Below are 57,671 nucleotides of genomic sequence, written 5' to 3' on the forward strand. Positions count from 1 at the left end.
CCGCCGTAAGGGCGGAACCAATTTCAGCCGTTACCGCAGCAACGGATATGTACTCAATCCCCACGATCCCAAAAAACCCACCCCGACTGATGGCTATTGTCAGAAATTTCCCACAGGAGTACAAATGTACTCCATGACAACCCTAACCCCCCGCCGCACCGCCATCCTGACCTTCATCCGCGACCGCATCGCGCAACAAGGCCAACCCCCCAGCCTCGCCGAGATCGCCGAGGCGTTCGGCTTCGCCTCCCGCAGCGTCGCACGCAAACACGTGGTGGCCCTGACCGAAGCCGGCTTCATCGAGGTCAACCCCAACCAGGCCCGTGGCATCCGCCTGCTCAACCAACCCACACGCCCCGAATGGCTGGACATCCCCGTCCTCGGCCGCGTCGCCGCCGGCCTGCCCATCGGCGCCGACGCCGAAGTACACAACCGCCTGCAACTGGACCCCGCCACCTTCGCGAAAACCCCCGACTACCTGCTGCGCGTCCAGGGCGATTCGATGATCGAAGACGGCATCCTCGACGGTGATCTCGTAGGCGTCCGCCGCAGCGCCGAAGCCTTGAACGGGCAGATCGTGGTCGCACGCCTGGATGGCGAAGTCACCATCAAGCGTTTCGAACGCCACGGCGAGCATGTGCGCTTGCTGCCCCGCAACCCTGCGTACCAACCCATCGTGGTCGGGCCTGATCAGGACCTGGCCATCGAAGGGGTGTTCTGCGGCCTGGTGAGGCAAGGCTGATGGGCGCCGTGGTTGCCCTGGACTCGCTGTTCAATGGCGGGCGAGTCTGGAAGGGCCGGCCCGCCGCGCCTCCCGCCAGCGTGCACCCCACAGGGCTGGCGGCGCTGGATGCGGTGCTGCCCACGGGCGGCTGGCCGGAGTCGGCGTTGAGTGAAATCCTCATGGCGAAGGAGGGCGTGGGCGAATTGCAACTGGTGTTGCCGACCCTGGCGCGTTTATCTGCGGCAGGCGAGCGCATCGTACTGGTGGCGCCGCCCTATACGCCGTATCCCCACGCCTGGCAGAACGCCGGGGTGGACCTGCGCCAACTCTCGGTGATCCAGGCCGAGGAGCGCGATGCCCTGTGGGCCGTTGAACAGTGCCTGCGTTCCGGCAGTTGCGGCGCGGTGTTGTGCTGGCCGCGCAAGGCCGATGACCGGGCGTTGCGGCGCTTGCAGGTGGCGGCGGAAACCGGGCAGACCCTGGCATTTGCCTGGCGCGCCTTGAGCGAGGCGGTCAATGCGTCGCCTGCTGCGTTGCGTCTGGCGGTGGAGGCCAGGCCCGCGCAGGTGCGGGTGCTCAAGTGCCGGGGCGGCCTGGCCCACCCGGCGCCGATCGCGCTGGCGGGGCACTGAGGTTGCCATGCGCTGGGTGTGTATTGTCTTCCCGCAATTGGCGCTGGACGGGGTGCAGCGTGTGCACCCCGAGCCGGACCAGCCCCTGGCCCTGCTGGCCGGTACGCCGCAGCGGCGGGTGCTGCAAACCGTCAATGACGCTGCCCGCGCCCTGGGTTTGCGCCCCGGCCAATCCCTGACGGCCGCCCATGCACTGGCCAAGACCTTTGCCTGCGCCGAATACGACCCCGCCGAAATCGAGCGCTGGCAGCAGTTTTTGGCGGCGTGGGCCTATCGGTTCAGTTCCCAGGTCAGCGTGTACTACCCACGGGCGCTGCTGTTCGAGATCGAATCGAGCCTGGGCCTGTTCGGGCCCTGGCCGGCGTTTGAAGCGCGGTTGCGCAAGGAGTTGAGCGAGCTGGGGTTTCGCCATCGCATCGTGGCCGCGCCCAACCCGGCAGCGGCCCGGGTGTTGGCGAATCTCTATGATGGCCTGGCAGTTCAGGACGATGCCTTGATGCAAGCCCTGGCGCCGCTGCCCATCGACCGTGCCGGCCTTGACTCACAGGCCGCCACCGCGTTGTCACGCATGGGCCTGCGCACCCTGGCCCAGGTGCAGGCGTTGCCCCGGCACACCCTGGCGCGGCGGTTCGACGCGGGCTTGCTCAAGCACCTCGACGCCCTGGCCGGGCAGCGGCCGTTGGCGCTGGCGTTCTACCAGCCGCCGGACCGTTTTGATGTGCGCATCGAGCTGAATTTCGACGTGCAATCCCACCAGGCCCTGCTGTTTCCGTTGCGTCGTTTGACCGCTGACCTGTCGGCCTTCCTGTGTGGCCGCGACAGTGGCGTGCAGCGTTTTGACCTGCACCTGGAACATGCCCAGGCGCCCGACAGCGTGATCAAGGTGGGCCTGCTCAGCGCCGAGCGCGAACCGGCGATGCTGTTCGAACTGGCCCGGGGCCGCCTGGAGCAGGTGCACGTCACCTCGCCGGTGCGCGGCTTTCGCCTGGTGGCCCAGGACCTGCCGGTCTTCGTCCCGCAACGCCAGGACCTGTTCGACGACCGCCCGCAACAGACCTTGCCCTGGGAGCAATTGCGCGAACGCCTGCGCGCACGCCTGGGGGATGAGGCGGTGCAGGGCCTGCGCTTTCACGCCGACCACCGCCCCGAGTGCGCCTGGCAAGCGGCGACCGACCCCCGCGCCTGCCAAGGCCTGAACAAGGTGCAACGCCCTGGCTGGTTGTTGAACGAACCTACGCTGCTGGCCGAGCACGGGGTGCAGATCCTCATGGGCCCGGAGCGCATTGAATCCGGCTGGTGGGATGGCGCCGACATCCGCCGCGACTACTACCTGATCCAGACCCGCGCCGGCCAGCAAGGCTGGGCCTTCCGCACCGTAGGCCAAAACGACGGGCTGTGGCTGCAAGGCTGGTTTGCATGAAACCCCCACACACCCTCGCAATCACCGTTGAAACCCTACCTTGTAGGAGCCGGCTTGCCGGCGAAAAACCCCAGCCCGCCGCGCTCATCCAGGCACCCCGCGTTATCGTTGGCGACCATCGCCGGCAAGCCAGCTCCTACAAGAGCCGGCTTGCCGGCGAAAACCCCGAGCCCGCCGTGCTCATCCAGGCACACCGCCCATGAATTACGCCGAACTGCATTGCCTGTCCAACTTCAGCTTCCAACGCGGCGCCTCCAGTGCGCTGGAGCTGTTCGAGCGCGCCAAGCGCCAGGGCTACAGCGCGCTGGCGATCACCGATGAGTGCACGCTGTCGGGCATCGTCCGGGCCTGGCAGGCGGCGAAAGCGGTGGAGCTACCGTTGATCATCGGCAGTGAAGTGCGCATCGAGAACGGCCCGAAACTGGTGCTGCTGGTGCAAGACCTGACCGGCTACCAGCACCTGTGCCGCTTGATCACCCTGGCCCGGCGCCGCGCCGAGAAGGGCAGTTACCGCCTGCTGTTTGAGGACTTCGAACAACCGTTGCCCGGCCTGCTGGCGCTGTGGGTGGCCGAAGACAGCGACACCCAGGCCTCGATCCAGTGGCTGCGCCGCACCTTCACCGAGCGCCTGTGGCTGGCGGTGCACCTGCACTGTGGCCAGGACGATGCACGGCATCTGGAGCAACGCCTGCAATTGGCGGCCAGCCTGCACATTCCCGCGGTGGCCTGTGGCGATGTGCACATGCATGCGCGCGGTCGCCGGGCCCTGCAAGACACCATGACCGCCATCCGTCATCACGTGCCGGTGGCCGAAGCGGGCACGCGCCTGCACCCCAACGGCGAGCGGCATTTGCGCAGCCTCGACGCCCTGGCCGCGCTGTACCCGCAAGGCCTGCTCGACGAAACCCAGGCCATCGCCCGCCGTTGCAGCTTCGACTTGAGCCAGTTGCGCTACCACTACCCACGTGAACTGGTGCCTGCCGGCCATGACGCCAAGTCCTGGCTGCGCGTCGTGACCGAAGAGGGCATCGCCGCACGCTGGCCCAACGGTGTCGAGGCCAAGACCCTGAAGCAGATCAACGACGAACTGGAGCTGATCAGCGAGCTGGGTTACGAGAGTTACTTCCTCACCGTTCACGACATCGTGCAGTTCGCCCGCAGCCGCTCGATCCTGTGCCAGGGCCGGGGCTCGGCGGCCAACTCGGCGGTGTGTTTTGCCCTGGGCATCACCGAGATCCACCCCGGCCTGACGAGCATGCTGTTCGAGCGCTTCCTGTCTCGGGAGCGCAACGAACCCCCGGATATCGATGTCGACTTCGAGCATGACCGCCGTGAAGAAGTGCTGCAGTACGTGTTTCAGCGCTACGGCCGCACCCGCGCAGCGCTGACCGCCGTGGTCAGTTGCTACCACGCGGCCGGCGCGGTGCGGGATGTGGCCAAGGCCCTGGGTTTGCCGCCCGACCAGATCAACGCGCTGGCCGACTGCTGCGGGCGCTGGAGCGACGATGCGCCGCCGCTGGCGCGCTTGCGTGAAGGCGGCTTCGATCCCGAGAGCCCGATCCTGCGCCGCGTGCTCACGCTCACCCAACAACTGATCGGTTTTCCCCGGCACCTGTCCCAGCACCCAGGCGGCTTCGTGATTTCCGAATACCCCCTGGACACCCTGGTGCCAGTGGAAAACGCCGCCATGGCTGAGCGCACCATCATCCAGTGGGACAAGGATGACCTCGACGCCGTCGGCCTGCTCAAGGTGGATATCCTCGCCCTGGGCATGCTCAGCGCGATCCGCCGTTGCTTCGACCTGCTGCGCCGCCACCGCAACCGTGACCTGGCCCTGGCGACGATCCCCAAGGAAGACCCTGCCACCTACGCCATGATCAGCAAGGCCGACACCATCGGCGTGTTCCAGATCGAGTCGCGGGCGCAGATGTCGATGTTGCCCCGACTCAAGCCGCAAACCTTCTATGACCTGGTGATCGAAGTGGCAATTGTGCGGCCGGGGCCGATCCAGGGCGGCATGGTGCACCCGTACCTGCGCAGGCGGAACAAGGAAGAGCCGGAGACCTATCCATCGCCTCAACTGGAGGCCGTGCTTAAACGCACACTGGGCATTCCGCTGTTCCAGGAGCAGGTGATGCAGATCGCCATGGTCGCCGCCGATTATGGCCCCGGTGAAGCCGACCAGTTGCGCCGCTCCATGGCCGCCTGGAAACGCCACGGCGGCCTGGAGCCGCATCAGGAACGCCTGCGCACCGGCATGCTGAAAAACGGCTACAGCGAGGCATTTGCTGCGCAGATCTTCGAGCAGATCAAGGGTTTTGGTAGCTATGGTTTTCCCGAGTCCCACGCGGCCAGTTTTGCCTTGCTGACCTACGCCAGTTGCTGGCTCAAATGTCATGAACCCGCCGCGTTCGCCTGTGCGCTGATCAACAGCTGGCCCATGGGCTTCTACAGCCCGGACCAGATCCTGCAGGACGCGCGGCGCCATCGTTTACAGATCCGCCCGGTGGACGTGCAGGCCAGCGACTGGGATTGCAGCCTGGAGCCCATCGAGGGTGAGCAGCCGGCGATTCGCATGGGGCTGCGCATGATCGCGGGGTTTCGTGAAGAGGATGGGCGCCGTATCGAAGCGGCCCGCCAGCACCGGGCTTTCAGCGATATTGCCGACCTGGACGCCCGTGCCGGGCTGGATGCGCGCACCCAGGCACTGCTGGCCGATTCGGGCGCCTTGCGTGCCTTGGCCGGCAACCGCCACAAGGCGCGCTGGGAAGTGGCCGGGGTGCAAAAACAGCTGGGGCTGTTCGCCGGGGTGCCCAGCCCCGATGAAGCGGTGGTCGAGCTGCCGGCGCCCACGGTGGGCGAAGACCTGCAGGCCGACTACGCCACCGTCGGCACCACCCTTGGCCCACACCCGCTGGCCTTGCTGCGTGCCGAGTTGCGCAAGCGGCGCTGCCGCAGCTCCCACGAGTTGCTCGCGGTGGAGCATGGGCGCAACGTGAGCGTGGCGGGGCTGGTGACCGGCCGTCAGCGCCCGGGCACCGCCAGCGGTGTGACGTTTGTCACCCTGGAAGACGAGTTCGGCAACCTCAATGTGGTGGTCTGGCGCGACCTGGCCGAGCGTCAGCGCCAGGCGTTGGTGGGCTCGCGGCTGCTGAAGGTGGACGGGCGCTGGGAGGCGGTGGGTGAAGTGCGGCACCTGATCGCCGGGCGCCTCACCGACTTGTCGCCCCTGCTGGAAGGCATTCATGTGCGCAGTCGGGATTTTCACTGAGGCCAGTGGTTTCTGCTGTAATTACCCCCTAACGTATATGCGTTGAAACGATCTACCGCTGGTGTGCTCAAAACCTTGCCGATGTTTTCTTTTCGCACAGAGCCAACCGATGCAATTTTTATCCAACCCCCACGGCTGTGAAGGCTGGGCCGGTGAAATGGCCCAGCGGATCCGCGCGTTCGATTGGTCGGCCACCGACCTTGGCCCGATCGACAGCTGGTCCACCAGCCTGGCCTGTACCGTACAGATGATGCTGGCGTCACCCGTGCCGATGGTGATGTTGTGGGGGCGGGCGGGGTACATGATCTACAACGACAGCTACTCGACGTTCGCCGGCGGCCGCCACCCCTATTTGCTGGGCACGCCGGTGGAACTGGGCTGGCCGGAAGTGGCCGACTTCAACCGGCATGTGGTCGACACCTGCCTGGCCGGTGGCACCTTGTCGTTCAACAACAAGGACTTGGTGCTGCTGCGCAACGGCAAGCCGGAAGAGGTGTGGCTGGACCTCTACTACAGCCCGGTCGCTGGTAACGACCAGCAGCCAGCCGGGGTGCTGGCGATTGTGGTGGAGACCACCGAGCACGTGCATTCCGAGCGCTTGCGCCAGGAACTCACCCATAACCTGGAGCAACGCGTGGCCGCCGAAGTGCAGGCCCGTTCGGCGGCCGAAGACCAGTTGCGCCAGTCGCAGAAGCTCGAAGCCATTGGCGGCCTCACCGGTGGCGTGGCCCATGACTTCAATAACCTGTTGCAGGTGATCGCCGGCAACCTGCACCTGCTGGCCCGGCACGAACCGGACAACGCCCAGGTGCAACGCCGCGTCAGCGCGGCCATTGCGGCGGTGGAGCGCGGGGCCAAGTTGTCGTCGCAGTTGCTGGCCTTTGCTCGTCGCCAACCGTTGTCGCCGGCGGTGTACAACCCGCAACGCATTTACGCCGGCCTGGGCGAGCTGTTGCAGCGGGCGCTGGGGGAAACCATCCATATCGATGTGCAATTGCCCCAGGATTCCTGGTGCATCAATGTCGACCGCAACCAGTTGGAAAATGCGCTGCTCAACCTGGCGATCAACGCCCGGGACGCCATGAAAGGCGAGGGCGTGATTCGCATCACTGGCGAAAACATCATCCTCAACCCCGCCGATTGCGTGGGCAAAAGCATCAAGCCCGGCGAGTACGTACGCTTGGCGGTCACCGATACCGGTGTGGGGATGTCGCAGACCGTGCTCAAGCGCGCCTTCGAACCCTTCTTCACCACCAAGCGCGAGGGCCAGGGCACTGGCCTGGGCCTGAGCATGGTGTTCGGCTTTGTGCGCCAGAGCGGCGGGCATGTGGAGATGTGGAGCGAGGAGGGCAAGGGCTCGGTGGTGCAGATGTATTTCCCCCACAGCCTGGAGCCGGAAAGCCTCGACATGCACAGTGAACTGGCGCTCCACAGCGGCGGCCAGGAGACCGTCCTGGTGGTGGAGGACAATGAAGGCGTGCGCCTGACGGTGGTCGAGTTGCTGGAGCAGTCGGGCTACACCGTGCTCACCGCCGAAGACGGCGACCGCGCCATGCAGGCATTGCTAGGCGGTGTGCGCCCGGACCTGATTTTCACCGACGTGGTCATGCCCGGCCGCGTCAAAAGCACCGACCTGGCCGACTGGGCCCGGGCGCAGCAACCACCGGTGGCGGTGCTGTTCACCTCGGGCCACACCCGTGACATTCTCTCCAGCAATCACCTGCTGAGCCCCGACATTCACCTGCTGAGCAAGCCCTACAGCCCCGAAGCCCTGACGCAACGGGTGCGCAGCGTGCTCACCGCAAGACAAGGTTGCCCATGACGTCACAGCGCAGCATCCCGCCGATAACCGCCCACCCCACCGGTTTTGTCCGCGTACGCGGCGCCCGTGAACACAACTTGCGCAACGTCGATGTGGACATTCCCCGGGATGCCCTGGTGGTGTTCACCGGGGTCTCCGGGTCGGGCAAGTCGTCCCTGGCGTTTTCCACCGTGTATGCCGAGGCACAACGGCGCTACTTCGAGTCGGTAGCACCCTATGCGCGGCGGCTGATCGACCAGGTCGGCGTTCCGGATGTCGACTCCATCGAAGGCCTGCCACCTGCGGTGGCCCTGCAACAACAACGCGGTACACCGAGTGCACGCTCATCGGTGGGCAGCGTCACCACCTTGTCGAGCCTGATCCGCATGCTGTATTCCCGTGCCGGCAGCTACCCGCCGGGGCAGGCGATGCTGTATGCCGAGGACTTTTCGCCGAACCTGCCCCAGGGCGCCTGCCCGCAATGCCACGGCCTGGGCCGGGTGTACGAAGTGACCGAAGCGCTGATGGTGCCCGACCCTTCGCTGACCATTCGCCAGCGCGCCGTGGCGTCCTGGCCGTTGGCATGGCAGGGCCAGAACCTGCGCGACATCCTGGTAACCCTGGGCTATGACGTCGACATCCCGTGGCGCGACCTGCCGAAAAAGCAGCGCGACTGGATCCTGTTCACCGAAGAAACCCCTACGGTGCCGGTGTACGCAGGCTTCACCCCGGCGCAGACCCGCGACGCGTTGAAACGCAAGCTGGAGCCGAGCTACCAGGGCACCTTCAGCGGCGCGCGGCGCTACATCCTGCACACCTTCACCCACACCCAGAGTGCGCTGATGAAAAAGCGCGTGTCGCAGTTCATGCAGGGCAGTGCCTGCCCGTTATGCCAGGGCAAGCGCCTGACCCAGGCGGCGCTGTCGGTGAAGTTTGCCGGGGTGGATATTGGTGAGCTGTCACAATTGTCGTTGACGCAGTTGGCCGAGTTGCTGCGGCCAGTGGCGGCGGGGCAGGACCGCATAAAGCTGTCGGTGGAGAAACGCCTGGCAGCCCAGCGTATCGCCCAGGATCTGTTGGAGCGGGTCAGCACCTTGACCGAGCTGGGGCTGGGCTATTTGTCCCTGGAGCGCAGCACGCCGACCTTGTCGTCCGGCGAGTTGCAGCGCTTGCGCCTGGCCACGCAATTGGGTTCGCAATTGTTTGGCGTGATTTATGTGTTGGACGAGCCGTCGGCGGGCCTGCACCCAGCGGATGGCGAGGCGTTGTTCACCGCGCTGGATCGTTTGAAGGCGGCCGGCAATTCGTTGTTCGTGGTGGAGCATGACCTGGAAACCATGCGCCGCGCCGACTGGCTGATCGACGTCGGCCCGGCCGCCGGCGAGCATGGCGGGCAGGTGCTGTACAGCGGCCCGCCTGCGGGGTTGGCGCACATCGAAGCATCGCAAACCCGCGACTACCTGTTTGCCGAGCGCCAGCCGTCGACACAGTCGCGACGTGAGCCGCGTGGCTGGTTGAAGCTCGAAGGCGTGACCCGTAATAACCTCAAGGGCTTGAACGTCGACTTCCCGTTGGGCTGCTTCACGGCGGTCACCGGTATCTCCGGTTCGGGCAAGTCCAGCCTGGTCAGCCAGGCGCTGCTGGAACTGGTGGGCGCTGGCCTCGGCCGCGTGGTGGAAAGCGACGAAGAACCGAGCCTGGAAGACGACGCCCCACAGGCTAGCGGTGGGCATATCAGCAGCGGCCTGGAGCACATCCGCCGGCTGGTGCAGGTGGACCAGAAGCCCATCGGCCGCACGCCGCGCTCCAACCTGGCGACCTACACCGGGCTGTTCGACAACGTGCGCAAGTTGTTCGCCGCGACACCGGCGGCCAAAAAGCAGCAGTACGACGCAGGGCAGTTCTCGTTCAACGTCGCCAAGGGGCGTTGCCCCCACTGCGAGGGCGAAGGGTTTGTCAGCGTGGAATTACTGTTCATGCCCAGCGTGTATGCGCCGTGCCCTACCTGCCATGGGGCGCGCTACAACCCCGAAACATTGGCGATCAAATGGCAGGGCCTGAGCATCGCCCAGGTGTTGGGCCTCACGGTGGAGCAGGCGGTGGAGGTGTTTGCCGAACAGCCGGGGGTGTTGCGTTCATTGCAGGTGCTGCGAGACATCGGGCTGGGTTACCTGCGCCTGGGGCAGCCGGCCACCGAGCTGTCGGGCGGCGAGGCGCAGCGCATCAAGCTGGCGACCGAGCTGCAACGCAATGCGCGGGGCGCCACCTTGTATGTGCTGGACGAACCGACCACCGGCTTGCACCCACGGGACGTGGACCGCTTGCTCAGCCAGTTGAATCACCTGGTGGACGCGGGGCACACGGTGGTCGTGGTGGAGCATGAAATGCGCGTGGTGGCCCAAAGTGATTGGGTGATCGACATCGGGCCGGGGGCCGGGGATTTGGGCGGCAAAGTGGTGGCGTGCGGCACACCGCAGAAAGTCGCCAAGAGCAAGACCAGCCGCACAGCTCCCTTCCTTGCGCGAGAGCTGACCTAACCGACACTGACGATCAACTGTAGGAGCCGGCTTGCCGGCGATGGCGTCCTCAAGGGCCCCATCGCCGGCAAGCCGGGCTCCTACAAATGTGGGTCAGGGCTGCTGGACCTGTTGCTTGGCTTGTTTCACCACATTTTCGACGGTGAAGCCAAACTTCTCCTGCAACTTGGCCAAGGGCGCCGATGCGCCAAAGCTGTTCATCACCACCTTGGCCCCGGTCTGCCCGACATAACGGTCCCAACCCAAGGGACCGGCCTGTTCCACCACCACCCGCGCCTTGATCGCAGGGGGCAGCACGCTGTCGCGGTAGGCCTGGTCCTGGTCTTCAAACAACTCCCAGCTGGGCATGGACACTACCCGCGCGGCGATGCCTTCGGCTTTCAGCTGCTCATACGCTGCCACGGCAAGGCTCACTTCGCTGCCTGTCGCCATCAGGATGACGGTGGGGTGGTCGTCACTGGCCAACACATAGGCGCCCTTGGCCGCGCCGGACGCCGCCGCGTACTGCGTGCGGTCCAGTGTCGGCAGCGCCTGGCGCGACAGCACCACGCAACTGGGGCGATGGGTTTGCGCCAGGGCCACTTTCCACACTTCCAGGGTTTCATTCGCGTCGCCCGGGCGCAGGGTCAGCAACCCTGGCGTGGCGCGCAACTGCGTGAGGTGTTCGATGGGTTGGTGCGTCGGCCCGTCCTCACCCACGCCAATCGAGTCATGGGTAAATACGAAGACCACCGGCAACTCCATGATTGCCGCCAGGCGAATCGGTGGCTTCATGTAGTCGCTGAACACCAGGAACGTCGAGGTGTAGGGCCGCAGGTACGACAACGCCATGCCGTTGGCAATCGCGCCCATGGCATGTTCGCGAATGCCAAAGTGCAGGTTACGCCCACTGTAGTCGTCGGCACTGAAACGCCCGGCAGCGTCAAAGGTGAGGTTGGTCTTGGTGGACGGTGACAGGTCGGCCGAGCCCCCCAGCAACCAAGGGATGTGTTGTGCGAAAGCATTCAACACCTCGCCACCGGAAGCACGGCTGGCGACGCCTTTGGCGTCTGTGGCGAACGTGGGCTGTCCCGCCTGCCACTGCTCGGGCATTTCCCCGGCGCGCATGCGCTGCAGCTCATCGGCCAGTGTCGGCTCAAGCCTGGCCATGGCTTGGTTCCATTGCGCGTACAGCGGCTCGGCGCGTTCGTGCAGCGCATCACGCAATACCGTGCGCGCGTCGTCGGGCACCAGGAAGCTGGAGTCCTGCGGCCAGCCATAAGCGGCTTTGGTCAGGCGGATTTCTTCCTCACCCAGCGGCTCACCGTGGGCAGAGGCGGTGTTGTGCTTGTGGGGCGAGCCGTAGCCGATCACGCTGTCGACCACGATCAGGGTTGGCGCGCCGGTGTTCGACTGGAAGGTGTGCAGCGCCGTGCTCAGGGCCTGCAAGTCATTGGCATCGGTGACGTGCAGCGTGTGCCAGCCGTAGGCCTGGAAGCGCTTGATCACGTCCTCACTGAACGCCAACTCGGTGTGGCCTTCGATGCTGATGGTGTTGTTGTCGTAGATCCAGCACAGGTTATCCAACTTCAAGTGCCCGGCCATGGAGGCGGCTTCGCTGCTGATGCCTTCCATCATGTCGCCGTCGCCGCACAGGGTGTAGACGTTGTAATCGAACAGCACCTGGCCGTCACGGTTGAAGCGTTCGCCCAGCCAGCGCTCGGCCATCGCCATGCCCACGCTGTTGGCGCAGCCTTGGCCCAGTGGGCCGGTGGTGGTTTCCACGCCGGTGGTCATACGGTATTCAGGGTGGCCCGGGGTCTTGGAGCCCATCTGGCGGAACTGCTTGATGTCGTCCAGGCTCACCGCCGGCAGGCCGGAACGCTTGCCGTGCGCGTCAATCTCCACCACACCCGCCAGGTGCAGCAGCGAATACAGCAGCATCGACGCGTGCCCCACCGACAGTACAAAACGGTCACGGTTGGGCCAGTCGGGATGGTCGGGGTGGTAGCGCAGGAACCGGCTCCACAGCGTATAGCCCACTGGCGCCAGGCCCATGGGCGTGCCCGGGTGGCCGGAATTGGCCTTTTGCACGGCGTCCATCGCCAGGGTGCGGATCGTGTTGATGCATTGGGTGTCGACAGCGGTGGCAGCGTGAGTCATGAAACCGGTCTCCCTCGGGTGGCGATCTACAGTGGAGGGCAGGGCGACGCAAAGGTTTGATCGCGTTGCCGGTGCCGCGACGAACGGAGGGAATTGACCTCGAACATGACAAGACCCACTGCAATGGGCTAGCTTCAAGAGCGTAGGCCATTGATCAACGTGCGGAGGTTTTCCATGCCAGTGAAACACGACCTGTATCAGGACTTGGGGTTGAGCAAGGCAGTCGTTCACGAACGCAGGACGAGCGACAAACGCCTGGACTCACTGCTCACCCAATACGACGCAGCCGATGGGGAGGTGCTCAAGGCAGAGTCGGCCAGCGCCAGCGATGAGGACGTGGAAAAACTGAAGAAAAAACGGCTGTTGATCAAAGACAAGATCGTGGAACAGTTGGGCTGAAGGGATGTCCGCGCCTACACGGCGCGGACATATTTGTTCAGAATTGTCTGAAGGACAGGGCGCTTTTGACTCTCTATGATGCGCCCCGCCCACCTGGCTCTGGGGACTGTTGCGGCGCAAGGATTGCGCTGGTGAGCCAGGTGGGCACCTCTCTTCAAGCCAGCAGCGCCCGCGCGCATTCATCGATCGAGCGCTGCTGCGTTTCGCCATACAGCTTCAATTCATCAATCGTCTGACGGCCCAGCGCCTTTTCGAATTCCACCTGGTTGGAATTGGCCGCGTAGTGACTCTGCGCCGCATCCCCCAGGTTGGACTGGAAGATCCCCGCCGCGCTCACCGGCAAGAAATCCTCGTACACCAACGGTTCCACATCAATGTGGCCGGCCGCAATCAGCGCCTCCAACGTACGCGGCTGGTCGGCGTTGCCACGGGCGGCCACGCCCTGTTCGGTGGCGAAGTAGCGGAAGTACGCCAGGCCCTGTTCACGCATCTGCGCATGGTTGTCGGGGAAGGCCTGGAAGTGTTGCTCCATCAATGCCATATAGCGCGCCGCGTTGCCCTCGTTCGGGAAAGCACCCAGCTCATCACGCGCCGCATTCAGCAACTGGTCGTACAGCGCTCGGCCCTTGGGGGTCAGCGCAACGCCGCGTTGTTCGATCTCGCCGAAGCGTGCGCTGTGGCTGCCTTGGGCGTCGGTGAAGGCGATGGGTTCATCCAGGGCCTTGAAGCTGGTCTGGCGCAGCAGGATCGGGCACTCGCGGCGCGGCGGGCCTTCGATCACCGCCTTGGGGGTGATGCCTTTGCCGGGCATGGCGGCCTGCACCTGGTCGATGTCCAGGGTGCGCGGGGTGAGGTGGTTGATGTGCGGGCCCTTGAAGGCCACGACATCGGCGATCAGGCGGTGCTGGTCGCTCAGTTGTTGGTACTGCGCGCCGGTCACGGTCGCGGTGTGGTGCCAGCGGAAGGTTTCCAGGGCCTGGCGGATGAACTCATCGGCGTCTTCGGCGTTGAGGCCGCCGTGCGTTTCGGCTTTCTCGATCAGGGCCAGGGCGCCAGGGGTGAAGATCGAGCGCTTGGCCAGGGCGGTTTCGGCGAAGCTGCGCAGTTCGAGGTTTTCGATCAGCTCCAGGCGCAGCAACGAGGTGAACACGCGGAACGGGCTGGTTTGCAGCGCACGCTCATGCACCGCGCGAAAGGCCGTGGAATGCACGGGCACACCGGCTGGCGTCAGGTCGTAGTAGCCCACCGGCTGCATGCCCATCACGGCAAACAGGCGGCCGATGGTGGCCAGTTCAAAGGCGGTGCCCAGGCGGATGGCACCGTGGCGTTCCATGTCCAGGCGCTGGATTTCGCCGGTGCGCTGCAGCTGTTGCGCCAGGCCCGGTTCGCGGTCGAGGACGTGGGTATTGGTCTCGGCCACCAGCTCCATCAGGGCGCCGTAAAGTGGAACTTCATCTCGGTACATGTCGGACATGGCCCTGGAGAAGCCTTTGCGGATGTCGTCGGGGCTGACATGTGCGGTGGTCGGCATAGAAAAATTCCTGAACACGGTGGAGTGGGGCATGGCCTATGTCTGGATTTTGTTGGGCTGGGCCTGGCCGTGCAAACGAAGAATCCTCAGGACTTCATGCTGAAAATGAATGAAATGACGCAAATATGACAAAAAACGACAGCTTGAAAATTTCATTTTTCGAGTACTTTCCTAACTAATTCTTCACGAGGAGCGCCCCGGTCCTCATGAAACAATCGTCACGTTTGTAGGGATGAAAGCTGTTCTGCACACACCGCACATAAAAATATGTTTAGGGGCTGTCGTTAATGAAAATTTCTACACTGGCGTTATCCATCACCGCCGCCTTGCTTGCACACCAAGCCAGCGCCGATGATTTCGGGCTCGGTTCGCTGGGCACGGGGAACGGTCACAGCGGCTTTCTGGAAGACAGCCACGCGGCTATCAGCTCGCGAACCATGTACTACAGCGCAGACAACCGCTCGGGGACGGCGAATGATCTGCGTGAAGCGGCCACCTTGCTGCGCTTCGACTACAAATCCGGCTACACCCAGGGCACCCTCGGGGTCGGTTTTGATGTGATGGCCTTCGGTGCCTTGCGTCTGGACGGTGGCGATGGCCACACCGCAGGCCCAGGCCTGGCCGGTAACGGCAACAGCTTTTTCCCAACCAAGAACAACGGCACTGAACCGGCCGACAGTTTCGGTCGCGCTGCGGGTAACGTGAAGTTCCGCATCTCCCAGACCGAATTGCACGTGGGTGGCGGTTTGGCCCCGGTGTTGCCGATCCTGGTGTCCAACGACAGCCGTGTGGCGCCGCAGACCTTTGACGGCGGCATCCTGACGTCCAGCGACATTCCCAACGTGACCTTCACCGGCGGTGAGCTGAACCATGCCCAAGGGCGTGCTTCCAGCAACTCTACTGGCCTGAGCGTTGCCGGCGCGACCCGTGACAGCAACAGCTTCAAGTTTGGCGGCCTGGACTACAAACCGTTCGGTTCTTCCGACAATGCCATCGCTAAAAACCTGACGTTGCAGTACTACTACGCCGACCTGGAAGACTTCTACAAACAGAACTACTTCGGCTTGGTACACGTGCTGCCCCTGGGCAACGACCAGTCGTTCAAGACCGACCTGCGCTACTTCGACAGCACCAGCGACGGCAAGAACGGCTCGGCCGGCTACGCGTTCAACAACAACGGCGGCTATGCCAAGCACGCCGGCGAAGTGGACAACAAAACCTACAGCGCCGCGTTCACCTATCAGCTGGGTGGCAGCAGCCTGATGCTCGGCCACATCGGCGTGAGTGATGACGGCGGCTTCGTCTGGGTCAACCAGGGCAGCATCGCGGACCCGAATGCCCAAGGCGCAGGCGGCAGCGACTTCTACCTGTTCACCGACGCCGTGGTCGGCCAGTTCTCCCGTGCGGGCGAGCAGGTCAATTTCGGCCAGTACTCGTATGACTTCAAAGCCTACGTGCCTGGCCTGAAAGCCTCCATCGCTTACCTGGACGGTACTGATATCAAGTCCAAGGTAGCCGGCGGTGCTGACCAGAAAGAAAACGAAACCGACTTCCGTCTGGACTACGTTGTGCAGGAAGGCCCGCTGAAAGGCTTTGGCACCACCTTCCGTACCGGTACTTACCACGGTCACAACACCGGCACGGCCGATCAGGACCAAACGCGCCTGATCTTCAACTACACCTACGCGATCTTCTAAGAACGCGCGAGGAAACTGCGCAATTACGCAGCGCTAAAAAACTGCAGGCCGCCTAATCAGCGGCCTCAGTCTTTTCTGGGCCAGGGTTGAGTCTTCATGTGCATCGGGGCGCGAATGGGTTCTACACTGCCCGTCACCGCGCCAGTGATGGAGGACCCGATGACGGCCACGCCCGTAACAGACATCCTTGCAACGATTGAAGGCCAACGCCTGGCCAACCCGGACGCCGAACGCTGGCGCGAGTGGGGCCCTTACTTGAGTGAACGCCAATGGGGCACCGTGCGCGAGGACTACAGCGCCGACGGTGATGCCTGGGCGTATTTCCCACACGAACATGCCCGCAGCCGCGCCTACCGCTGGGGCGAGGACGGCCTGGCCGGTTTCAGTGACAAGGCACAACGCTGGTGCCTGGGTCTGGCGCTGTGGAACGAGCGCGACAGCATCCTCAAGGAGCGCCTGTTCGGCTTGAACAACGCCGAGGGCAACCACGGTGAAGACGTCAAGGAGCTGTACTTTTTCGTCGACGGCGTACCGAGCCATGCCTACCAGCGCATGCTCTACAAGTACCCCCATGCAGCCTTTCCCTATGCCGACCTGATCTCCGAAAACGCCCGGCGTGGCTTGGGCGATGCCGAGTACGAGGTGCTCGACACCGGGGTGTTCGAAGACAACCGCTACTGCGATGTCAGCGTCGAATACGCCAAGCACACGCCCGACGATATCTTCATGCGCGTCACCGTGCACAATCGCGCGGACCAGCCGACCCGCCTGCAGGTACTGCCCCAGCTGTGGGCGCGCAATGACTGGAGCTGGACGGTTGATGCGCCCAAGCCACAGCTGACCCTGGCCGGTTCTCACGTGCTGGCCCGTCATCATGAACTGCCCGACCGCCACCTCAGCGCCTGGGGCCAGGACGGCGTGGAATGGCTGTTCTGTGAAAACGAAACCAACTACCCGAAGCTCGACGCCCAACCGGCGCCGGGGCCGTTCAAGGACGGTATCAACGATTACGTGGTCGACGGCGTTCAGTCGGCGATTCGTCGCGATGCCGGCACCAAGGTGGCGGCACGGTTCATCCTTGAGCTGGAAGGCCAGCAGAGCAAAACCCTTTACCTGCGTTTTGCACCCACCGATGCGCCTGAGGTCAATGCGCGCAAGCTGTTTGAACAACGCCGCGAGGAGGCCGATGACTTCTACGCGGCCCTGCAACACAACATTCCCGACGCAGATGCACGCAATGTGCAACGCCAGGCCCTGGCCGGTTTGCTGTGGTCCAAGCAGCTCTATTATTTCGACGTCAACCAATGGCTCGACGGCGACCCGGCCCAGCCTGCGCCACCGCCTGAGCGCCTGCATATCCGCAATACGCATTGGCGGCACCTGTCGAATTTCGACATCCTGTCGATGCCCGACACTTGGGAATACCCGTGGTACGCCTCCTGGGACCAAGGCTTCCAGGCCGTGGCCATTGCCCTGATCGACCCGGGCTACGCCAAGCAACAGTTGCTGCTGTTGGTGAAGGACCGCTTCATGCACCCCAATGGCCAGTTGCCGGCGTATGAGTGGCGGTTCGACGACGCCAACCCTCCGGTGCATGCGTGGGCCAGTTGGCGTGTGTACCAGCAGGACAAGGCGCTGACGGGCGTAGGCGACATGGACTTCCTGGAACGGATCTTCCACAAGCTGCTGCTGAATTTTTCCTGGTGGGTCAACCGCAAGGACGCCGAAGGCCGCAACCTGTTCCAGGGCGGGTTCCTGGGGCTGGACAACATCGCCTTGTTCGACCGTTCGGCCACGTTGCCACCCGGCTATCAGCTGGATCAGGCCGACGGCACCGCATGGGTCGCCGCGTATGCGCTGGACCTGATGCGCATCGGCCTGGAGCTGGCCAAGCGCAATGCCGTGTACGTGGATATCGCGGTGAAGTTCTTCGAGCACTTCCTGTACATCGCGGGCGCGATCAACCGTGTCGACGACAGCGCCGAAGGCCTGTGGGACGAGCAGGACCAGTTTTTCTACGACGTGCTGCACCGGCCCGACGGTCAGAATGAACCGGTGCGCCTGCGCTCCATCGTCGGCCTGATGCCGCTGTTTGCGGTGCTGGTACTGGAACAGCGCGAACATGAAGGCTTGGAAGGGCTGCGCGAGCGTCTGCTGGGGTTCATGAAGCACCGGCCGGACCTGGCGAAGTTGGTTTCACGCTGGAACGAACCGGGGCAGGGCAACCGCCTGTTGCTGGCGTTATTGCGGGGTGAACGCACCAAGGATCTGCTACGGCGCATGCTCGACGACAACGAATTCCTCTCGGCCTTTGGCGTGCGCTCCTTGTCCAAGGCCTTCGCCGAACAGCCCCTGGCGCTGAAGATGAACGGCGACACGCTTTGCGCGCGCTACCAGCCGGGGGAGTCCGACTCACGCCTGTACGGCGGCAACTCCAACTGGCGCGGGCCGCTATGGATGCCGGTGAATTACATGCTGATCGAGTCGCTGCGTGAGTTTCACCGCTACTACGCCGACAACTTCTCGGTGGAATACCCGACGGGCAGTGGTTATCTGTCGTCGCTTGAGGAAGTGGCTGACAGCCTCAGCCAACGCCTGACACGTTTGTTTCTGCGCGACGAAAATGGCCTGCGGCCGTCGATGGCGGGGTATGCGCAGTTGGAGGCTGACCCGCTGAGCCGTGACCTGGTGTTGTTCCACGAGTATTTCCACGGGGAAACCGGGCGTGGGTTGGGGGCGTCGCACCAGACGGGGTGGAGCGCGTTGGTGGCGTTGCTGTTGAGTGTTCCGCCAACGGCGTGAATCGGGTAGATTCGCCGGCCCGACCCTTACAAGGATGTAGATCATGGCGAATACCGCCACTGCTTCACGCCCAGCGAACCTGCTGGTAGCCCTGCTGATGGGCGCCGGTGTGTTTACCTTGAGCCTGTATGCCAGCAGCGCCAGCGCAGCCTCAATGAGGGCCGCCTGTGTGCAATGCCCATCGGAGACTGCCGATGCGTCCAAATGGGTTAAAAATGGCACGTATCGCCTCGAACCCGTGACTCTGTCGATTGACGATGAGGTCAGAAATGCGGACCCTGACTCGCTTCGCAAAATGACCCGGCTCAAGCCGCGGGCGCTTGGGGCTGATGAAAATGATCCCTTGGTCGATGAAGTCGTCCGCGCGATTGATATCGTCGGTGAGGCCGGTGATGTCGATATATTGAGGGCGCAGTGGCCCGAGCTGACGCGCCGATCGCGTTACGCGTACAGTCTTTTCATTAACGAAGGGCAAATAGCCGATTTCTATAACGTCTACGTGCGCGTGGGGCCCAACAAGTATTTGATCGTCATTGGCCGGGACGTGGAGTCCGGGGAGTTCCACGAGCGGCCGGGTGAGGGGTACCTCATCAACCGCCGTGGTACAGAGGGCCATTCCAGGGAGCTTGAGCAGTTTAGAGTTGTGGAGGCCGCAGCGGGCCGCTGACAGATCCTCATGAGCCAGAAATGAAATCGCCTCAGGTGCGCGGTTTGCCGCGGTGGTTGCTGTAGTGAGCGGGCTTGCCCCGCGCCGCGGTCTACAGGGCCCCCTATATCGACCTGACACACCGCCGCGCGGGGCAAGCCCGCTCACTACAGGTCGGGGTTTTGGGCAAAAAAAATCCCGCCTCGAGAGGCGGGATCCGGGACCGTCCGTGAATCAAGCCGGGAACAGTTCGCTCAGCTTCATGGCCAGCATCATGTCGCCTTCGGTGCGCAGTTTGCCGCTCATGAAGGCCTGCATGCCGTCGGTGTCACCGCTGACGATGCCTTCCATGGTTTCGCCGTCGGTGACCAGGGTCACTTGGGCGTCAGGGTTTTCGCCTTCCAGCAGTTCGCAGGTGTTGTTTTTCACCACCAGCGAGAAGTTCTGGGTGTCGTCGATACGGAAACCGAACACCAGGTCCAGGCCGTCGGCAGCGGCTGGGTTGAATTTGGCTTTCATTGCTTCTACAGCTTTGGCTACGTCAGTCATGGTTTCGATCCTTTAGGGTGAGTCCAGTGACCTTGGGGTCACGGTTGGCCGCCATTCATCGGAAGGTGATGAGGTGCGGCGCCTTCAACAGTTGCAAGTGGGTGTGACTGTTGAAGGAAGCCAGTGCCACCTCGCGACCGCGGAATTTCAGCTGGTTGAGCGAGGTGTTAACAATTTGCCAGTTCAGCTCGAACGCCTGGGCTGCCGGCATTCGGGTGATCAGGTGGAGCAGGGCGGTGATGGTGCCGCCGGAGGTGAACACGGCGATCTTCTGCGTGTTGTCGGCTGCTTCGAGGATGCGTTGCAGGCCGCCTTGTACGCGCTCCACGAACCCCAGCCAGCTTTCCAGCCCGGGCGGGTCGTAGGTGCCGGCCAGCCAGCGCTCGATGATCAGGGCGAAGATGCGTTGGAATTCGCTGCGGTTCTGCGCGGCATTGCGCAGGATGTCCAGGGCCTCGGGCTCGGTCGTCAGCAGGTCGGGCAGCAGGGCACGGATGATCGCGTCGGCATCGAATTCGTTGAAGGCGCTGTCGACTTCAAGCGCCGGCACCGGCAGGCCGAGGGCTGCATAGTGCTCGAAAGCGGCGGTGGCGGTGTGCTGCTGGCGACGCAGGTCACCGGCGACACAGCGGTCGAACGTGAGGCCCAGTTCTGCCAGGTGGCGACCGAGCACGTGCGCTTGTTCCACGCCGACGGGCGACAGGACGTCATAGTCGTCTGCACCGAAGGAGGCCTGGCCATGTCGAATCAGGTAGATGCTGCCCACGTCCGTTTTCCCGGTACGTTGAAAGTCTGGCGAGGTTATGAGGATGCCGAAGAGCTGTCAATGAAAAAACATACGCTTGTTTTAAAAGCTCGTTAGAGGCCCATTGCTGGCGGTTTGAGCACTGGCCCGAAGGCAATGCCGTCGGTATGCTGGGGCCATCCGCGCCCGGCGCAGTGCATTTTTTAAGGAGTCATATGGATTTTCTGGCTGAATACGCGAGTTTCCTGGCGAAGACCGTCACCCTGGTGGTCGCCATTCTGGTGGTATTGATCAGCTTCGCGGCCCTGCGCAGCAAAGGCCGTCGCAAATCGGCCGGCCAATTGCAGGTCAGCAAACTCAATGATTTCTACAAGGGCCTGCGTGAGCGTCTGGAGTCGACCCTGCTCGACAAGGACCAACTCAAGGCGCTGCGTAAATCCGAAAGCAAATCCGAAAAGAACAACAGCAAGAAGAAACCCGAGGCCAAGCCACGGGTGTTCGTGCTGGATTTCGACGGCGATATCAAGGCCTCGGCCACCGAGAGCCTGCGCCATGAAATCACCGCCTTGCTGAGCCTGGCCACGCCAAAGGACGAAGTGGTGCTGCGCCTGGAAAGCGGCGGCGGCATGGTGCACAGCTACGGCCTGGCCTCTTCGCAACTGGCGCGCATTCGCCAGGCGGGCGTGCCGTTGACTGTGTGCATCGACAAGGTCGCGGCCAGCGGCGGCTACATGATGGCGTGCATCGGCGAGAAGATCATCAGCGCCCCGTTCGCCGTCCTCGGATCCATTGGTGTGGTCGCGCAGTTGCCCAACGTCAACCGCCTGCTGAAAAAACACGACATTGACTTCGAAGTGCTGACGGCCGGCGAGTACAAGCGCACCCTCACGGTGTTTGGCGAAAACACCGAGAAGGGCCGGGAGAAATTCCAGGAAGACCTGGACATCACCCACCAATTGTTCAAGAACTTCGTGTCGCGCTATCGCCCGCAACTGGCGATCGATGACGTGGCGACCGGCGAAGTGTGGCTGGGTGTTGCAGCCCTCGACAAACAACTGGTCGATGAACTGCAGACCAGCGACGAATACCTGGCCACGAAGGCCAAGAGCGCCGACGTGTTCCACCTGCACTATGCCGAGCGTAAAAGCCTGCAGGAGCGCGTGGGCCTCGCCGCCAGTGGCTCGGTGGACCGTGTGTTGCTGACCTGGTGGAGTCGCTTGACCCAGCAGCGGTTCTGGTAATCGCCGGCGCTTCTACGTGTTGCATGGGCATACATTCCGTGATGCTCCGCACCACCTGTAGGAGCCGGCTTGCCGGCGATGGCGTCCCTGAGATCGCCATCGCCGGCAAGCCGGGCTCCTACAGGGCTGGTTTCGTCAGTATGGGTGCGTTGGGTATAGGGTTTCGCATCAACGTCCCCACCACCAGCGCCCCCAGCAACCCCAACACGCCCGCCACCCACAACACCCCGCTGAAGCCACCCACAAATGCTTGCCGCGCCAGCGGTTGCACCACCGCCCGAGCCGATTCCGGCAACAACCCCATGGCCGCCGGCATATCGCCCGCCACCACCCGCGACGCAATGCCCGCCACCTGCGCCTGCCACTGAGCGTCAATGCTTGCCCCCAGCAGCTGTTCGCTGTGACTGCTCAACAACGCCCCATACACACCAATCGCCAGCATGATCGCGCTGAAGCGCATGGTCGTGCTCATGCCCGACGCCATGCCGGCGCGGTCGCGGGGCACGCAGGCCATGATGTTCTTCTGGGTATCGCCATTGAGCAGGCCCGCACCGGCCCCCGTCACGGCAATCGCCAGGGCAAAGGGTAGATAGCCGCCCACATTGACCGCCCAGGCGCTCAGCAGATTGCCGCCACCCACCAGGGTCAAGCCGGTCGCCATCATCGTTGCGGGCGCAAAACGCCCGGCCAGGCGTGCGCCGATGCGGGGGCAAATCAGCATGGTCAGGGCAAAGGGCAGCATGCCCAGGCCCGAAGCAATGGCGGAAAAGCCCAGGCCGTTCTGCAGGTAAAACGGCAGCAGCGTCATCATCACCTGAGCGCACCCGGCGTAGGCGAACATGCCGAGCAGCGCGCCGATAAAGCGCGGGTGACGAAACAACTGCAAGTCCACCATGGGACGCTGCTGCATGCGCTCGACCAGGACAAACACCACCAGCAATAGCGCGCCACCGATCAGGCGTGCGTAGGTCAGCGGGTTATCCCAGCCAATGCGATTGGCCTCGATCAGCCCCCAGATCAAGCACAGCAAGCTGGCACTGAATGCCAGGCTGCCCCACGGGTCCAGCCGTGCGGCCTGGGTATCGCGCGATTCGGGAATGGCGCGCAGCACCAGCAGCATCAAGCCCAGGCCCACGGGCAGGTTGAGGTAGAAGATCCAGCGCCAGCCCAGGTACTGGGTGATCACGCCGCCCAGGGTCGGCGCGGCCGTCATTGCCACGCCCATGCACGCGCCCCAGAAAGCCCAGGCCTTGGCCCGCTCCACTTCATCGTGAAACGTGTGGCCGATGGAGGCCAGTGCCGACGTTAGCAACAACGCTGCGCCCACACCTTTGACCGCCCGGGCGATATCGAGGAACAGTGCGTTCGGCGCCGCCCCACAGCCCAGTGAGGCCAGGATGAAAATACCCAGGCCCCACACCAACGAACGCTTGCGGCCGAAGCGGTCGGCAATGCTGCCGGCCGGAAGCAAGAGCGCAGCAAAGGCCAGCATGTAGGCACTGACTACCCACTCGATATCGGCGAAATTGGCGCCCAGGTCGCGGGCGATACTCGGCAGGGTCACTGCGACAATATTGGTGTCGAGCACGATCAGCGAACAAACGCCCGAAGCCGTGAGCATCGTCAAGCGCGGACTGACCCGGCTCATGATTGAATTACCCCACAGGCAATACGGAAATGACAGTTGACGATCATCGCAAGGGCTCTCTAATGTTCAGGTATCACGAGCTTATCCCCGGCTGCGAAGACCTTTGTTAGCTGCCGTGAAGCACTTCATTACCTTTGAGCTAATCCTGCTATGGAAATCCGCCATTTCCGCTACTTCCTGGCCGTTGCCCGGCAACGCAACTTCACCCGCGCGGCTGAGCAATTGGGCATCGCACCGCCGACCCTGAGCCGGCAGATCCAGGACATGGAAACCGAGTTGGGCGCACGTCTGTTTGTCCGCCAGCAGCGCGAAGTCAGCCTCACCGAGGCCGGCGCGGCGTTGTTGATCGAGGCGCAAGCCACCGTGCGCCAGTTCGAATTCGCCCAGCGCAATGCCCAGCGCGCTGGGCGCGGCGAAATCGGCCATATCGAATTGGGTTACGTCGCGTCGGCGGTGTATTCCGGGCTGCTGCAAAAGCAGATGCAGGCGTTCAGCCAGGCGTTTCCCGACGTGAGCGTGAATGTGCGCGAATGCGCGATGGCCACGCTGCCTGGCGCCGTGGCGGAGGGACGCTGTGACATCGGCTATATCCGTTCACCCATGACCCTGCCCGAAGGTGTCGAGGCCGTACGCCTGGACAGCGAAGGCTTTGTGCTCGCCTTGCCCCAGGGCTCCTGGCTACTGGGGTTGAAAGCCATCGCCTGCGAACACCTGCAAAACGAAACCTTCATCTTGCCCGAGCAGATCAGCGGTACCTTGCACGTGGCTGCCCAGGGCGGTTTTGCACCGCGCCTGGGGCCGCAACCGGGCGGGCTGGTCGCGGTGGTGGCGTTGGTCTCGCTGGGGCAGGGCGTGGCGGTGGTGCCGGCGTCGATGGTGGGGCATGTGAGCCTGCCGGGCGTGGTGTACCGCAACATCCAGGGCAATGACGCGTCGTCGTGGCTGTCGCTGATTCACCGGCGCTTCGAGAAAGCGCCGGCGGTGGCGCGGTACATCCAGCAGGTCAAACACTCAACCGCGGCTGCACCGAGTCTGCCAGCCGGGTAAGGATCAGGCAGCACGACACCGCCCCCGCATCCAGTACCCCCAGCGAGCGCTCGCCCAGGCGGCTGGCTCGGCCGATTTTTGCCACCAGGTCCTTGGTGGAATCGCGCCCCCGAGAGACGGCGGTTTTCATTCCTCTGTGGGAGCTGGCTTGCCTGCGATAGCATCACCTCGGTCTACCGGATGTACCGAGTCGCCTGCATCGCGGGCAAGCCCGGCTCCCACAGGGGCAGCAGGGGAGTTGAGAGGGCGGTTTACAGATCTTGTAATAGTTTTGCGTTGTAGGAAATTTGTGTTTCGACTGTACGATTCAAGTCCTTTTGTCATTTCAGGACTTGCATGAACACCCTCTCGGAGCCTCCCAGTCGTCTTTCCCCAAGACATCCACTGTTGCTGTTCCCGCTCAAACACCCCGTATTCCGCCTGCTAACCTTGTCCCGGTCCACTGATCGCGCATTGCCGTGCCCGGCATTCTGAACACCTTGAACACAGAGACTCTATAAATGGAATGGTTAGCGGATCCAACGGCCTGGCTCGGCCTGTTGACCTTGATTGTGCTGGAATTGGTACTGGGCATCGACAACCTGGTGTTTATCGCGATCCTGGCGGACAAACTGCCACCGGAGCAGCGTGACCGTGCGCGGTTGATCGGTTTGTCCCTGGCACTGCTGATGCGCCTGGGCCTGTTGGCGAGTATTTCCTGGTTGGTGACCCTCACCCAGCCACTGTTCGAGGTGTTCGACAAGAGCTTCTCCGGCCGTGATCTGATCATGCTGTTTGGTGGTGTGTTCCTGTTGTTCAAGGCCACCATGGAATTGCACGAACGTCTTGAGGGCCATGTGGCCCAGCGCACGGGTAACGTGGCTTACGCGATGTTCTGGCCGATTGTGGCGCAGATCGTGGTGCTTGACGCGGTGTTCTCCCTCGACGCGGTGATTACCGCCGTGGGCATGGTGGACGAACTGGCGGTGATGATGATCGCGGTGATCGTGTCCATTGGCCTGATGATCGTGGCGAGCAAGCCGCTGACCCGTTTCGTCAACGCCCACCCGACGGTGATCATGCTGTGCCTGGGCTTCTTGATGATGATCGGTTTTGCCCTGACCGCCGAAGGCCTGGGTTTCCATATTCCGAAGGGCTACCTGTACGCGGCCATCGGTTTCTCGATCCTCATCGAAGGCTTCAACCAGATTGCCCGCGCCCGTCGCAAGAAATCTGCTCAAGGCGTGTTGCCGGTGCGTGAACGTACCGCCCACGCAGTGATGCGTTTGCTGGGCGGCCGTAGCCTGGCGGTGGAAGAGGTGGGTGAGGAGGTGGCCGACCTGCTCGGCGAGCCGGATGCTGCGCAAGGCCCGCTGTTCGACCGACGCGAGCGCGTGATGATCAGTGGTGTGCTGCAACTGGCGGAACGCCCGATCCGCACGCTGATGACGCCGCGGGCCAAGGTCGACAGTATTGATCTGGCAGACGATCCGGAGACGATCCGACGCAAATTGATGCACTCGTCCTACTCGCGATTGCCGCTGATCCGCAACGGTGCCGTGGACGAGCCCTTGGGCTTCGTGCACAAAAAAGAGTTGCTCAAGGAATACCTGGCCGGCAATGAACCGAACCTGGAGCACCTGGCACGTCGTGCGGTCAACCTGTTGGAGAGTTTCTCGGTGCTCAACGCCCTGGAGCAGATGCGCCAGGAATCCACCCACATCGCCTTCGTGATCAACGAATTCGGTGACTTCATGGGCGTGTTGAGCATGACCGACATCCTTGAATCCATCGCCGGTGAGTTGCCCGACGCCAGCGAAATCGAAGGCCCGGACATCGTCGAGGAAGGTGAAGGTTTTCGTGCCAATGGCGCATTGACCCTCAACCAGGTGCGCCAACGTACCGGCTTCCAGGCCGTGGCAACCGAGGACTACCAGACCCTGGCCGGCCTGGTGATGAGCCTGCTCGATCGCCTGCCGGTGGTGGGCGACAGCCTGGTGCACGAGGGCTGGCGCCTGACCGTGGCGGCGGTGGAAGAGCGGCGCGTAACCCAAGTGCTCATGGCGCGTGAAACGTAAACCGGTCCTTGCCCTCATGCTTTGAAATATAGAGCGCCTGATCCGCCTTGATCAGCGCCTGGTTCAATGTCTCACCGTCCTCCACCCGGGCCAGGCCGATACTGATGGTCACCGGGTGTTGGGTCGGTTCTTCGCGCACGCGGCGGCAGAGCAAGGTGGCCAACTGCTCGACGTCGCTTTTGCGCACGCCTGCCAGGTAGATGCCGAACTCTTCGCCGCCCAGGCGCGCGTAGTCGAAGTCAACCATCACCGCTTTGATGTCCTGGGCCACACGTTTGAGTACTTCGTCGCCGATGTCGTGGCCGTATACGTCATTCACTTTCTTGAAATTGTCGATGTCGATCATCGCCAGGTAGTGATCGTGGGCCTTGGGCTGTTGGCTGAGTTTCTTGCCGGCGCTGGTCATGAAGGCGCGACGGTTGGGGATTTCGGTGAGAGTGTCGAGGTAGGCCTGGTCCAGCAGCAACTTGGCCATGATGAAGTTGTACAGCTTGGCCTGGCGCAGTTTCAAAAAGCTGTAGAGGGTCAGGAAGGTGAGGAACGCCGCGTAGAAAAACACCATGGTGCCTTTGAATTCCAGCAGCGACGTATGGGTCAGGTAAAACGGGTTGAGCAGCACCCAAGTGATCACCATCGCCGTGATGAACGACCAGTGTTTGAGCGGCAGCACCGAGGCGCTGTAGAGAATGCTCGATGCCGCCAGGATCAACCAACTGGGGTGCAAATCGATCGGCAGCCCTTCGATCAACAGGCGCGTGCCGAGGGTGATCACCAGTACGAAAACCAGGTTGATCCACTGGAAGTGCCGGCCGTCGCGGGTGAATGCCAGGGTGATGGTGTTGATGGTCAGCAGTGTGAGAAACAACATGGACAGCCCGGTAAAGCCCTGGCCTCCGGGAAAGCTGACAATCAGGTCGAACACCAGCCAGATGCTGATGCTGGCGATGTAGATCAGCAGGCAGAAGGGTTTGAGGCGTTCGAAATCATGCTGGGCAAATTCGCGCTTGAGGGATTCCGGGACGGTTTTTTTCAGCACGTCGGCTTCAATGGTTTTGAACATTATCGACCTTGGCGGCACGCAGGTTGTCGAGGAGCGGCTTGCCTTGTGGCAAGTAGCGCAGGGCAAAGACGGCGTTTGGATGACAACCGGCAGCCGGTGCAGGCGTCGCGGGCTCGGCGCGGAACGGCTGGCCTTCGGCGCTGGTCTGGCGGAAGGCTTCACGCACCACACCCACCGGGCAGGGCAGTGCGCTCAGGTAGGTGTTTCGCACGAGCAGCGGCAGGCGCCCCGTGCCAGCACCGTCCTGGGCCCAGGGCTGGATGCCAGCGGTTGCCAGCTCCCCCAGCCACTGGCCAAAGACGGCGGGTGCCAACTTGCCGGCGCTGAACGCGCTGATGTGCAGTGGCGCGTCCAGTTGCCTGCGCAAGTCCAGCAATTGACGCTGCAACTCGGTGCGGCGATCGGCGGCCTGGAAGTGCAGGTCGTCCAGCTCCATCGGCAGGTACCAGCCCGTCGCCGGTAACTTCCAGTCCTCGCGCAGGCGTTGGTACTGCTGCAGCGAACGCCCCAGTTGCGCACGCCAGTAAGCCGCAAGCCCGGCGCTGTCCAGTTCCTGGATGCGCTGGTAATAGGCCGGGTCCATGTACAAACCCAGCACCAGCTTCAAACCCTGGGCCTGGGCCTGGCGCAGGCTGTTGGCCAGCCAGCCTTGTGCACCACCAAAACGCGCATCGTCGCCGTAGGCGGTCCATTGCACGATCACGGTGTCGACCCCGCTTTTGGCACTGGCCTGCCAGATTTGCTGCCATTGCCGGGGTGTGAGGGCCGCATCGCTGTTGAGGGGTTGATAGAACACGCGCTCGGCGGCGAACAGCGTTTGCGCGCTGATCATCAACAAACAAAAAACCAGCATCAGTCGTTTCATCAGAAATTCAGCTCCACACCCAACAACACGCCATTGCCACCTTCATACAGGTTGCCACCCAGGGACTGCTGGTACTCGGTGCGAACGGTCAGGTGCGCACGATAGGCGTTGTACTTGTCGTCATCGAACCAATATTGCCAGCGCAGGCCGACGCCGGTGCGCAGGTCCTGGCGCCAGGCGTTGCGCGGGTCCTGCGCGGAGAACTCGACAAAGCCATAGGGCATGATGGTTTGCGGGCTGCTGTAGGGCAGTTTCCACACATGGCCTTGTTGGTAGCGCGACAGCCATTGGTGGTCACCGGCCTTGGTCCACCAGGCCGCATCGAGGTACAAAAAGCGCTCGTTCCACTGGCTTTCATCCACCCGCCAGTCGTTGCGCCATTTGCCCTGATCAAGGAACGAGGCGGTGCTGCGCAGCAGGTAGTCGGTGCTGGTGCGGCCGTCCTTGCGATGGTCGTTGAGCTGGTCCCAGAGGTGGCCGGGATCCAGCATCTGGCCAAGGCTCAGCCCGTGATTGTTATCGGCATCGAACTGGCTCTGTTTGTAGATTTCGCCATAGAAGTTGATGTTCGCGTTGCCCCACGGTTTGTAGCGCAGGCCCACACCGGTGGCCAGGGACTGTGCGTAAGTGGAGCGCCCTTCACCCCCCAGCAATACGCGACCGTACACCGACAGGGTGCTGCCGGCGCGGCTGGGTTCTTCGCCCAGCGCATGATCCCACATGGCAATTTGCACGTTCTGCGACGCGGCGCGGCGCTGGCCGCTGCGCTCGTCCGGGCGGAAATTGTCGTTGGTCGCCACGCCGGCCGGTGACCAGGTGCTGGCGATTGTCACGCTGTCACGCCGCGACAAGCTTTCGTGGGCACGGCGCTGGCGATAGCGACGGGCTTCGAGGCTGCCGTCCTCGTCATCGCCGGCGACCGGGTGCTGCTCCAGGTCTATCACCCGGCGCAGCTCTGCACGGGCCGACGCGCTGTCGGCGATTTCGTCGTAGCGCCAGGCCAGGGTCTCACCCAGGCTGTAATCCTCCGGGTAATCCCGGGTGGCTTGTTGCAGGAAAGGGATCGACAAACGACGCTCTTCAGGCGTTTGCGCGCCGGCGAGGCGCATGCCGTAGTCGGCGCGGTAACGCGGGTTGCGCTGGTCGCGGCGTACGGCTTCGGCGAGCCACGCGGTGCTTTGCGGCAAGTCACCGGCTTTTTGCGCAGTGACCGAGGCGGCGTAGAAGTTGTCCGCGTCCGGCGCTTGTTGCAGTGCGTGGCGTTGGCGTTCCAGGGCCTGTTGAAAGAGGTCGCGGCGTTCAGCGATGGCGGCGCCCAGCGCCCATTCCTGGGTACCACGGGTTTTACTGAGTTGCCAGTAATGTTCGGCCGTTTCTGTGTCATTCACATTCAGGGCACTGCGGCTGGCGGTGAGCAGGGCGTTGTCGCTCAGTTGGCCCGGCGGCACGCTGCGCCACAGCCGCAGGGCGCCGGCCGAATCCCCGGCCGCTTCCAGGGCGTAAGCCAGTGGCAATGGATCCTGGCGACCGTCCAGCTGTTGCGCGGCCTGGTAATACGCGACAGCGGCGCCGGGTTGGGTCGGCATCGCGCAACGCCCCAGTGCCCGCAGTGACCCGGCATCGTTGGGCGAGGGGCCGACGGCAGCTTGCACCGTGGTGCACTGGCCGTTCTCTGCCAGTTGTGCAAGCAACTGACCACGGGTGGCGGGGTCGACCTGATTGAGCAGACGGCTCATGCGTTGCAATTGCGCGGCATTCAAGGGGCCGCTGCCATAGAAAGCAGCCAGGCGTTGCAACAACGGCGTGGGCAGACGTGGCTGGCGGTCGTAAGCCTCTTCAAGCAAGGCTTGAGCCTGGGCTTGCCGGCCTTGCTGGACCAGCAGGTACGTAGCTTGGTCGAGGGCGACCAGATTGCCGCTTTGCCGGTAGCTGCGCTCCCACAGTTGCGCCGCTTCGGCAGTGCGGCCACTGGCTTGCAGCAGCTCGGCGCGTTTCTTCAGCACGGCCGGGGTTTGCGGTTGATGGGTCAGCCAGTCCATTGCCTGGCCGCGCTGGCCGGTGGCTTGCCAGGCATCCAGCAAGCTGTCGCGTCGCGCGCTTTCCCAAGGTTCGGGCAGGCGTTGGCTTTGCAACAGGTCGACGGCTTGCAGGCGTTGCGCCAGCACCAGCCAGGTGTGTGGATCCTGCTGGGCGTCACAGCGTTTGAGCTGGGCGAGGGCTGCTTCCGGGTCATGGCGTGACAGCCACTCAGTGGTTTCCAGGCAAGGCCGCTGCAGTTGCTCGCTCAGGCGCTGCACGGTCGGCGCGTCATCGGTTTGCCGCGCCAGCTCCCACAACCGCTGGCGTTGTTGTGGATTGGCGAGGTCATCGGCCGGCAACGATTGCAGCCAACGCTGGGCCTGGGCAACGTGGCCGACGGCGACGGCGCGGTCGACCATGGCCAGGCGGGCCTGTCGGGCATCTTCCGCGTTCGGGGCCTGTTTCAACAGGCCCGTCAGGCCCGGCTCATCCAGGCGTTGCACATAGGCATTGGCCAGGCGCTGCCAGCCCGCTCGGTCCAGCTGTTTGCGCTCGGCCAGCGGCGCCAGTTGGCGGATGGTGTCGTCCCAGTCATGCAGTTGCTCGGCCCAGTTGGCGCGGGCCAGGCGCAACACGGTGTCGTCGCCTTGGGGTGGCAGTTGGGCCAGCCAGTCGTGGGCGCGGGCTGCGCCACCGAACTTGGCCAGGCTCAGGCTATAGGCCTGCCATAAACGGATGCGCTGGGGCAGGGTGGCCTGGGCTATCCAGCTTTCCACCTGGGCGTTGCCTGGCGGGTCCTGTTCGATCCAGGTCAGGTGCAGCTCCAGCAGGGCGTCGCTACCGGCCGGTTGGCCGGCCAGCACCTGGGCGGCGTCCTTGTAGCGCCGTTGTTTGGCCAGGGCTTGCACCAGCAGGTCGCGAGCTTCCTCGTTGTTCGGCACGCGTTCGAGCAGGTGGCGGGTCAGTCGCTCGACTTCCCGCCAGTTGCCTTTCTTGGCCTCGCGGTAACTGCGGTCCATGAAGGGGTAGCTGCGAAATTGTTCAAAATCGGTCAACGGGGCGGCCAGCAGAGGCGCGCTGTACAGCCCCAGGAGCAGGCTGGCGATGGCCAGGCGCGGGGTGGGTGTCATGAGGCAAGCTCCTCCGTGAGCTGGTACGCGGCGCGCTGTTCCTGTTGCTGGTCGGCCAGGGCTTGCTCCAGCACCTGGGCCGTGATGATGCCGCGCTCGATCAGGTACTCGCCAAGGGAGGCTTGCTCGGCGTTGAAACCAATCAGCGCCTGGTTGAACAGCGTTGGCGGGACCAGCCCGCGCACCTGCAACAGGTTGCCCAGCAACACCTGATGGCGGCTGACCCGCTCGATCAACGCCTCGTCATCGGCATGCCGCTCCAGCACGGCGAGCATCTGGCGTGTTTCGTCATTTTGCCTCGGGCTGGGATACCAATAGCGAATGCCCAGGGTCACTCGGCCTTGAGGGGCAAGGCGGCAGCGCACCTGGCGCTTGAGTTGGCGGCTGATGGCGCCCTGGGACACATGGCTGAGCGACCCCTCGCAGGCCAGCACCAGGGTGGCACCTTCTTCCGCCACCGGCAGCACGCCGTAGTGCACGGCCACTTTGCGCGGCACCGAGCGAATCAGTTCTTCATTGAGCTTGAATGGGTTGAGCGGCGCCCATTCCAGCTCCAGTTGCTCGGCCAGGGCCTGCACCAGCTGCGTGCTGTTGATGAAGCCGCGCAACAGCAGCTCGCGCCCCAGTCGCCGACGCACCGGGCTGGTGAGTGCCTGAGTCAGTTGCGCCTCGGTGAGCAGGCCTTGTTCCACCAGGCGGCTGCCCAGGGGCGTGCGCTGGGCCTTGGCCAGGGCCGGGAACTCGTGGGTGGTCTTGTCCCAGGCCACGCGGCGCGAGTCGCCCATTTCCATGACCTGGCGCAGTGCCCGCAGGTTGGCGAAGAAGTTGACGAAGTTGCTCCACATCATCCGTGGCGCCGAGAGCAACCCCTCGAAAATCCCGTAGAACCGCGTGACGAACCACGCCCGCTGAAACAGACGGTTGAACAGCATCAAGCCGTTGAGCCACAGCAGCGCCGAGAGCAACGCGCTGTCGGCCAGGATCGACTGGAAGCGCCAGGCATCCGGCAACAGCAGGGTGGTCAGCCACATGGCCACCAGCACCAGGAACAGCAGGTTCACCAGAAAACTCAGCAGGTAGGCAATCAGCCCGCGACGGTCACGCCACAGGAAGTAATTGAGCAGGCCCTTGCGGCTCCAGCCCAGGTTGGTGGTGCCCTGGAACACAATGCCGACGATCCAGCGCGACTTCTGGCGGATTGCGTGCTGCCAGTCGCGGGGGAAGTGCTCGCGCACGCAAATCACTTGGGAAAACGCGCGGTTCATGCCGATGACCCACGGCTGTTCCAAGGCGAGCTTGGGGTCGGAGATTGAGTAGCGCGCAAAGATGCATTTCATGCCTTTTTGCTTCAGGCGGAAACCGATGTCGTAATCTTCGGTGAGGCTCTGCACATCGAAGGCAATGCCGTCGCCGTCTTCCAGCAGGGCACTGATGGCCTTGCGGCTGAAGCAGGTGCCCACGCCGGCGCTGGGCACCTGGCCGGTCAGGGCCTCGCGCACGATCACGTCCTTGCCATGGTTCTCGGCGAACTCGTCGACGTAGTGCCCCGCGGTAAACCCGTGCCATTCAGGGGCGTAGGGGTACACCGGAATCTGGATCAGGTCCTTGGCCGGCAGCAGGTAGTTGAACAGCCGCAGTTCCATGGGCGAGATGACGTCTTCGGCGTCGTGCAGGATGAACCCGGCGAACTCGATTTTGGCGTCGGCTTCAAAGCGCAGGATCGCGTCGATGATGTTGTTCAGGCAGTCGGCCTTGCTGGTGGGGCCGGGCCGCGCGCACACCACTTTATGCACATTGGGGTAATGCAGGCACACAGCGTCGACGTCGGCCTGGGTGTCCGGGTCGTTGGGGTAGGTGCCGACGAAGATCTGATAGTTCTCGTAGTCGATGGTCGAGGCCGCCAGCCGCGCCATCTCACCGATCACGCCGACCTCGTTCCAGGCCGGCACCATGATCGCCAGTGGCTGCTCGGTGCGCTCGAACAGGCGCTGCTCGTCGGCGCGGTCGAATTTCTCGTAGATGCGCCAGCGCCGGATGAGCTTGCGGGTCCAGTAGACCAGGTCGATGAACAGGTCATCCAGGCCCAGGATAAACATCAGCAAGGCCAGGGTGATTGCCAGGTATTTGAGGCCGAACAGCACATAGGTGATGAAGTCGATAGCGGTCAGGCTCATGGGCGAACGCTCGCCGACTGTGCCTGCCACCACTGCATCAGGCGTTCGGTGATGCGTTCGCTGGCGTGACCATCGCCGTAAGGGGTGTGCACGCGGCTCATGCGCTCGAAGATCGCCGGGTCGTCAAACAGCTCGCTGGCATGCTTGACGATGCGGTCGGCGTCGGTGCCCACCAGCAGCACGGTGCCGCCTTCGAGCACCGAGGGGCGTTCTGTCACATCACGCAACACCAGCAACGGCTTGCCGATGGCCGGGGCTTCTTCCTGTACGCCGCCGGAGTCGGTGAGGATGAAACGCGCACGGCCCATCAGCCACACAAAGTGCTGGTAGTCCTGTGGCGGCACCAGGTAGATGTTGGGCTTGTTGGATAGCATGCGGTACACCGCGTCCTTGACCTTAGGGTTCAGGTGCACCGGGTAGACGAACTGGGCCTGGGGATAGCGCTCGGCAAGCCGGGCCAGGGCCTGGCAGATCTGGTTGAAGCCGTCGCCGAGGTTTTCCCGGCGGTGGCCGGTGATCAGCACCATGGGCCGCTGGGGTTCCAGCACCGCCAGCGGTGAGTCGGGCGCCGGCTGCCAGTGGTGGGTGTGTTGCTGGTCGCGCATCCACAGCAAGGCATCGATCACGGTGTTGCCGGTGACCTCCACATGCTCGGCAGGCACACCTTCGCGCAACAGGTTGTCGCGGGCCTTGGTGGTGGGGGCGAAGTGCAGGTCGGCGAGCACCCCGGTCAGGCGGCGGTTGGCCTCTTCCGGCCAGGGCGCCTTGAGGTTGCCGGTACGCAAACCGGCCTCGACATGGCCGATGGGCAACTGGCGGTTGAAGGCGGCGAAACTGGCGATGAAGCTGGTGGTGGTGTCGCCGTGCACCAGCACCATGTGCGGTTGCAGGCGTTCGTAGGCGTGGTCGAGTGCGCCGAGCAATTGCTGCGACAGGCCGTTGAGGGTCTGGCCCTGGGTCATCACTTGCAGGTCTTCATCGACCGTCAGTACAAACCCGTCGAGGACCTGCTGGAGCATTTCCCGGTGCTGGCCGGTGGAGCAGATCTTCAGTTCGATGCCGGGTGTGTGTTTGAGTACCCGGGCCAGTGGGGCCATCTTGATTGCTTCAGGGCGGGTGCCGAATACCATTGCGATCTTGAAGTTCATGGGCTGATCTCTGACTGCGAGGCCGTTTATCCAAGAACTTCATACAAGCAGCGAAACAGAGGGTTGTCCAATGCCCCTGTTGTGGTTTTTGACGTAGATCAACCGGGTTGCGCGGTGCCGGATTCCTGGGTGGCATAGCGGCTGAAGAGGGCATTGAGGGTGTGTTCCTGTTCATTCCAGGCGCCTAGTCCTTCCAGCTTTTCGACCATTTGGCCAGCACGGAATACCAATAGCGTGGGCAGGCGGATGACGTCTGGGTGTCGGGGTGTCTGGGTCGTGTCGAGGACCATGCTTTTCACCTGATTGGCGTGCTGAGCAGCGGTGCGTTCGAACAGTGGGCCGGATTCTCTACACGCCGGGCAATGAGCGGACACGAATAACAGAAACACCACGTGATGTTTCGCCAACACCCGTTGGTACTCTTCGGCGCTCGCAATACCCATGACAATCTCCTTGTGCTAAAGGCCGGACTGGCACCTTTGTGTACGCTAAACCGCGAGATCAAAGCGGTCTACTGTCAACCTTCACAGGTGTTGGCACTCACGCGTCTTTGTCACGCTCGATACGTTCACGCGCCTTGCGGGCCTGGCTTGCACACTTCCTGTATTCCTCATTGTCCCGGGACGCCTTGGCCCGGCGGTAACCGTGGTGGTTCTGGCTGGTGTAGTCGGTACTGAACGCGTCCTTGAGCTTGCGCAACTCCTCTTTGCATTGGCGGCGGTCGTTGCTGGCCGACGCATTGCCTGCCACGAGAAGGGAAAGCACCAGCAGGGTAATGCCGAGTTTCATCAATGCAGGTTCCTCATGATTTCGTCCCTGTAGGAGCCGGCTTGCCGGCGAAAAACGTCTGGGCGCCGTGTGATGTCAGGTTAATTGCGTCATCGCCGGCAAGCCGGCTCCTACAGAGCTGGTGTGTTCAATTTGCCTTGAGGCTAGCGCAATGCGTCGATTTTTCCACGCATGCCGGTGCACCGCGATTGTGCGCGGTAACACCGTTGTGGCGCACTCGTTTGGGGCTGTCACCGGGGCGTGGGGCCTCTGGTAGCAACCGGTTGCTCGGTGCTGGCGTAACGCCTTGTCTGGCGAAGAGATTTATCTCGCTGATTTATATCGAATTTATCCCTGACATATTTTTCTGTTACGGCGTGTGGCACACTTTCTGCTGTCTATTCCGTTGTTACATACTAAGTTCCGGTATAGCGGAATACACAACTCCTGGAGTGCTTGTCATGCATCACCGACCTTCCGTGTTTAAAGCGTGTGTTTTTCTCTTCGCCGCATCGGCTTCCCTCGCCAGCATCGTGCAGGCGGCGGACAGCAAGCTCGATGATGTGCTCAAGCGTGGGCACCTGATCGTGGGTACAGGCAGTACCAATGCGCCGTGGCACTTCCAGGGAGCGGATGGCAAGTTGCAGGGGTTTGATATCGACATCGGTCGCATCGTGGCCAAAGGGTTGTTCAACGACCCGAGCAAAGTCGAGTTCGTGGTGCAGTCTTCCGACGCGCGTATTCCCAACCTGCTGACCGACAAGGTCGACATGAGTTGCCAGTTCATCACCGTCACCGCCAGCCGTGCGCAGCAAGTGGCCTTCACCTTGCCGTACTACCGCGAAGGCGTGGGCCTGCTGCTGCCGAACAACAGCAAGTACAAAGAGATCGAAGACCTGCAAGCCGGGGGGGATGGCGTCACCGTGGCCGTGCTGCAGAACGTGTATGCCGAAGAACTGGTGCACCAGGCCTTGCCTAAAGCCAAGGTCGACCAGTACGACAGCGTCGATCTGATGTACCAGGCTGTGAACTCCGGTCGCGCCGATGCCGCCGCCACCGACCAGTCCTCGGTCAAATACCTGATGGTGCAGAACCCAGGCCGCTACCGCAGCCCGGTCTATGCCTGGAGCCCGCAGACCTACGCGTGTGCCGTCAAGCGTGGCGACCAGGACTGGTTGAACTTCGTCAACACCGCGCTGCATGAAGCCATGACCGGTGTGGAGTTCCCGACCTACAAGGCCTCGTTCAAGCAATGGTTTGGTGTAGACCTGCCGGAACCTGCGATCGGCTTCCCGGTTGAGTTCAAGTAAATCGTAAACGCTGGGGCGTCGCTGACGGCGCCCCATTCAGGTACTGCCCACCATGAACTATCAGTTGAACTTTGCCGCCGTGTGGCGCGACTTCCCCAGCTTGCTGGCGGGGCTCGGCCTGGGCCTGGAGCTGGCGCTGCTGTCCATCGCCATCGGCTGCGTGATCGGCCTGATGATGGCGTTTGCCATGCTGTCCAAGCACCGGGCGCTGCGTGTGCTGGCCTCGGTGTACGTGACGGTGATCCGCAATACGCCGATCCTCGTGCTGATCCTGTTGATCTACTTCGCGTTGCCGTCCCTCGGGATCCGTCTCGACAAAATCCCGTCCTTCATCATTACCCTGTCGTTGTACGCCGGTGCCTACCTCACCGAAGTGTTCCGCGCAGGCTTGCTGAACATCCCCAAGGGGTTGCGTGAAGCCGGCTTGGCCATCGGCCTGGGCGAGTGGCGTATCCGCGCCTACATCACCGTGCCGGTGATGCTGCGCAACGTGTTGCCCGCGCTGTCGAACAACTTCATTTCGCTGTTCAAGGACACCTCCCTGGCCGCTGCCATCGCAGTGCCGGAGCTGACCTATTACGCCCGCAAGATCAACGTCGAAAGCTACCGGGTGATTGAAACCTGGCTGGTCACGACCGCGCTCTACGTGGCTGCCTGTTACCTCATTGCCATGCTGCTCCGTTACCTGGAACAGCGTCTGGCGATCCGTCGTTAAGGAGGGCTGTCATGTACGAGTCCCCAAGCTGGCTGCATGAGTTGTGGATCGCCCGGGATACCCTGTGGGCGGGCTTTCAGGCCAGTGTTTATGTGTCGGCCCTGGCGATTATCTTCGGCACCCTTATCGGCATTGTCGCCGGGTTGATCCTGACCTACGGCAAGTTCTGGATGCGTGCGCCGTTTCGCCTGTACGTCGACCTGATCCGTGGCACCCCGGTGTTCGTGCTGGTGCTGGCGTGTTTCTACATGCTGCCGGCGCTCGGCTGGCAAATCACCGCGTTCCAGGCCGGTGCCGTCGGGCTGACGCTGTTCTGCGGCTCCCACGTTTCGGAAATCGTGCGCGGGGCGCTGCAAGCCATTCCCCGTGGGCAACTGGAGGCGGGCAAGGCCATCGGTCTGACGTTCTACCAGTCCCTGGGCTACGTGCTGCTGCCCCAGGCGCTGCGCCAGATCCTGCCGACCTGGGTCAATTCCTCCACGGAAATCGTCAAGGCCTCCACCTTGCTCTCGGTGATCGGCGTGGCCGAGTTGCTGCTCAGTACCCAGCAAGTCATCGCGCGCACCTTCATGACCCTGGAGTTCTACCTGTTCGCAGGCTTTATGTTCTTTGTCATCAACTACGCCATCGAGTTATTCGGGCGCTACATTGAAAAGCGGGTGGCCTTGCCATGAACCAACCTCAAACCAACCAACCGCTGCTGAATATCCGCGGCCTGCGTAAACAATACGGCCAGGTCGAAGTGCTCAAGGGCGTCGACCTGTCCATGCAACGCGGCAACGTGGTGACGTTGATCGGCTCCAGCGGCTCGGGCAAGACCACGCTGCTGCGCTGCGTGAACCTGCTGGAAGAATTCCAGGGCGGTCAGATCACCCTGGACGGCGAGTCCATCGGCTACAGCGAAATCGCCGGCAAGCGCGTGCGTCACCCCGAGCGCGTGATCGCCCAGCACCGCGCGATGACCGGCATGGCGTTCCAGCAGTTCAACCTGTTCCCGCATTTGACCGCCTTGCAGAACGTCACCCTCGGCCTGCTCAAGGTCAAGAAGATGGGCAAGGACGAAGCCGTGGCCCTCGCCGAAAAATGGCTGGACCGCGTCGGCCTGCTGGAGCGCCGCAACCATTTTCCCGGCCAGCTTTCCGGCGGCCAGCAACAACGCGTGGCGATTGCCCGCGCCATTGCCATGAACCCGAGCCTGATGCTGTTCGACGAAGTCACTTCGGCCCTCGACCCGGAGCTGGTGGGTGAAGTGCTCAGCGTGATCAAGGGCCTGGCGGAAGAGGGCATGACCATGTTGCTGGTCACCCACGAAATGCGCTTTGCCTATGAGGTGTCCGACAAGATTGTTTTCATGAACCAGGGCCGCATTGAAGAGCAGGGCACCTCGAAGGACATCTTCGAACGCCCGCAATCGCCGCGCCTGGCGGAATTTCTCAAGAACATTCGTTTTTAATCAGGAGCACTTTTTTATGAGCATTACTCGTTACGGCACCGGCAGCACCGCCGGCGGCGGCCAACCCCGTCCTTTCGCCCGTGCGGTGGAAGCCGACGGCTGGCTCTACGTCTCGGGCCAGGTGCCAGCGGTGGACGGTGAGATCATCAACGGCGGGATCATTGAGCAAACCCGGCAGACCATGCGCAATGTGGTGGCGATCCTCGAGGAAGCCGGTTACGAATTGAAGGACGTGGTACGCGTCGGTGTGTGGCTGGAAGACCCACGGGACTTCTGGAGTTTCAACAAGGTCTTCGGCGAATACTTCACCCCGGAACACGCCCCGGCGCGCGCTTGCGTGCAGGCCAACATGATGGTCGATTGCAAGGTGGAGATCGATTGCGTGGCGTACAAGAAAAAAGGCTAAATTGCCCCGACCCTAAGGCCGCCAACGATCCAATGTGGGAGCTGGCTTGCCTGCGATGACGGAGTGTCAGGCATCCATTTGTGACTGAACCACCGCCATCGCGGGCAAGCCCGCCCCCACAGGGGGTCACTGTGCAGCATTACCACTATGACCGGACCGAAAACTGCCATGACCGAAGACACCATCAAACGCCGCGCCAAGGGACTGGACCGTGCGTTCGATATCCTCGATTTTCTCAAGGAAATCGGCCAGCCCCTGCGCCCGAATGATATTGCCAGCGGCATTGGCAGCCCCAAGTCCACCGTTTATGAGCTGGTTGCGTCGCTGCTTGAACGCCGCATCCTCGAGACCGTAGGCAAGGACGGTCACGTCTACCTGGGCCGCCAGCTGTACTTCCTGGGCCAGGCGCACCTGCGCCATTTCGACCTGACCCGCGAGGCCGACCATGCCTTGCAGGAGATCGTCAGCCAGACCCACGAAACCGCGCAGATGTGCCTGCTCAACGGGCGCAAATATACGGTGGCGCTGATGCGTGAAGGCGAGCGGCATTTCCGCATTTCTTCGGACATCGGCGAAAACGCGCCGATCCCCTGGACTGCCTCCGGGCGCCTGCTACTCGGGCACTTGAGCGACCAGCAGATCATCGACCTGATCGACTACGATGACTTCATCCTGCCGGATGGCCAGCGGTTGCCGCTGGAAACTTTCCTGGCGCAAATCCGTCAGGCCACCCTCGATGGCTTCTTTTCCTTCGACAGCGTGGCCGACACCTTTACCCATTGCTTTGCCGCCCCGGTACGGGACGCGCAAGGCATCAGCATCGCGACCCTGTGCATCGTTGCACCCCGGGCCGATGCGATCAAAAACTACAACGACTATCGCCGGGTGTTGATCGACAGCGCCAACAACCTGGCCCGTCGCATCAACGAATAGGAGCATTTCATGTCTGCCATCAATGCCGTTGAAAAAGGCGCCGCCGCCGTCGGTGCCCACCTGGTCCGTGACGTCAGCCTGCCGGCCCTGGTGCTGCACCGCGACGCCCTGGAACACAACATTCGCTGGATGCAGCAGTTTGTCAGCAACAGCGGCGCCGAACTGGCGCCCCATGGCAAGACCAGCATGATGCCGGCGCTGTTCCAGCGTCAGATCGAGGCGGGCGCCTGGGGCATTACCCTGGCCAACGCCGTGCAGACCCGCGCCGCCTATGCCGGTGGCGTGCGACGCGTGCTGATGGCCAACCAACTGGTGGGCGCACCGAACATGGCGTTGATCGCCGACCTGCTGGCCGACAAGGATTTTGATTTTCACTGCATGGTCGATCACCCGGACAACGTCGCCGACCTGGGCCTGTTCTTCGCCGCCCGTGGCCTGCGCCTGAACGTGATGATCGAATACGGCGTGGTCGGCGGCCGTTGCGGCTGCCGCAGCGAGCAGGAAGTGCGCGAGCTGGCGAAGGCGGTCAAGGCCCAGCCGGCCCTGGCCCTCACCGGTATCGAAGGCTATGAAGGCGTGATCCATGGCGAGCACGCCATCAGCGGTATCCGCGCGTTCGCGGCAAGCCTGGTGCGCCTGGCGGTCGACCTGCAGGACAGCGGCCATTTTGACCTGCCCAAGCCCATCGTCACCGCCTCGGGTTCGGCCTGGTACGACCTGATCGCCGAATCGTTCGAAGCACAGAACGCCGCTGGCCGCTTCCTCAGCGTGCTGCGCCCGGGCAGTTATGTGGCTCATGACCACGGCATCTACAAAGAGGCGCAATGCTGCGTGCTCGACCGTCGCAGCGACCTGAACGAAGGCCTGCGCCCGGCGCTGGAAGTCTGGGCCCATGTGCAGTCGTTGCCTGAGCCGGGGTTTGCGGTGATCGCCCTGGGCAAGCGCGACGTGGCCTACGACGCCGGTCTGCCGGTGCCGCTCAAGCGCTACAAGGCGGGTATTTTGCCGGCAGAAGGCGATGACGTTGGCGCGTGCAAGGTCACGGCGGTGATGGACCAGCACGCCTTCATGACCGTGGCGCCGGGGGTTGAGCTGCGTATTGGCGACATCATTTCGTTCGGTACTTCCCACCCGTGCCTGACCTTTGACAAGTGGCAGGTGGGGTGCCTGGTGGATGAGCAGTTGCAGGTGATTGAGTCTCTGCATACCTGCTTCTAAACCGTGTCGCGGCCATCGCAGGCAATCCAGCTCCCACATGTTGAATTGTGAATACTTTCAACTGTGGGAGCTGGCTTGCCTGCGATGAGGCCCTCCAAAACACCCGAGACCATTGCCATGACCACCCAACCCCGCATCGCCCTCATCGGCGAATGCATGATCGAACTGCAACACCGCGCCGACGGCAGCCTGCACCAAAGCTTCGGCGGCGACACCCTGAACACGGCGGTGTACCTGCGCCGTGAACTGGGCAGCACCGGCAGCGTCGACTACGTCACCGCCCTGGGCGATGACAGCTTCAGCGACGCGATGTGCCAGCAATGGGCTGAAGAAGGCCTGGGCCTGGGCATGGTCCAGCGCCTGCCCGGGCGCCTGCCGGGCTTGTACTGCATCCAGACCGACGCCAACGGCGAGCGCAAATTTCTCTATTGGCGCAACGAAGCCGCCGTGCGCGACTGCTTCACCACGCCGGCGGCCGAGCCGATCCTGGCGGCGCTGCCGGGCTATGACGTGGTGTATTTCAGCGGCATCACCCTGGCGGTGCTGGGTGAAGTCGGGCGTGCGCGCCTGCTGCAAACCCTGATCGAAACCCGTCGGCAAGGCGGCAAGGTGGTGTTCGACAACAACTACCGGCCGCGCCTGTGGACGTCTGTTGAAGCCGCGCGCACGGCGTATCACCAGGTGATGGCGGAGGTGGATGTTGCCTTGCTGACCGAAGATGACGAGCGGGCGCTGTTTGGCTATGAAGACAGCGAGCAGGTGTTTGCGGCGTACCCGGCGATTGCTGAGGTGGTGCTTAAGCGTGGGGCGGATGAATGTTTGATCCGTTGCGCGGGGGAGCGCTTTGCGGTGCCGGCGGTGAAGGTTGAGAAGGTGGTGGACACGACGGCGGCGGGGGATTCGTTCAGTGCGGCGTACTTGGCGAGTCGGCTCAAGGGTGGTTCACCTGAACAGGCTGCATTGGCCGGGCATCAGCTGGCCAGTCGGGTCATTCAGATTCCAGGGGCTTTGATTCCTCGTTGAATGGCCGCCTGCGGCGGTTCGCGGGCAAGCCCGGCTCACACAGTTGATCGGTGTACGCCGTCCAATGTGGGAGCTGGCTTGCCTGCGATAGCGGTTTACAGCCAAGCCCCTTAGTCGCGGTAGAACACCTGCACCAGGTGATACCCGAACTTGCTCTTGATCGGCCCGTGCACCACCTTCACCGGCTTCTTGAAGATCACCGCATCAATTGCCCCCACCATCTGCCCGGGCCGCACTTCGCCCAAGTCGCCGCCACGCTTGCCCGACGGGCAGGTGGAGTACTTCTTGGCCAGCACATCAAAGGCTTCGCCCTTGGCGATGCGCTGCTTGAGCTGTTCGGCTTCTTCGCTGGTTTTTACCAGGATATGACGGGCTAGGGCTTTCATGCAGGTTACCTTGCAACGGTCAAACGTAAGGGCGCGCGATTATGCCTGAACTCACTCGACGACGCTGATCATGCTGCGGATTTTCGTGGCCAGCAGGTCGATGGAAAACGGTTTGGCCACCATGTCCATGCCGTCTTCCAAAAAGCCTTGGCGTTCGGCGGCTTTTTCAGCGTAGCCGGTCATGAACAACACGCGCAGGCCAGGCCTGTGCTGGCGGGCGATTTCCGCCAGTTGCCGGCCATTCATGCCGGGCAAGCCCACGTCGGTCACCAGCAGGTCCACGCGCAGATCCGATTCCAGCAACGGCAACGCCGTGCGCGCATCCGCTGCCTGGTGCGCGGTGTAGCCCAGTTCGTCGAGCACATTGACCACCAGCATGCGCACGGCGGGGTCATCCTCGACCACCACCACGGCCTCGCCGGCCAGTGCCAGCGGCGCTTCGCTCAAATGCTCCGGCAGGTTGCTTTCCAGCGCCGTGCCATGCAGGCGCGGCAGGTACAGGCGTACGCAGGTGCCCTGGCCGGGTTCGCTGTGAATGGTCACGTGGCCGCCGGATTGCTGGGCAAAGCCGTAGATCATCGACAACCCCAGGCCGGTGCCTTGACCGATGGGCTTGGTGGTGAAGAACGGGTCGAACGCCTTGGCGAGGATTTTCGGCGCCATGCCGGTGCCGTTGTCGCACACGCCAAGCATCACGTAGTCACCGGCCTTCACCGGTTCCAGAGTGGTGATGTCGGTGCCGTCCAGGTAACTGTTGGCGGTTTCGATCAGCAGCTCGCCGCCATCGGGCATGGCGTCGCGCGCGTTGATCACCAGGTTGAGCAGGGCGTTTTCCAGTTGGCTGGCATCGGTGTTGACCGGCCAGATGTCGTGGCCCAGTTGCACCTTGAGCGTGATATGCGCGCCTTTGGTGCGGCGGAACAAGTCTTCAAGCGAAGCCACCAGTTGGTTCGGGTCCAGCGGCCGACGGTCCAGCGACTGGCGCCGCGAGAACGCCAGCAGCCGGTGGGTGAGGGCGGCCGCACGGTGGGCCGATGAGACGGCGGCGTCGGTAAAACGGCCGATCTCATCGCTGCGCCCGGCTGCGATGTAACGCTGCATCAGGTCCAGGCTGCCGATGATGCCGGTGAGCATGTTGTTGAAGTCGTGGGCAATGCCCCCGGTGAGCTGGCCCACCGCTTCCATTTTTTGCGCGTGGCGCAGGGCGTCTTCGGCCCGCTCGCGTTCGAACATCTCGTTCTGCAGACGCTGGTTGGCTTCGGCCAGGGCCTGGGTGCGCTGGGCCACACGTTCTTCGAGGTTTTCGTTGAGGTGGCGCAGGGCTTCTTCGGTGAGCTTGCGTTCAGTTTCGTCGATCACAAAGATGTAGAAACCGTTCACCGAGCCGTCATTGCTGAAGCGCGGCAGGTACTTCATCAACGCATGGCGCGGTCGGCCGTCGCGGTGCGGGGTGATGGTCATGAAGCTGCACGCCTTGCCCTTGAGGGCGGCGGCGATCTTATCTGCGCGCCCGGCATACACCTCGTCGCCGAGCACTTCGCGAATGGTCTTGCCGTACAGCTCCTGGGGCGTCATGCCGTACCACTCCAGGTACGCGCTGTTGTTCAGGCGAAACCGTTGCTCGTGATCCACGTAGCCGATCAACACCGGCATGGCGTTGATGATCAACTGCAATTCGGTCTGGCTTTGGCGCAGGGCCTGCTCAGTGTGCTTGCGCTCGGTCAGGTCCAGCGCAGCGCCGAGAAAACGCGCCGGGCGGCCTTGATGGTCCTTGTAGCAGCGGCCCCGGGCAAACACCCAGCGCACCTGGCCATCGGCCTGCAACAGGCGGTACTCCTCGGCGTATTCGGTGCCGAAGGTGATGCAATGCTTGATGCTGCGCGCCACCATGCCACGGTCTTCGGGGTGCACGCCTTGCAGGTAGTCGCTGATGGGCAGCAACCCGGCGCTTTGCGGGTCGACGCCATGCAGGTAGGCGAAGTGCGCGTCGGCGATGAAGCGGTCTTCGCCGATGTCCCAATCCCAGGTGCCCACTGCGTCAGTGGCAGCCAATGCGAGTTGCAGGCGTTGTTCGGTGTTGTGTTGGGCCTTGCGCCGTTCGTTGGTTTCGATGGCGGTGACGAGGATGCCGGCGACGGTGCCGCTTTCGTCGCGGATCGGGCTGTAGGTCAGGTCCAGCCAGATTTCGGTGTCGCGGTTGTTGCGCTGCAGCACGAAGCGCTGCTCGCTGAAGCTGCGCACCTGGCCGCTGAGCACCGCGTCATAGATGGGTGCGGTAAAGCTCTCGAGTTCCGGCCAGGTCTGGTGCGCCGGCTGGCCCAGCGCCTCGGGGTGCTTGTTGCCCGCCAGTTGGGCGAAGCCGTCGTTGTACAGCTGAGTGAGGTGGCTGCCCCACAGCAGCAACATCGGCATGGGGGAATGCACGACGATATCCACGGCTGTGCGCAGGCTTTGTGGCCAATCGTTGGCCGCACCGAGTGGGCTTTGCGCCCAGTCCAGCCGCGCAATCAATGCTGCGGCCTCGCTACCGGTGGAGATGTCCTTCATGAAAAAGCCCTGAGCGTAACGCTTTGAAAGATGACAACACCCATTATCCCGTGTGCCGGGCGTGAGTGACTACCCCCGAAAAATAGCATGCATTGGGGGTTTGTCTTCAAATCAGTGCATCAGAGCTGAAACCTTTCATCTTTACGCCAATTCAGGGCGGTCACGAAACTGCTCGAGCGCCTCCGGGTTGGCCAGGGCATCGGTGTTTTTCACCGGCTCGCCGTGCACCACGTTGCGCACCGCCAACTCGACGATCTTGCCGCTGATGGTGCGAGGGATATCCGTGACGGCAACGATCTTTGCCGGTACGTGGCGTGGCGTGGTGTTGGCGCGGATCACCTGGCGGATCTGCTGCTCCAGGGCCTCATCCAGCGCGATGCCATCGGTGAGGCGCACGAACAGCACCACCCGCACATCGTCCTGCCAGCGCTGGCCGATGGCCAGGCTTTCCAGCACCTGGGGCACCTTTTCCACCTGGCGATAAATCTCGGCCGTGCCAATGCGCACGCCACCGGGGTTGAGCACGGCGTCGGAGCGCCCATGGATCAGCAGGCTGCCGTTGGGGCGTTGCTCGGCGTAGTCGCCCTGGGCCCAGACCCCGGGGAACTGGCTGAAGTAGGAGGCGCGCAGCTTTTGCTGGCCGGGGTCGTTCCACAGGCCGATGGGCATGGCGGGGAAGTGCCGGGTACACACCAGTTCGCCTTTTTCACCGATCAAGGGTTGGCCCTGATCGTCCCAGACCTCAATGGCCATCGCCAGGCTCTTGCACTGCATCTCGCCACGGCGCACCGGCAGCACAGGGTTGCCGATCACAAAGCAGGAGACGATATCGGTACCGCCGGACATGGATGACAGACACAGCTCACCTTTGATCTCGCGATACACATAGTCGTAGCTCTGGGGGGACAGCGGCGAACCCGTGGAAATCAGGCCCTTGAGGCTGCCCAGGTCATGGCTCAAACGCGGTTGCAGCCCGGCCTTTTCCAGGGTGGCGAGAAACTTGGGGCTGGTGCCGAACACGCTGATCTTTTCTGCGTCAATCAGGTCGATCAAGCGTTCGGGCCCCGGGTGGAAGGGCGAGCCGTCATACAGCACCGCCGTGGCGCCGATGGCCAGCACCGACACCAGCCAGTTCCACATCATCCAGCCGCAGGTGGTGTAGTAGAACAGGCAGTCGTCCCGGGACAGGTCGGCGTGCAAGCCGTGTTCCTTGAGGTGGGTGAGCAGCACGCCACCGGTGCCATGGATGATGCACTTGGGCACGCCGGTGGTGCCGCTGGAATAGAGGATGTACAGCGGGTGGTCAAAAGGCACGGCGACGAAATCCGGCTCGCCGCCGGGGTGGTAGAAGTCGTTCCACAGCGTGACAGTTGCCTGGGTTTGATAGTCCTCAACCCGCGCCTGAGGCCGGGCGTAAGGCACGATCAGCAACTGTTCCAGAGACGGCAAGCGTTCGAGGATCTCGTTGAGCTTGGTGCTCTGGTCGATCTCTTTGCCGGCATAGCGGTAACCCGCGCAGGTGATCAGCACCTTGGGTTCGATCTGGCCGAACCGGTCGATCACGCCCTGGGTGCCGAAGTCGGGCGACGAACAGGACCAGATCGCCCCGAGGCTGGTGGTGGCGAGCATGCCCACCAGGGTTTGCCAGGTGTTGGGCATGCACGCCGCGACGCGGTCGCCCTGAACCACACCCGCCGCCCGCAGGCTTTGTTGCAGGCCGGCCACGTGGGCGGCGAGTTCGGCGTAGGTCAGTTGTTCGCGTTGGCCGTCTTCGCTGATCGCCACCACGGCGGGATGATCATCGCGACGGCGCAGCAGGTGCTCGGCAAAATTCAGGGTGGCACCGGGGAACCATTGGGCGCTGGGCATCTCGGCGTCTTCGATCAGCACGGCACTGGGCGGGCTGCGAAATTGCACGTCGAAGAACGCGACGATGGCCTGCCAGAAGTCCGGGCGCTGGTCGATGCTCCACTGGTGCAGGGCCGGGTAGTCGTTGAGCTGCACGTCGTGGCGCTCGTTGATGTAGCGGCGGAACTGATCCATGCGCGTGGTGGCGATGCGTTCCGGGGAGGGTTGCCAGAGGATGTCGGACATAAAGCTGCCTCTTGTTCTTGTACAAGTCTACCTAACAACACAGTTCTAAATTGTGGGAGCTGGCTTGCCTGCGATAGCGGTGTGTCAGTTGGCTAATTTGTTTCTGATATACCGCCATCGCAGGCAAGCCAGCTCCCACATTCAATCTTCTGTGTTTGATTTATTGGGCCAACCAACCGCCATCAATGTTCCACGCCGCACCCCGCACCTGGCTGCCAGCCTCACTGCACAGGAACAGCACCAGTTCACCCAACTGTGGCGGCGTCACGAACTCCAGCGACGGCTGCTTCTCCGCCAGCAAATCATGCTGCGCCTGCTGCGGGTCGACGCCGTTGGCCGCGCGGTCATCAATCTGCTTCTGCACCAGCGGCGTCAGCACCCAGCCAGGGCAGATGGCGTTGCAGGTGACGTTGCTGGTGGCCGTCTCCAGGCCCACCACTTTAGTTAGCCCAATGACGCCATGCTTGGCCGCCACGTACGCCGCCTTGCCCACCGAACCGACCTGGCCATGCACCGAGGCGATATTGACGATGCGCCCCCAGCCCTTGGCCTTCATGCCCGGCAGGCTCAAGCGCGTGCTGTGGAACACCGATGACAGGTTGATCGCGATGATCGAATCCCAACGCTCAGCCGGGAAGTCTTCCACCGCCGCCACATGCTGGATGCCGGCGTTGTTGACCAGGATGTCCACGCCGCCGAACTCACGCTCGGCGTAGGCGATCATGTCGGCGATCTGCGCCGGGTCGCTGACGTCGGCCGGGTGGTGCCCGACCTTGCCGCCAAAGGCTTGCACCTGGGCAATCACCGCGCTGGCGTCGCCGAAGCCGTTAAGGATCAGGTTGGCGCCGGCCTTGGCCAGGCTCAGGGCAATCCCCAGGCCGATGCCGCTGGTGGAACCGGTGACCAGGGCGGTCTTGCCATTCAACGTCGTCATACAAACCTCACACAATGCCGGTGGCGTAGAAAGTACCGATCACCACGAACACCGCGAGGGTCTTGATGATCGTGATGCCGAAAATGTCCTTGTAGGCTTCGCGGTGCGTCAGGCCGGTGACTGCCAGCAGTGTGATCACCGCGCCGTTGTGGGGCAGGGTGTCCATGCCGCCGCTGGCCATGGCCGCGACGCGGTGCAGCACTTCAAGGGGGATATTGGCCGCATGGGCCGCCGAAATAAAGCTTTCGGACATGGCCGCCAGGGCGATGCTCATGCCACCCGACGCCGAACCGGTGATACCGGCCAGCAAGGTCACGGTAATCGCCTCGTTGACCAGCGGGTTGGGGATGCCCTTGAGCCAGTCCGCCAGCACCAGGAAGCCCGGCAGCGAGGCGATCACCGCGCCAAAGCCATACTCTGATGCGGTGTTCATTGCCGCGAGCAGCGCCCCGCTGACCGCGCTTTTGCTGCCTTCGGCGAGCTTGCTCTTGATGGCCGACCAGCCGAACACGAGCACCATCAAGATACCCACCAGCAACGCCGCTTGCACCGCCCAGATCGCGGTGAGCTTGGCAATTTCAGTGGTCACCGGCGCGCTCATGCCGGGCAGCGCGAGGCTGTGGGTCTTGCCGTACCACTGCGGGATCCAGTGGGTGAACAGCAGGTTCATTACACCTACAAGGATCAGCGGCGACAGCGCCACCCACGGGTTGGGCAGCGCCAGGTTGTCGGCGGTTTCCGGTTCGTTGCGCAGCTCGGTGCCATACCCTTCACCGGCGCGCTGCGCCTTGTTGCGTTGGCGCGCGAGGTAGAGCATGCCGGCGCAGAACACGAAGACCGTGCCGATCAAGCCCAGCCATGGCGCGGCCCAGGCGGTGGTGTTGAAGAAGGTGCTGGGGATGATGTTCTGGATCTGCGGCGTGCCGGGCAGGGCGTCCATGGTGAACGAGAACGCACCGAGGGCGATGGTCGCCGGGATCAGGCGCTTGGGGATGTTGCTCTGGCGGAACATCTCGGCCGCAAACGGGTACACCGCAAACACCACCACAAACAGCGACACGCCGCCGTAGGTGAGCAGGGCGCACACCAGCACGATCACCAGCATGGCCTGGCGCGTGCCCAGCAGGCGGATCGCTGCGGCCACGATGGAACGGGAAAAGCCCGACAGCTCGATCAGCTTGCCGAACACCGCGCCGAGCAGGAACACCGGGAAATACAGTTTGATAAAACCGACCATCTTCTCCATGAACACCCCGGTAAAGGCGGGCGCCACGGCAGACGGGTCGGTGAGCAGGACAGCGCCGAGGGCGGCAATGGGGGCAAACAGGATAACGCTATAGCCACGGTAGGCTGCCAGCATCAACAGCGCGAGGGCTGCCAGGGCAATGATCACACTCATGGTGTGTCTCCAAATCGGATTGTTATTTTTGTGGGGGTGTTGCTGTGGGGAGGGCTATAGCGAGATGCGTGCCAATAATAATAACTTATTGAAAGTTAAAGATATTTTGTATTTTTTGAATGGCGATTCTGGATAGAATCTCAAATTGGAGACAGGTGAAGTTTTGGGGTGGGAGCTGGCTTGCCTGCGATAGCGGTGGTTCAGCTGACCATTGACCAACAGACAGGCCGCTATCGCAGGCAAGCCAGCTCCCACATTGGATTGTCTTTAAAATGAGATTTATGTCTCTTTAATGAGATTGGGCGATTCCCAGCGCCACCATCTTCTTGTACAGCGTCGACCGTCCAAGCCCCAAACGCTTGGCTGCATCGACCACATTTCCCTCGCACGCCTGCAACGCCGCTGCAATGACCTGCCGATCAAAGCGCTCCCGCGCCGCGTTGAAACTTTCGCCCTCTACCGGTACCACCGTATTACGTTCCACGGGGGTAAAGGTGCCGATGGCGGCGCGAATTTCCTCGGCATTCAACACCAGGTCATCACTGAGCAACGCCGCACGCTCCAGCACATTGCGCAGCTCGCGGATGTTCCCCGGCCACGCGTGTTGTGCCAGCAGCGCCAAGGCCTCGCGGTCCAGTTCATGCTGGCTGCGCAGCTCCTCCAGGATCGCCTCGCTCAGCGCCGGAATATCTTCCAGCCGTTCACGCAAGGGCGGTACGTGGATGGGCAGTACATTCAGCCGGTAATACAAGTCGGCACGGAACTCGCCACGCTTGATCGCCGCTTCCAGGTCCATGGACGTGGCGGCAATCACCCGCACGTCGCTGTGCAGCATCTCGTTGGAGCCCACGGGCTCGAACTCCTTTTCCTGCAACACCCGCAGGAGTTTGCTTTGCAGCGGCAGGGGCATGTCGCCGATCTCATCAAGAAACAGCGTACCGCCCTGGGCGATCTGGAACTTGCCGGGACGGCCCTTGCGGTCGGCGCCGGTAAACGCGCCGGGCGCGGTGCCAAAGAACTCGGCCTCGAGCAGATCGCCCGGGATAGCCGCGCTGTTGATGCTGACAAAAGCCTTGTGCGCACGCGGTGAGGCGCCGTGTATCGCCTGGGCCAGCAACTCCTTGCCGGTGCCGGTTTCCCCCAGCAGCAACACCGGCGATTCGGCACTTGCACTGCGCCGTGCGCGACGCTTGACTTCAAGGCTGGCCGCGCTGGTGCCAATAAAGTGCGCAAAGTTGTACTTGCTCTGCCGTGAGCGCAGCAGCGAGCGGGTCGAGGCCAGTTCCTGTTGCATGCTCAGGTAGCGCTCGATCAACGGCGACAGGTTGCGCAGCTCGTCGAACAACGCAAAGCCGATCGCTCCGATCACCGCACCGGCATCGTCGTGAATCGGCAGGCGCATCACCACCAGCGGGCCTTTGGGCGTGTCCTGGATATCCAGCAGGATCGGCTGGTCATTGCGCACCACCTGGCGCAACAGGCTGTTGGAGATCACCTGCTCGCAGGGTTGGCCAATCGCTTCGTCGGCGCTCTTGAGGCCGAAGCGCTTGGCGTAGCGCTCGTTCATCCAGACGATATTGGCGTCGCGGTCGACAATCACCGTGCCTTCGCTGGACTGCTCGATGATCTCGAACAGCGACTGGATGGCCAGGCCGCGAACCTGCTGGTAGTCCTTGAGGCTTTCGGTGATGTTCATAGTTATGCCGTCAACACAAAATCAAAATTGGAATACGGTCCTGTAGGCGCCCGGCTTGCCGGCGATGGCGGTGTGTCAGTCGGTATATTCGGTACTGATAGACCGCTATCGCAGGCAAGCCAGCTCCCACAGGGGCAAGCCTTTACAAGGGAATGTGCGCGGCAGCCAGCAGCTCTTTGGTGTACGGATGCTGCGGGGCTTCGAACACCGTATGGCTCGCGCCACGCTCCACCACCTTGCCGTCCTTGACCACGATCATGTCATGGGCCATCGCGCGCACCACCGCCAGGTCATGGCTGATAAACAGGTAGGTCAGGCCGTACTTTTCCTGCAGCTCCCGCAACAACGCCACCACTTGTTTCTGCACCGTGCGGTCGAGGGCCGAGGTGGGCTCATCCAGCAGCATCAGCGCCGGTTTGAGCACCAGGGCGCGGGCGATGGCGATGCGTTGGCGTTGGCCACCGGAAAACTCATGGGGGTAACGATGCCGGCTCTCAGGGTCGAGGCCCACATCCTTGAGCACCTGGATCACCTGGGCGTCTCGGTCGGCGAGGCTGCACGGTGCATGCACCTCCAGGCCTTCGCTGATGATCTGCTGCACCGACATGCGCGGGCTGAGGCTGCCGTAAGGGTCCTGGAACACCACCTGCATCTGCTTGCGCCACGGGCGCATCTGCTGGTGGTTCAGCGGGTCAAGGGCCTCGCCCTGGAAGCGGATGCTGCCGGTGGAATCCAGCAGGCGCAGGATCGCCTGGCCGAGGGTGGACTTGCCCGAGCCGGACTCGCCGACAATCCCCAGGGTCTTGCCACGCTGCACGCTGAGGCTGATGCCATCCACCGCGCGCAGGTAGGTCTTGCGCTGGAACAAACCGCTGCTCAACGGGAACTGCACGGTCAGGTCGTCCACCTGCAACACCGTCTCGTGGACGTCGCTGCACAACGGTTCGCCTGCCGGTTCAGCGTCCAGCAGCAGGCGGCTGTAAGGGTGTTGCGGCGCGTTGAACAGAGCCTGGCAGTCGGCTTGCTCGACGATCTCGCCGGCGCGCATCACGCACACCCGCTGGGCAATGCTGCGCACCAGGTTGAGGTCGTGGCTGATCAGCAGCAGCGACATGCCCAGGCGTTGCTGCAACGACTTGAGCAACAGCAGGATCTTGCGCTGCACCGTCACGTCCAGCGCGGTGGTGGGCTCATCGGCGATCAGCAACTCCGGCTCGCACGCCAGGGCCATGGCGATCATCACCCGCTGGCGCTGGCCACCGGAGAGTTGATGCGGGTAAGCCTTGAGCCGTTCCTGGGGTTTTTGAATGCCCACCAGTTCCAGCAGTTCGAGGATGCGCGCCTGGGCGGCCTTGCCCCCCAGGCCCTTGTGCAGCAGCAGGGTTTCGCCGATCTGCTTTTCGATGCTATGCAAAGGGTTCAGGGACGTCATCGGCTCCTGGAAGATCATCGCAATGCGGTTGCCCCGCAGCTTCTGCAAGGTGGCGGCCGATGCGCCGATCAATTCCTGGCCGCGGTACTTGATGGATCCGGTCGTCGTCGTGCCGGCTTCCGGTAGCAATTGCAGGATCGAGTGGGCCGTCACCGACTTGCCCGAGCCGGACTCGCCCACCAGCGCCAGGCACTCGCCGGGGCGCACGTCCAGGCACAGGTCTCGCACCACGGTCTGGCCGCTGAAGGCGACGCTGAGGTCGCGTATTTCGATCAGGTTCATAGGCGGTCACTCATGAGCGTGGGTCGAAGGCATCACGTAATGCCTCGCCGATAAAAACCAGCAGCGACAGGATCAGCGCCAGTGTGAAGAACGCCGTCAAGCCCAGCCAGGGCGCCTGCAGGTTCTGTTTGCCCTGGGCGATCAGTTCACCCAGGGACGCGCTGCCGGCGGGCATGCCAAAGCCAAGGAAATCCAGGGCGCTCAGGGTAGAGATCGCCCCGGTCAAGATGAACGGCAGGTAACTCAAGGTGGCGGTCATGGCATTGGGCAGGATGTGCCGGCGGATGATCTTGTCATCGCCCAGGCCCAGGGCCCGTGCCGCCTTGACGTATTCCAGGTTGCGCCCGCGCAGGAACTCGGCGCGCACCACGTCCACCAGGGCCAGCCAGGAGAACAGCGCCATGATCCCCAGCAGCCACCAGAAGTTGGGTTCCACGAACCCCGACAGGATGATCAACAGGTACAGCACCGGCAGCCCAGACCACACTTCCAGTACGCGCTGGCCGAGCAAGTCCACCCAGCCGCCGTAATAGCCTTGCAGCGCGCCGGCCGCGATACCGATGGCGGCGCTGATGGCGGTGAGTGCCAGGGCAAACAGGATCGACACCCGCGCACCGAAGATCACCCGCGCCAGCACATCTCGCGACTGGTCATCGGTGCCCAGCCAGTTCACCGCCGACGGCGGGCTGGGGGCAGGGCGGGTCAGTTCGTAGTTGGGCGTGTCTTCACTGAAGGGGATGGGTGGGAACAGCATCCAGCCGCCGTCGTGCTCGATCAGCTTTTTCACGTAGTCACTGCGATAGTCGGCCTGGAATGGCAGCTGCCCACCGAACTGTTGCTCGGTGTAGCGCTTGAACACCGGGAAATACAGCTCGTTCTTGAAACTCAGCACCAAGGGCTTGTCGTTGGCGATCAGCTCGCCGCCCAGGGTCAGGATAAACAGGCCGATGAACATCCACAGCGACCACCAGCCGCGGCGGTTTTTCTTGAACCGTTCGAAACGCCGACGCGCTACAGGAGACAGATTGAGCATCAGGCGTTCCTCGCGGCGAAGTCGATACGCGGGTCCACCAGGGTGTAGCAGAGGTCACCGATGAGTTTGATCAAGAGGCCGAACAACGTGAAGATAAACAGCGAGCCGAACACCACCGGATAATCCCGGGAGAGGGCGGCCTCGTAGCTCATGCGCCCCAGACCATCAAGGGAAAAGATCACCTCGATCAGCAAGGAACCGGCGAAGAACACCGCGATAAACGCCTGGGGAATGCCGGAAATCACCAGCAGCATGGCGTTGCGGAACACATGGCCATAAAGCACACGGCGTTCACTCAAGCCTTTGGCGCGGGCGGTCACCACGTACTGGCGCGTGATTTCATTGAGGAACGAGTTCTTGGTGAGGATGGTCAAGGTCGCAAACCCGCCGATGACCAGCGACGTCACCGGCAATACCAGGTGCCAGAAGTAGTCGGCGACCTTGCCCACGGTGCTCAGTTCTTCGAAGTTTTCCGAGACCAGCCCGCGCACGGGGAACCAGTTCAACGACGTGCCACCGGCAAACACCACGATCAGGAACATCGCAAACAGAAACGCCGGCATCGCGTAGCCGATCACGATGGCGGTGCTGCTCCACACGTCAAAGCTGCTGCCATGGCGTACCGCCTTGCGGATACCCAACGGGATCGACACCAGGTAGGTGATCAAGGTGGCCCACAGGCCGAGGGAGATGGTGACGGGCATTTTTTCCAGGATCAGGTCGATCACCGTCTTGCCGCGAAAGAAGCTGTTGCCAAAATCCAGCTTTGCGTAGCTTTTGAGCATCAGCCACAGGCGCTCTGGTGCCGGCTTGTCGAAGCCGTATTGTTTTTTGATGTCCTCGATCAGTTTCGGGTCCAGGCCACGGCTGGCGCGGGACCCCGTGCCGGCACCGTCCCCGCCGGAGCCGCCGACGCCACCGCCGCCGATCCCTTGCAGGTGGGCGATGGCCTGTTCCACCGGGCCGCCGGGAGCGGCCTGCACGATCACGAAATTCACCAGCAGGATGATCACCAGCGTCGGGATGATCAGCAGCAAACGCCGCACGATATAGGCAAACATCAGCGGGGCCCTCCGCGTTTTTTCAGCTCGGCTTGCATCTGTTCATTGGTCAGCGGCACTGGGCTGATTTCCCACCAGGTTTCCAGGGCTTCGTCGTTCTTGGCTTCAACGGCCGGGCGACCGAAGCGGTTCCACCAGGCAGCGGAGGTGCCGGGTGGGTAGTAGTTGGGAATCCACAGGTAATTCCATTGCAGCACCCGGTCCAGCGCATGGGCGTAGGTGAGCATCTGCGCCTGGGTGTTGGCCTTGACCAGGCCCTGGATCAAGCTGTCGACGGCCGGATCCTTGAGCACCATGTAGTTGTTGGCGCCCGGGTCATAAGCGGCCGCCGAGCCGAAGTAGTTGTACAGCTCCATGCCCGGCGAAGTGGTGACCGGGAAACCGATGACGATCATGTCGTAGTCACGCGCCATGATCCGGTTCACGTATTGCGACGAGTCGATGCGGCGGATATTCAGGGTGATGCCGATCTGTGCCAGGTTGCGTTTGTACGGCAGCAGCAGGCGCTCCATGCCGGCCTGGGCATTGAGGAAGGTGAACTCCAGCGGCTCGCCGTCGGCGTTCACCAATCTGTCGCCCTTGGGTTTCCAGCCGGCCTGCTCCAGCAGCGCCAGGGCTTGCAATTGTTTATCGCGAATCATGCCGCTGCCGTCGGTGACAGGCGCCTTGAACACCTGGGTGAACACCTCGTCGGGAATCTTCCCGCGCAGCGGTTCGAGGATGGCCAACTCTTCTTTGGTCGGCAGTTGGCTGGCAGCCAGCGGGCTGTTGGAGAAGAAACTCTGCTGGCGGATGTACATATTGCGCATCATCTGCCGGTTGGCCCACTCGAAGTCCCACAGCATCGCCAGGGCCTGGCGCACGCGGCGGTCCTTGAACATCGGTTTTTGCACGTTGAACACATAACCCTGGGCCGGCTGCGGCATCTCTTTGGCCAGGTGGTCGCGTTGCAGGCGGCCATCGTCGAGGGCCGGGCCGTTGTAGCCGATGGAATAGCCGGTGGCGGAGAACTCGCGGTTGAAGTCGTAGGCGCCGCCACGGATCACCTGGCGCGCCACTTCGGTGTCGCCGAAGTACTCCAGGCTCAGGTGGTCGAAGTTGTACAGGCCACGGCTGACGGGCAGGTCCTTGCCCCACCAGTTGGGGTCACGGGTAAAAGTGATGGTGCTGCCGGAGTCGATCTTGCTGATCGTGTACGGGCCACTGCCCAGCGGGGCTTCGTAGCCGCCGCCGTTGGCGAAGTCGCGGGTTTTCCACCAGTGCTCGGGGAACACCGGCAGGGTGGCGATATCCAGGGGCAGGGTGCGGTTCTCGTTGCTGGAAAAATCAAAGCGGACCTGGCGCTCGCCTTCGACCTCGACGTGCTTGACGTCGGCGAACAGGGTGCGAAAACGCAGGCTGCCTTGGGTCATCAATAGGTCGAAACTGTAGCGCACGTCTTCGGCGGTGATGGGCGTGCCGTCGGCAAAGCGCGCCTTGGGGTTCAGGTAGAAGCGCAACGACAGGCCGTCGTCGGCGCATTCCATTTTTTCGGCCACCAGGCCGTACACCGTGTAGGGCTCATCCAGGGAGCGTTGGGCCAGGGGCGCATACAGCCAGCCGTCGACCTGGGACACGCCGATGCCTTTGTCGATATACGGCAGCACGTGGTCGAAACGCCCGATCTCGATGGCGGAGCGCTTGAGGCTGCCGCCCT

Annotated in this window: 43 protein-coding genes and 1 pseudogene (1 of these 44 running past the window's edge); 21 read left to right on the top strand and 23 right to left on the bottom strand. The window is 62.9% G+C overall.

Translation table 11 applies throughout. The annotated features are described in order from the left end of the window. The first annotated feature begins 124 nt into the window (after window positions 1–124). From lexA to uvrA, 6 genes are all read left to right on the top strand, one after another. Window positions 125–742 (top strand): transcriptional repressor LexA, encoded by a 618-nt coding sequence (gene lexA / locus HX792_RS08815; protein WP_176995706.1) that lies wholly within the window; start codon window positions 125–127, stop codon window positions 740–742. Further along, entirely contained in the window at window positions 742–1,356 is a 615-nt protein-coding gene (gene imuA, locus HX792_RS08820) for a translesion DNA synthesis-associated protein ImuA (protein ID WP_176995707.1), read from the top strand. The genes lexA and imuA overlap by 1 nt, the downstream gene beginning before the upstream one ends. Window positions 1,357–1,363: 7 nt before the next feature. Continuing rightward, window positions 1,364–2,776, top strand: coding sequence for a DNA polymerase Y family protein (locus tag HX792_RS08825; RefSeq protein ID WP_176995708.1), 1,413 nt, complete (start codon window positions 1,364–1,366; stop codon window positions 2,774–2,776). A 199-nt stretch (window positions 2,777–2,975) separates the two neighbouring features. Further along, window positions 2,976–6,047 carry an error-prone DNA polymerase gene (locus HX792_RS08830; RefSeq protein ID WP_176995709.1) on the top strand — a complete coding sequence of 1,024 codons (3,072 nt, stop codon included), beginning with the start codon at window positions 2,976–2,978 and terminating at the stop codon, window positions 6,045–6,047. Window positions 6,048–6,156: 109 nt separating this feature from the next. Next, entirely contained in the window at window positions 6,157–7,869 is a 1,713-nt protein-coding gene (locus HX792_RS08835) for an ATP-binding protein (protein ID WP_176995710.1), read from the top strand. After that, window positions 7,866–10,385 carry an excinuclease ABC subunit UvrA gene (gene uvrA / locus HX792_RS08840; protein WP_176995711.1) on the top strand — a complete coding sequence of 840 codons (2,520 nt, stop codon included), beginning with the start codon at window positions 7,866–7,868 and terminating at the stop codon, window positions 10,383–10,385. Before HX792_RS08835 ends, uvrA begins: the two co-directional genes overlap by 4 nt. Before the next feature lie 93 nt (window positions 10,386–10,478). On the opposite strand, the gene tkt is transcribed toward uvrA, so the two are convergent. Then, complete coding sequence (gene tkt / locus HX792_RS08845; protein ID WP_176995712.1) at window positions 10,479–12,527, bottom strand: transketolase; 2,049 nt, start codon at window positions 12,525–12,527, stop codon at window positions 10,479–10,481. A gap of 174 nt (window positions 12,528–12,701) precedes the next feature. Between tkt and HX792_RS08850 the strand changes: the two genes are divergently transcribed. Further along, complete coding sequence (locus HX792_RS08850; protein ID WP_176995713.1) at window positions 12,702–12,926, top strand: DUF465 domain-containing protein; 225 nt, start codon at window positions 12,702–12,704, stop codon at window positions 12,924–12,926. A 154-nt stretch (window positions 12,927–13,080) separates the two neighbouring features. On the opposite strand, the gene HX792_RS08855 is transcribed toward HX792_RS08850, so the two are convergent. Further along, the gene (locus HX792_RS08855; protein ID WP_176995714.1) at window positions 13,081–14,457 is read right to left on the bottom strand and encodes a VOC family protein; all 1,377 of its coding nucleotides are present in this window, start codon (window positions 14,455–14,457) and stop codon (window positions 13,081–13,083) included. A 287-nt stretch (window positions 14,458–14,744) separates the two neighbouring features. On the opposite strand from HX792_RS08855, the gene HX792_RS08860 reads away from it, so the two are divergent. The 3 genes from HX792_RS08860 to HX792_RS08870 all read left to right on the top strand — a co-directional run bounded on the left by HX792_RS08860 (window position 14,745) and on the right by HX792_RS08870 (window position 19,623). Then, window positions 14,745–16,154 carry an OprD family outer membrane porin gene (locus HX792_RS08860; protein WP_176995715.1) on the top strand — a complete coding sequence of 470 codons (1,410 nt, stop codon included), beginning with the start codon at window positions 14,745–14,747 and terminating at the stop codon, window positions 16,152–16,154. A gap of 159 nt (window positions 16,155–16,313) precedes the next feature. Beyond that, entirely contained in the window at window positions 16,314–18,956 is a 2,643-nt protein-coding gene (locus HX792_RS08865) for a glucosidase (RefSeq protein WP_176996170.1), read from the top strand. Window positions 18,957–18,999: 43 nt separating this feature from the next. Then, window positions 19,000–19,623: a hypothetical protein gene (locus tag HX792_RS08870; RefSeq protein ID WP_176995716.1), complete on the top strand. Its 624-nt coding sequence runs from the start codon at window positions 19,000–19,002 to the stop codon at window positions 19,621–19,623. A gap of 213 nt (window positions 19,624–19,836) precedes the next feature. Here HX792_RS08870 and HX792_RS08875 read toward each other — a convergent pair whose 3' ends face one another. After that, window positions 19,837–20,151, bottom strand: coding sequence for an SCP2 sterol-binding domain-containing protein (locus tag HX792_RS08875; protein ID WP_016969749.1), 315 nt, complete (start codon window positions 20,149–20,151; stop codon window positions 19,837–19,839). A 55-nt stretch (window positions 20,152–20,206) separates the two neighbouring features. Beyond that, window positions 20,207–20,917, bottom strand: a complete 711-nt coding sequence (locus HX792_RS08880) for a histidine phosphatase family protein (protein WP_176995717.1) — start codon at window positions 20,915–20,917, stop codon at window positions 20,207–20,209. A gap of 194 nt (window positions 20,918–21,111) precedes the next feature. Between HX792_RS08880 and sohB the strand changes: the two genes are divergently transcribed. Beyond that, window positions 21,112–22,137 carry a protease SohB gene (gene sohB, locus HX792_RS08885; RefSeq protein ID WP_176995718.1) on the top strand — a complete coding sequence of 342 codons (1,026 nt, stop codon included), beginning with the start codon at window positions 21,112–21,114 and terminating at the stop codon, window positions 22,135–22,137. Between the two features lie 118 nt (window positions 22,138–22,255). On the opposite strand, the gene HX792_RS08890 is transcribed toward sohB, so the two are convergent. Next, entirely contained in the window at window positions 22,256–23,785 is a 1,530-nt protein-coding gene (locus tag HX792_RS08890; RefSeq protein ID WP_176995719.1) for an MFS transporter, read from the bottom strand. Between the two features lie 150 nt (window positions 23,786–23,935). On the opposite strand from HX792_RS08890, the gene HX792_RS08895 reads away from it, so the two are divergent. Further along, on the top strand, window positions 23,936–24,832 hold the full coding sequence (locus HX792_RS08895) for a LysR family transcriptional regulator (protein WP_176995720.1): 897 nt from the start codon (window positions 23,936–23,938) through the stop codon (window positions 24,830–24,832). Here the strand turns inward: HX792_RS08895 and HX792_RS08900 are convergent. Then, window positions 24,789–24,962, bottom strand: a pseudogene (locus HX792_RS08900) (dihydroxyacetone kinase family protein); the annotation flags it as partial. The gene HX792_RS08895 and the pseudogene HX792_RS08900 sit on opposite strands and share 44 nt — an antisense overlap. 370 nt (window positions 24,963–25,332) lie before the next feature. Here HX792_RS08900 and HX792_RS08905 point away from each other — a divergent pair. Further along, complete coding sequence (locus HX792_RS08905) at window positions 25,333–26,889, top strand: TerC family protein (protein WP_176995721.1); 1,557 nt, start codon at window positions 25,333–25,335, stop codon at window positions 26,887–26,889. On the opposite strand, the gene HX792_RS08910 is transcribed toward HX792_RS08905, so the two are convergent. From HX792_RS08910 to HX792_RS08940, 7 genes are all read right to left on the bottom strand, one after another. Next, a complete protein-coding gene (locus HX792_RS08910) occupies window positions 26,870–27,949 on the bottom strand; it encodes a GGDEF domain-containing protein (protein WP_176995722.1) in 1,080 nt (359 codons plus the stop codon). The two genes, HX792_RS08905 and HX792_RS08910, sit on opposite strands and share 20 nt — an antisense overlap. Continuing rightward, window positions 27,933–28,814 carry a DUF4434 family protein gene (locus tag HX792_RS08915; RefSeq protein WP_176995723.1) on the bottom strand — a complete coding sequence of 294 codons (882 nt, stop codon included), beginning with the start codon at window positions 28,812–28,814 and terminating at the stop codon, window positions 27,933–27,935. The genes HX792_RS08910 and HX792_RS08915 overlap by 17 nt, the downstream gene beginning before the upstream one ends. Then, window positions 28,814–31,963: a phage receptor gene (locus tag HX792_RS08920; RefSeq protein ID WP_176995724.1), complete on the bottom strand. Its 3,150-nt coding sequence runs from the start codon at window positions 31,961–31,963 to the stop codon at window positions 28,814–28,816. The genes HX792_RS08915 and HX792_RS08920 overlap by 1 nt, the downstream gene beginning before the upstream one ends. Further along, the gene (gene nrfB / locus HX792_RS08925) at window positions 31,960–34,137 is read right to left on the bottom strand and encodes a cyclic di-3',5'-guanylate-activated glycosyltransferase NrfB (RefSeq protein WP_176995725.1); all 2,178 of its coding nucleotides are present in this window, start codon (window positions 34,135–34,137) and stop codon (window positions 31,960–31,962) included. The genes HX792_RS08920 and nrfB overlap by 4 nt, the downstream gene beginning before the upstream one ends. After that, window positions 34,134–35,285, bottom strand: coding sequence for a non-hydrolyzing UDP-N-acetylglucosamine 2-epimerase (wecB, locus tag HX792_RS08930; RefSeq protein WP_176995726.1), 1,152 nt, complete (start codon window positions 35,283–35,285; stop codon window positions 34,134–34,136). Before wecB ends, nrfB begins: the two co-directional genes overlap by 4 nt. A 98-nt stretch (window positions 35,286–35,383) precedes the next feature. After that, entirely contained in the window at window positions 35,384–35,728 is a 345-nt protein-coding gene (locus HX792_RS08935) for a co-chaperone YbbN (protein WP_176995727.1), read from the bottom strand. Window positions 35,729–35,825: 97 nt separating this feature from the next. After that, window positions 35,826–36,074, bottom strand: a complete 249-nt coding sequence (locus HX792_RS08940; protein ID WP_176995728.1) for a hypothetical protein — start codon at window positions 36,072–36,074, stop codon at window positions 35,826–35,828. A 440-nt stretch (window positions 36,075–36,514) separates the two neighbouring features. On the opposite strand from HX792_RS08940, the gene HX792_RS08945 reads away from it, so the two are divergent. The 8 genes from HX792_RS08945 (at window position 36,515) to HX792_RS08980 (ending at window position 43,111) form a co-directional block, all read left to right on the top strand. Further along, window positions 36,515–37,363: a transporter substrate-binding domain-containing protein gene (locus tag HX792_RS08945; RefSeq protein WP_176995729.1), complete on the top strand. Its 849-nt coding sequence runs from the start codon at window positions 36,515–36,517 to the stop codon at window positions 37,361–37,363. Between the two features lie 52 nt (window positions 37,364–37,415). Further along, the gene (locus tag HX792_RS08950) at window positions 37,416–38,078 is read left to right on the top strand and encodes an amino acid ABC transporter permease (RefSeq protein ID WP_176995730.1); all 663 of its coding nucleotides are present in this window, start codon (window positions 37,416–37,418) and stop codon (window positions 38,076–38,078) included. Window positions 38,079–38,089: 11 nt separating this feature from the next. Then, window positions 38,090–38,752, top strand: a complete 663-nt coding sequence (locus tag HX792_RS08955) for an amino acid ABC transporter permease (protein ID WP_016976586.1) — start codon at window positions 38,090–38,092, stop codon at window positions 38,750–38,752. Next, window positions 38,749–39,531 carry an amino acid ABC transporter ATP-binding protein gene (locus HX792_RS08960; RefSeq protein ID WP_065907741.1) on the top strand — a complete coding sequence of 261 codons (783 nt, stop codon included), beginning with the start codon at window positions 38,749–38,751 and terminating at the stop codon, window positions 39,529–39,531. Before HX792_RS08955 ends, HX792_RS08960 begins: the two co-directional genes overlap by 4 nt. 16 nt (window positions 39,532–39,547) lie before the next feature. Then, on the top strand, window positions 39,548–39,937 hold the full coding sequence (locus HX792_RS08965) for a RidA family protein (RefSeq protein ID WP_032896881.1): 390 nt from the start codon (window positions 39,548–39,550) through the stop codon (window positions 39,935–39,937). Window positions 39,938–40,105: 168 nt separating this feature from the next. Continuing rightward, window positions 40,106–40,870 (top strand): IclR family transcriptional regulator, encoded by a 765-nt coding sequence (locus tag HX792_RS08970; protein ID WP_106580124.1) that lies wholly within the window; start codon window positions 40,106–40,108, stop codon window positions 40,868–40,870. 9 nt (window positions 40,871–40,879) lie between these two features. Then, the gene (locus HX792_RS08975) at window positions 40,880–42,088 is read left to right on the top strand and encodes an amino acid deaminase (RefSeq protein WP_176995731.1); all 1,209 of its coding nucleotides are present in this window, start codon (window positions 40,880–40,882) and stop codon (window positions 42,086–42,088) included. A 117-nt stretch (window positions 42,089–42,205) separates the two neighbouring features. Next, complete coding sequence (locus HX792_RS08980; RefSeq protein WP_176995732.1) at window positions 42,206–43,111, top strand: sugar kinase; 906 nt, start codon at window positions 42,206–42,208, stop codon at window positions 43,109–43,111. A 110-nt stretch (window positions 43,112–43,221) separates the two neighbouring features. On the opposite strand, the gene HX792_RS08985 is transcribed toward HX792_RS08980, so the two are convergent. The 10 genes from HX792_RS08985 to HX792_RS09030 form a co-directional block, all read right to left on the bottom strand. Then, complete coding sequence (locus HX792_RS08985) at window positions 43,222–43,497, bottom strand: peptidylprolyl isomerase (protein ID WP_060752567.1); 276 nt, start codon at window positions 43,495–43,497, stop codon at window positions 43,222–43,224. Between the two features lie 51 nt (window positions 43,498–43,548). After that, the gene (locus tag HX792_RS08990) at window positions 43,549–46,044 is read right to left on the bottom strand and encodes a PAS domain-containing sensor histidine kinase (RefSeq protein ID WP_176995733.1); all 2,496 of its coding nucleotides are present in this window, start codon (window positions 46,042–46,044) and stop codon (window positions 43,549–43,551) included. A gap of 141 nt (window positions 46,045–46,185) precedes the next feature. Then, on the bottom strand, window positions 46,186–48,138 hold the full coding sequence (locus tag HX792_RS08995) for an acetoacetate--CoA ligase (RefSeq protein WP_176995734.1): 1,953 nt from the start codon (window positions 48,136–48,138) through the stop codon (window positions 46,186–46,188). A 160-nt stretch (window positions 48,139–48,298) separates the two neighbouring features. After that, window positions 48,299–49,072: a 3-hydroxybutyrate dehydrogenase gene (locus HX792_RS09000; RefSeq protein WP_046034061.1), complete on the bottom strand. Its 774-nt coding sequence runs from the start codon at window positions 49,070–49,072 to the stop codon at window positions 48,299–48,301. A gap of 7 nt (window positions 49,073–49,079) precedes the next feature. Continuing rightward, window positions 49,080–50,471, bottom strand: coding sequence for a GntP family permease (locus HX792_RS09005; protein ID WP_176995735.1), 1,392 nt, complete (start codon window positions 50,469–50,471; stop codon window positions 49,080–49,082). A 289-nt stretch (window positions 50,472–50,760) separates the two neighbouring features. Continuing rightward, the gene (locus tag HX792_RS09010) at window positions 50,761–52,167 is read right to left on the bottom strand and encodes a sigma-54-dependent Fis family transcriptional regulator (RefSeq protein WP_176995736.1); all 1,407 of its coding nucleotides are present in this window, start codon (window positions 52,165–52,167) and stop codon (window positions 50,761–50,763) included. Window positions 52,168–52,309: 142 nt separating this feature from the next. Beyond that, window positions 52,310–53,881, bottom strand: a complete 1,572-nt coding sequence (locus HX792_RS09015; protein WP_176995737.1) for an ABC transporter ATP-binding protein — start codon at window positions 53,879–53,881, stop codon at window positions 52,310–52,312. Between the two features lie 10 nt (window positions 53,882–53,891). Beyond that, the gene (locus HX792_RS09020; RefSeq protein WP_176995738.1) at window positions 53,892–54,914 is read right to left on the bottom strand and encodes an ABC transporter permease; all 1,023 of its coding nucleotides are present in this window, start codon (window positions 54,912–54,914) and stop codon (window positions 53,892–53,894) included. After that, window positions 54,914–55,975, bottom strand: a complete 1,062-nt coding sequence (locus HX792_RS09025) for a microcin C ABC transporter permease YejB (protein WP_176995739.1) — start codon at window positions 55,973–55,975, stop codon at window positions 54,914–54,916. The genes HX792_RS09020 and HX792_RS09025 overlap by 1 nt, the downstream gene beginning before the upstream one ends. Then, window positions 55,975–57,671: the 3' portion of an extracellular solute-binding protein gene (locus HX792_RS09030; RefSeq protein WP_176995740.1), read on the bottom strand. 166 nt of this gene lie beyond the right edge of the window; the window shows 1,697 of its 1,863 coding nt (coding positions 167–1,863); its start codon lies beyond the right edge, outside the window — the gene reads right to left on this strand; it ends in the stop codon at window positions 55,975–55,977. Before HX792_RS09030 ends, HX792_RS09025 begins: the two co-directional genes overlap by 1 nt.

It is taken from the genome of Pseudomonas sp. B6002, assembly GCF_013385985.1.
Lineage (GTDB): Bacteria > Pseudomonadota > Gammaproteobacteria > Pseudomonadales > Pseudomonadaceae > Aquipseudomonas.

What these genes read in the sequence shown, in the direction of transcription:
- lexA (WP_176995706.1), top strand. Translation starts at nt 125, where the DNA reads ATGTACTCCATGACAACCCTAACCCCCCGCCGCACCGCCATCCTGACC.
- imuA (WP_176995707.1), top strand. Translation starts at nt 742, where the DNA reads ATGGGCGCCGTGGTTGCCCTGGACTCGCTGTTCAATGGCGGGCGAGTC.
- HX792_RS08825 (WP_176995708.1), top strand. Translation starts at nt 1,364, where the DNA reads ATGCGCTGGGTGTGTATTGTCTTCCCGCAATTGGCGCTGGACGGGGTG.
- HX792_RS08830 (WP_176995709.1), top strand. Translation starts at nt 2,976, where the DNA reads ATGAATTACGCCGAACTGCATTGCCTGTCCAACTTCAGCTTCCAACGC.
- HX792_RS08835 (WP_176995710.1), top strand. Translation starts at nt 6,157, where the DNA reads ATGCAATTTTTATCCAACCCCCACGGCTGTGAAGGCTGGGCCGGTGAA.
- uvrA (WP_176995711.1), top strand. Translation starts at nt 7,866, where the DNA reads ATGACGTCACAGCGCAGCATCCCGCCGATAACCGCCCACCCCACCGGT.
- tkt (WP_176995712.1), bottom strand. Translation starts at nt 12,527, where the DNA reads ATGACTCACGCTGCCACCGCTGTCGACACCCAATGCATCAACACGATC.
- HX792_RS08850 (WP_176995713.1), top strand. Translation starts at nt 12,702, where the DNA reads ATGCCAGTGAAACACGACCTGTATCAGGACTTGGGGTTGAGCAAGGCA.
- HX792_RS08855 (WP_176995714.1), bottom strand. Translation starts at nt 14,457, where the DNA reads ATGCCGACCACCGCACATGTCAGCCCCGACGACATCCGCAAAGGCTTC.
- HX792_RS08860 (WP_176995715.1), top strand. Translation starts at nt 14,745, where the DNA reads ATGAAAATTTCTACACTGGCGTTATCCATCACCGCCGCCTTGCTTGCA.
- HX792_RS08865 (WP_176996170.1), top strand. Translation starts at nt 16,314, where the DNA reads ATGACGGCCACGCCCGTAACAGACATCCTTGCAACGATTGAAGGCCAA.
- HX792_RS08870 (WP_176995716.1), top strand. Translation starts at nt 19,000, where the DNA reads ATGGCGAATACCGCCACTGCTTCACGCCCAGCGAACCTGCTGGTAGCC.
- HX792_RS08875 (WP_016969749.1), bottom strand. Translation starts at nt 20,151, where the DNA reads ATGACTGACGTAGCCAAAGCTGTAGAAGCAATGAAAGCCAAATTCAAC.
- sohB (WP_176995718.1), top strand. Translation starts at nt 21,112, where the DNA reads ATGGATTTTCTGGCTGAATACGCGAGTTTCCTGGCGAAGACCGTCACC.
- HX792_RS08890 (WP_176995719.1), bottom strand. Translation starts at nt 23,785, where the DNA reads ATGAGCCGGGTCAGTCCGCGCTTGACGATGCTCACGGCTTCGGGCGTT.
- HX792_RS08895 (WP_176995720.1), top strand. Translation starts at nt 23,936, where the DNA reads ATGGAAATCCGCCATTTCCGCTACTTCCTGGCCGTTGCCCGGCAACGC.
- HX792_RS08905 (WP_176995721.1), top strand. Translation starts at nt 25,333, where the DNA reads ATGGAATGGTTAGCGGATCCAACGGCCTGGCTCGGCCTGTTGACCTTG.
- HX792_RS08910 (WP_176995722.1), bottom strand. Translation starts at nt 27,949, where the DNA reads ATGTTCAAAACCATTGAAGCCGACGTGCTGAAAAAAACCGTCCCGGAA.
- HX792_RS08915 (WP_176995723.1), bottom strand. Translation starts at nt 28,814, where the DNA reads ATGAAACGACTGATGCTGGTTTTTTGTTTGTTGATGATCAGCGCGCAA.
- HX792_RS08920 (WP_176995724.1), bottom strand. Translation starts at nt 31,963, where the DNA reads ATGACACCCACCCCGCGCCTGGCCATCGCCAGCCTGCTCCTGGGGCTG.
- nrfB (WP_176995725.1), bottom strand. Translation starts at nt 34,137, where the DNA reads ATGAGCCTGACCGCTATCGACTTCATCACCTATGTGCTGTTCGGCCTC.
- wecB (WP_176995726.1), bottom strand. Translation starts at nt 35,285, where the DNA reads ATGAACTTCAAGATCGCAATGGTATTCGGCACCCGCCCTGAAGCAATC.
- HX792_RS08935 (WP_176995727.1), bottom strand. Translation starts at nt 35,728, where the DNA reads ATGGGTATTGCGAGCGCCGAAGAGTACCAACGGGTGTTGGCGAAACAT.
- HX792_RS08940 (WP_176995728.1), bottom strand. Translation starts at nt 36,074, where the DNA reads ATGAAACTCGGCATTACCCTGCTGGTGCTTTCCCTTCTCGTGGCAGGC.
- HX792_RS08945 (WP_176995729.1), top strand. Translation starts at nt 36,515, where the DNA reads ATGCATCACCGACCTTCCGTGTTTAAAGCGTGTGTTTTTCTCTTCGCC.
- HX792_RS08950 (WP_176995730.1), top strand. Translation starts at nt 37,416, where the DNA reads ATGAACTATCAGTTGAACTTTGCCGCCGTGTGGCGCGACTTCCCCAGC.
- HX792_RS08955 (WP_016976586.1), top strand. Translation starts at nt 38,090, where the DNA reads ATGTACGAGTCCCCAAGCTGGCTGCATGAGTTGTGGATCGCCCGGGAT.
- HX792_RS08960 (WP_065907741.1), top strand. Translation starts at nt 38,749, where the DNA reads ATGAACCAACCTCAAACCAACCAACCGCTGCTGAATATCCGCGGCCTG.
- HX792_RS08965 (WP_032896881.1), top strand. Translation starts at nt 39,548, where the DNA reads ATGAGCATTACTCGTTACGGCACCGGCAGCACCGCCGGCGGCGGCCAA.
- HX792_RS08970 (WP_106580124.1), top strand. Translation starts at nt 40,106, where the DNA reads ATGACCGAAGACACCATCAAACGCCGCGCCAAGGGACTGGACCGTGCG.
- HX792_RS08975 (WP_176995731.1), top strand. Translation starts at nt 40,880, where the DNA reads ATGTCTGCCATCAATGCCGTTGAAAAAGGCGCCGCCGCCGTCGGTGCC.
- HX792_RS08980 (WP_176995732.1), top strand. Translation starts at nt 42,206, where the DNA reads ATGACCACCCAACCCCGCATCGCCCTCATCGGCGAATGCATGATCGAA.
- HX792_RS08985 (WP_060752567.1), bottom strand. Translation starts at nt 43,497, where the DNA reads ATGAAAGCCCTAGCCCGTCATATCCTGGTAAAAACCAGCGAAGAAGCC.
- HX792_RS08990 (WP_176995733.1), bottom strand. Translation starts at nt 46,044, where the DNA reads ATGAAGGACATCTCCACCGGTAGCGAGGCCGCAGCATTGATTGCGCGG.
- HX792_RS08995 (WP_176995734.1), bottom strand. Translation starts at nt 48,138, where the DNA reads ATGTCCGACATCCTCTGGCAACCCTCCCCGGAACGCATCGCCACCACG.
- HX792_RS09000 (WP_046034061.1), bottom strand. Translation starts at nt 49,072, where the DNA reads ATGACGACGTTGAATGGCAAGACCGCCCTGGTCACCGGTTCCACCAGC.
- HX792_RS09005 (WP_176995735.1), bottom strand. Translation starts at nt 50,471, where the DNA reads ATGAGTGTGATCATTGCCCTGGCAGCCCTCGCGCTGTTGATGCTGGCA.
- HX792_RS09010 (WP_176995736.1), bottom strand. Translation starts at nt 52,167, where the DNA reads ATGAACATCACCGAAAGCCTCAAGGACTACCAGCAGGTTCGCGGCCTG.
- HX792_RS09015 (WP_176995737.1), bottom strand. Translation starts at nt 53,881, where the DNA reads ATGAACCTGATCGAAATACGCGACCTCAGCGTCGCCTTCAGCGGCCAG.
- HX792_RS09020 (WP_176995738.1), bottom strand. Translation starts at nt 54,914, where the DNA reads ATGCTCAATCTGTCTCCTGTAGCGCGTCGGCGTTTCGAACGGTTCAAG.
- HX792_RS09025 (WP_176995739.1), bottom strand. Translation starts at nt 55,975, where the DNA reads ATGTTTGCCTATATCGTGCGGCGTTTGCTGCTGATCATCCCGACGCTG.